Source organism: Pseudarthrobacter sp. PvP004, from assembly GCF_017876035.1.
Classification (GTDB): domain Bacteria; phylum Actinomycetota; class Actinomycetes; order Actinomycetales; family Micrococcaceae; genus Arthrobacter; species Arthrobacter aurescens_A.
The window spans coordinates 2,871,845-2,929,515 of record NZ_JAGINL010000001.1 but is presented as its reverse complement, the minus strand read 5'-3'; the positions used below and the strand labels follow the sequence as shown (position 1 = coordinate 2,929,515).

The 57,671-nt window shown below is 63.0% G+C and carries 46 protein-coding genes, 1 tRNA gene and 1 riboswitch (2 of these 48 running past the window's edge); of the genes, 26 read left to right on the top strand and 21 right to left on the bottom strand.

From position 1 onward, the window contains the following. Window positions 1–2,492 carry the 3' portion of a glycoside hydrolase family 38 C-terminal domain-containing protein gene (locus J3A64_RS13105; protein WP_210064485.1) on the top strand. The gene continues 538 nt to the left of window position 1, outside the view, so only the last 2,492 of its 3,030 coding nucleotides appear in the window; the start codon falls outside the window, past its left edge; its stop codon occupies window positions 2,490–2,492. Window positions 2,493–2,524: 32 nt separating this feature from the next. Here J3A64_RS13105 and J3A64_RS13100 read toward each other — a convergent pair whose 3' ends face one another. The 7 genes from J3A64_RS13100 to J3A64_RS13070 form a co-directional block, all read right to left on the bottom strand. Beyond that, window positions 2,525–3,532: a hypothetical protein gene (locus J3A64_RS13100; RefSeq protein WP_210064484.1), complete on the bottom strand. Its 1,008-nt coding sequence runs from the start codon at window positions 3,530–3,532 to the stop codon at window positions 2,525–2,527. 2 nt (window positions 3,533–3,534) lie between these two features. Then, the gene (locus J3A64_RS13095) at window positions 3,535–4,431 is read right to left on the bottom strand and encodes a hypothetical protein (RefSeq protein WP_286176305.1); all 897 of its coding nucleotides are present in this window, start codon (window positions 4,429–4,431) and stop codon (window positions 3,535–3,537) included. A 46-nt stretch (window positions 4,432–4,477) separates the two neighbouring features. Continuing rightward, window positions 4,478–5,284 (bottom strand): amino acid ABC transporter ATP-binding protein, encoded by an 807-nt coding sequence (locus J3A64_RS13090; RefSeq protein ID WP_210064482.1) that lies wholly within the window; start codon window positions 5,282–5,284, stop codon window positions 4,478–4,480. Further along, a complete protein-coding gene (locus J3A64_RS13085) occupies window positions 5,271–5,930 on the bottom strand; it encodes an amino acid ABC transporter permease (RefSeq protein ID WP_011773765.1) in 660 nt (219 codons plus the stop codon). Before J3A64_RS13085 ends, J3A64_RS13090 begins: the two co-directional genes overlap by 14 nt. Continuing rightward, complete coding sequence (locus tag J3A64_RS13080) at window positions 5,931–6,746, bottom strand: amino acid ABC transporter substrate-binding protein (protein WP_011773766.1); 816 nt, start codon at window positions 6,744–6,746, stop codon at window positions 5,931–5,933. A gap of 230 nt (window positions 6,747–6,976) precedes the next feature. Beyond that, window positions 6,977–7,684, bottom strand: coding sequence for a hypothetical protein (locus tag J3A64_RS13075; RefSeq protein ID WP_014920928.1), 708 nt, complete (start codon window positions 7,682–7,684; stop codon window positions 6,977–6,979). Further along, window positions 7,681–8,403 carry a hypothetical protein gene (locus J3A64_RS13070; protein WP_011773768.1) on the bottom strand — a complete coding sequence of 241 codons (723 nt, stop codon included), beginning with the start codon at window positions 8,401–8,403 and terminating at the stop codon, window positions 7,681–7,683. Before J3A64_RS13070 ends, J3A64_RS13075 begins: the two co-directional genes overlap by 4 nt. Before the next feature lie 211 nt (window positions 8,404–8,614). Between J3A64_RS13070 and J3A64_RS13065 the strand changes: the two genes are divergently transcribed. Next, the gene (locus tag J3A64_RS13065) at window positions 8,615–10,276 is read left to right on the top strand and encodes an ABC-F family ATP-binding cassette domain-containing protein (RefSeq protein ID WP_210064481.1); all 1,662 of its coding nucleotides are present in this window, start codon (window positions 8,615–8,617) and stop codon (window positions 10,274–10,276) included. A gap of 2 nt (window positions 10,277–10,278) precedes the next feature. Next, window positions 10,279–12,192: an ABC transporter ATP-binding protein gene (locus J3A64_RS13060; protein WP_014920929.1), complete on the top strand. Its 1,914-nt coding sequence runs from the start codon at window positions 10,279–10,281 to the stop codon at window positions 12,190–12,192. 7 nt (window positions 12,193–12,199) lie between these two features. Here J3A64_RS13060 and J3A64_RS13055 read toward each other — a convergent pair whose 3' ends face one another. The 3 genes from J3A64_RS13055 to J3A64_RS13045 form a co-directional block, all read right to left on the bottom strand. Continuing rightward, entirely contained in the window at window positions 12,200–12,613 is a 414-nt protein-coding gene (locus tag J3A64_RS13055; RefSeq protein ID WP_011773771.1) for an NUDIX domain-containing protein, read from the bottom strand. Next, window positions 12,610–13,068, bottom strand: coding sequence for a DUF6314 family protein (locus J3A64_RS13050; protein WP_210064480.1), 459 nt, complete (start codon window positions 13,066–13,068; stop codon window positions 12,610–12,612). Before J3A64_RS13050 ends, J3A64_RS13055 begins: the two co-directional genes overlap by 4 nt. A gap of 1 nt (window position 13,069) precedes the next feature. Then, window positions 13,070–13,142 (bottom strand) — tRNA-Arg (locus tag J3A64_RS13045). 108 nt (window positions 13,143–13,250) lie between these two features. On the opposite strand from J3A64_RS13045, the gene J3A64_RS13040 reads away from it, so the two are divergent. Beyond that, the gene (locus tag J3A64_RS13040) at window positions 13,251–14,048 is read left to right on the top strand and encodes a DUF998 domain-containing protein (RefSeq protein ID WP_011773773.1); all 798 of its coding nucleotides are present in this window, start codon (window positions 13,251–13,253) and stop codon (window positions 14,046–14,048) included. 190 nt (window positions 14,049–14,238) lie between these two features. On the opposite strand, the gene J3A64_RS13035 is transcribed toward J3A64_RS13040, so the two are convergent. Beyond that, window positions 14,239–14,865: a hypothetical protein gene (locus J3A64_RS13035; protein WP_043805847.1), complete on the bottom strand. Its 627-nt coding sequence runs from the start codon at window positions 14,863–14,865 to the stop codon at window positions 14,239–14,241. A 33-nt stretch (window positions 14,866–14,898) separates the two neighbouring features. On the opposite strand from J3A64_RS13035, the gene J3A64_RS13030 reads away from it, so the two are divergent. The 5 genes from J3A64_RS13030 (at window position 14,899) to sucD (ending at window position 21,432) form a co-directional block, all read left to right on the top strand. After that, window positions 14,899–15,744, top strand: a complete 846-nt coding sequence (locus J3A64_RS13030) for an inositol monophosphatase family protein (RefSeq protein WP_014920932.1) — start codon at window positions 14,899–14,901, stop codon at window positions 15,742–15,744. Window positions 15,745–15,823: 79 nt separating this feature from the next. After that, on the top strand, window positions 15,824–18,370 hold the full coding sequence (pcrA, locus tag J3A64_RS13025) for a DNA helicase PcrA (RefSeq protein ID WP_210064479.1): 2,547 nt from the start codon (window positions 15,824–15,826) through the stop codon (window positions 18,368–18,370). A 14-nt stretch (window positions 18,371–18,384) separates the two neighbouring features. Next, entirely contained in the window at window positions 18,385–19,083 is a 699-nt protein-coding gene (locus J3A64_RS13020; RefSeq protein WP_043806509.1) for a hypothetical protein, read from the top strand. A 264-nt stretch (window positions 19,084–19,347) separates the two neighbouring features. Next, complete coding sequence (sucC, locus tag J3A64_RS13015; RefSeq protein WP_011773779.1) at window positions 19,348–20,517, top strand: ADP-forming succinate--CoA ligase subunit beta; 1,170 nt, start codon at window positions 19,348–19,350, stop codon at window positions 20,515–20,517. A 12-nt stretch (window positions 20,518–20,529) separates the two neighbouring features. Continuing rightward, window positions 20,530–21,432, top strand: coding sequence for a succinate--CoA ligase subunit alpha (gene sucD / locus J3A64_RS13010; protein WP_011773780.1), 903 nt, complete (start codon window positions 20,530–20,532; stop codon window positions 21,430–21,432). Window positions 21,433–21,569: 137 nt separating this feature from the next. Here the strand turns inward: sucD and J3A64_RS13005 are convergent, their stop codons facing one another. Then, the gene (locus J3A64_RS13005) at window positions 21,570–24,488 is read right to left on the bottom strand and encodes a chitobiase/beta-hexosaminidase C-terminal domain-containing protein (protein WP_210064478.1); all 2,919 of its coding nucleotides are present in this window, start codon (window positions 24,486–24,488) and stop codon (window positions 21,570–21,572) included. A gap of 121 nt (window positions 24,489–24,609) precedes the next feature. Then, window positions 24,610–25,401 (bottom strand): gamma-glutamyl-gamma-aminobutyrate hydrolase family protein, encoded by a 792-nt coding sequence (locus J3A64_RS13000; protein ID WP_011773782.1) that lies wholly within the window; start codon window positions 25,399–25,401, stop codon window positions 24,610–24,612. Between the two features lie 61 nt (window positions 25,402–25,462). Here J3A64_RS13000 and J3A64_RS12995 point away from each other — a divergent pair, with 61 nt between their 5' ends. Beyond that, a complete protein-coding gene (locus J3A64_RS12995; RefSeq protein WP_210064477.1) occupies window positions 25,463–26,596 on the top strand; it encodes an LOG family protein in 1,134 nt (377 codons plus the stop codon). A gap of 19 nt (window positions 26,597–26,615) precedes the next feature. Here J3A64_RS12995 and J3A64_RS12990 read toward each other — a convergent pair whose 3' ends face one another. From J3A64_RS12990 to J3A64_RS12980, 3 genes are all read right to left on the bottom strand, one after another. After that, window positions 26,616–27,617 (bottom strand): matrixin family metalloprotease, encoded by a 1,002-nt coding sequence (locus J3A64_RS12990; protein WP_014920939.1) that lies wholly within the window; start codon window positions 27,615–27,617, stop codon window positions 26,616–26,618. Window positions 27,618–27,670: 53 nt separating this feature from the next. Then, complete coding sequence (locus J3A64_RS12985; RefSeq protein WP_011773785.1) at window positions 27,671–28,507, bottom strand: matrixin family metalloprotease; 837 nt, start codon at window positions 28,505–28,507, stop codon at window positions 27,671–27,673. 142 nt (window positions 28,508–28,649) lie between these two features. Further along, on the bottom strand, window positions 28,650–29,807 hold the full coding sequence (locus J3A64_RS12980) for a VIT1/CCC1 transporter family protein (RefSeq protein ID WP_011773786.1): 1,158 nt from the start codon (window positions 29,805–29,807) through the stop codon (window positions 28,650–28,652). 255 nt (window positions 29,808–30,062) lie between these two features. On the opposite strand from J3A64_RS12980, the gene J3A64_RS12975 reads away from it, so the two are divergent. After that, window positions 30,063–30,254 (top strand): hypothetical protein, encoded by a 192-nt coding sequence (locus J3A64_RS12975; protein WP_014920943.1) that lies wholly within the window; start codon window positions 30,063–30,065, stop codon window positions 30,252–30,254. Here J3A64_RS12975 and J3A64_RS12970 read toward each other — a convergent pair. Together J3A64_RS12970 and J3A64_RS12965 are read right to left on the bottom strand one after the other, a co-directional pair. Continuing rightward, on the bottom strand, window positions 30,251–30,580 hold the full coding sequence (locus J3A64_RS12970; protein WP_011773788.1) for a hypothetical protein: 330 nt from the start codon (window positions 30,578–30,580) through the stop codon (window positions 30,251–30,253). The two genes, J3A64_RS12975 and J3A64_RS12970, sit on opposite strands and share 4 nt — an antisense overlap. A gap of 16 nt (window positions 30,581–30,596) precedes the next feature. Continuing rightward, window positions 30,597–30,716, bottom strand: a riboswitch (SAM riboswitch). A gap of 355 nt (window positions 30,717–31,071) precedes the next feature. After that, window positions 31,072–32,589, bottom strand: a complete 1,518-nt coding sequence (locus J3A64_RS12965) for a sodium:solute symporter (RefSeq protein WP_187329925.1) — start codon at window positions 32,587–32,589, stop codon at window positions 31,072–31,074. 266 nt (window positions 32,590–32,855) lie between these two features. Between J3A64_RS12965 and J3A64_RS12960 the strand changes: the two genes are divergently transcribed. Further along, window positions 32,856–33,431 (top strand): helix-turn-helix domain-containing protein, encoded by a 576-nt coding sequence (locus J3A64_RS12960; RefSeq protein WP_011773790.1) that lies wholly within the window; start codon window positions 32,856–32,858, stop codon window positions 33,429–33,431. A gap of 28 nt (window positions 33,432–33,459) precedes the next feature. Here the strand turns inward: J3A64_RS12960 and J3A64_RS12955 are convergent, their stop codons facing one another. Both J3A64_RS12955 and J3A64_RS12950 read right to left on the bottom strand, forming a co-directional pair. Beyond that, the gene (locus tag J3A64_RS12955) at window positions 33,460–34,365 is read right to left on the bottom strand and encodes a type IV toxin-antitoxin system AbiEi family antitoxin domain-containing protein (RefSeq protein WP_043805849.1); all 906 of its coding nucleotides are present in this window, start codon (window positions 34,363–34,365) and stop codon (window positions 33,460–33,462) included. Window positions 34,366–34,616: 251 nt separating this feature from the next. Then, window positions 34,617–36,590, bottom strand: coding sequence for an APC family permease (locus tag J3A64_RS12950; RefSeq protein WP_011773792.1), 1,974 nt, complete (start codon window positions 36,588–36,590; stop codon window positions 34,617–34,619). 221 nt (window positions 36,591–36,811) lie between these two features. Between J3A64_RS12950 and speB the strand changes: the two genes are divergently transcribed. The 14 genes from speB (at window position 36,812) to J3A64_RS12880 (ending at window position 57,586) form a co-directional block, all read left to right on the top strand. Continuing rightward, window positions 36,812–37,882: an agmatinase gene (speB, locus tag J3A64_RS12945; protein ID WP_011773793.1), complete on the top strand. Its 1,071-nt coding sequence runs from the start codon at window positions 36,812–36,814 to the stop codon at window positions 37,880–37,882. Continuing rightward, the gene (locus J3A64_RS12940) at window positions 37,879–39,582 is read left to right on the top strand and encodes a thiamine pyrophosphate-binding protein (RefSeq protein WP_011773794.1); all 1,704 of its coding nucleotides are present in this window, start codon (window positions 37,879–37,881) and stop codon (window positions 39,580–39,582) included. Before speB ends, J3A64_RS12940 begins: the two co-directional genes overlap by 4 nt. Window positions 39,583–39,805: 223 nt before the next feature. Then, window positions 39,806–40,288 carry a MarR family winged helix-turn-helix transcriptional regulator gene (locus J3A64_RS12935; RefSeq protein ID WP_210064476.1) on the top strand — a complete coding sequence of 161 codons (483 nt, stop codon included), beginning with the start codon at window positions 39,806–39,808 and terminating at the stop codon, window positions 40,286–40,288. A gap of 10 nt (window positions 40,289–40,298) precedes the next feature. Next, the gene (locus tag J3A64_RS12930; RefSeq protein WP_210064475.1) at window positions 40,299–42,347 is read left to right on the top strand and encodes an MFS transporter; all 2,049 of its coding nucleotides are present in this window, start codon (window positions 40,299–40,301) and stop codon (window positions 42,345–42,347) included. 302 nt (window positions 42,348–42,649) lie between these two features. After that, window positions 42,650–44,383 carry an ABC transporter ATP-binding protein gene (locus J3A64_RS12925; RefSeq protein WP_011773797.1) on the top strand — a complete coding sequence of 578 codons (1,734 nt, stop codon included), beginning with the start codon at window positions 42,650–42,652 and terminating at the stop codon, window positions 44,381–44,383. After that, a complete protein-coding gene (locus J3A64_RS12920) occupies window positions 44,380–46,458 on the top strand; it encodes an ABC transporter ATP-binding protein (protein ID WP_014920953.1) in 2,079 nt (692 codons plus the stop codon). Before J3A64_RS12925 ends, J3A64_RS12920 begins: the two co-directional genes overlap by 4 nt. A 56-nt stretch (window positions 46,459–46,514) precedes the next feature. Continuing rightward, the gene (locus J3A64_RS12915) at window positions 46,515–46,931 is read left to right on the top strand and encodes a thioesterase family protein (protein ID WP_011773799.1); all 417 of its coding nucleotides are present in this window, start codon (window positions 46,515–46,517) and stop codon (window positions 46,929–46,931) included. 25 nt (window positions 46,932–46,956) lie between these two features. Further along, a complete protein-coding gene (locus J3A64_RS12910) occupies window positions 46,957–47,721 on the top strand; it encodes a copper homeostasis protein CutC (protein ID WP_210064474.1) in 765 nt (254 codons plus the stop codon). A 216-nt stretch (window positions 47,722–47,937) separates the two neighbouring features. Further along, the gene (locus tag J3A64_RS12905) at window positions 47,938–51,036 is read left to right on the top strand and encodes a glycoside hydrolase domain-containing protein (protein WP_210064473.1); all 3,099 of its coding nucleotides are present in this window, start codon (window positions 47,938–47,940) and stop codon (window positions 51,034–51,036) included. 1 nt (window position 51,037) lies between these two features. Then, window positions 51,038–52,975 carry a DUF5107 domain-containing protein gene (locus tag J3A64_RS12900; RefSeq protein WP_307807195.1) on the top strand — a complete coding sequence of 646 codons (1,938 nt, stop codon included), beginning with the start codon at window positions 51,038–51,040 and terminating at the stop codon, window positions 52,973–52,975. A gap of 90 nt (window positions 52,976–53,065) precedes the next feature. Beyond that, on the top strand, window positions 53,066–53,668 hold the full coding sequence (locus tag J3A64_RS12895) for a DUF1349 domain-containing protein (protein WP_081589167.1): 603 nt from the start codon (window positions 53,066–53,068) through the stop codon (window positions 53,666–53,668). A 74-nt stretch (window positions 53,669–53,742) separates the two neighbouring features. Then, window positions 53,743–55,977, top strand: a complete 2,235-nt coding sequence (locus J3A64_RS12890; protein ID WP_210064472.1) for an McrB family protein — start codon at window positions 53,743–53,745, stop codon at window positions 55,975–55,977. A gap of 115 nt (window positions 55,978–56,092) precedes the next feature. After that, window positions 56,093–57,301, top strand: a complete 1,209-nt coding sequence (locus J3A64_RS12885; RefSeq protein ID WP_210064471.1) for a restriction endonuclease — start codon at window positions 56,093–56,095, stop codon at window positions 57,299–57,301. A gap of 33 nt (window positions 57,302–57,334) precedes the next feature. Then, window positions 57,335–57,586 (top strand): PLD nuclease N-terminal domain-containing protein, encoded by a 252-nt coding sequence (locus tag J3A64_RS12880; protein ID WP_011773806.1) that lies wholly within the window; start codon window positions 57,335–57,337, stop codon window positions 57,584–57,586. A gap of 3 nt (window positions 57,587–57,589) precedes the next feature. Here J3A64_RS12880 and J3A64_RS12875 read toward each other — a convergent pair whose 3' ends face one another. After that, a protein-coding gene (locus tag J3A64_RS12875) for a cell wall metabolism sensor histidine kinase WalK (RefSeq protein WP_014920961.1) crosses the window boundary here: on the bottom strand, window positions 57,590–57,671 show its 3' portion. It continues 1,589 nt past the right edge of the window; the window shows 82 of its 1,671 coding nt (coding positions 1,590–1,671); the start codon falls outside the window, past its right edge; it ends in the stop codon at window positions 57,590–57,592.

The window sequence follows — 57,671 nt, the reverse complement described above, 5'->3', positions numbered from 1 at the left end:
CCATTGCCGAGCTGAACGAAACGGTGTGGGAACTCAATCAAGACATTTGGACCCTCAGCGGTTTGATGCACGAGCTTCCTATGGAAATGCCCCGGCGCCACGAGATCCTGCGCGCGCTGGAACGCATGCTGGACGTCATGGACCCGGACGACGTTGCCGGAACCGCTGCTGCGGGTCGTGCAGAGCTGGCGCAAGTTCTCAGCCGTCCCGCCTACGCGTCCGCCCATGAACTCCTGGCTACCGGGCACGCACACATTGACTCCGCCTGGCTGTGGCCTGTTCGTGAGACCATCCGCAAATGTGCCCGCACTTTCTCCAACGTGGTGGCCTTGATGGATGAAGACCCGGACTTCGTCTTCTCCTGTTCTTCGGCCCAGCAGATGGCGTGGATGAAGGAGTTCTTCCCTGAGCTCTTTGTGCGCATCAGGGAAAAAGTGAAGGCCGGCCAGTTCGTTCCTGTGGGCGGCATGTGGGTGGAATCGGACACCAATATGCCAGGCGGCGAGGCCATGGCCCGCCAGTTCGTGGAGGGTAAGAGTTTCTTCCTGAACGAGTTCGATATCGAGTGCCAGGAAGCGTGGCTGCCCGATTCGTTCGGCTATTCCGGTGCCATCCCGCAGATTGTCAAGGAAGCCGGTTCGCGCTGGTTCCTCACACAGAAGATCTCTTGGAACAAGGTCAACCGGATGCCTCACCACACCTTCGCCTGGGAGGGCATCGACGGCACCCGGCTGTTTACGCACTTCCCGCCGGTGGACACGTACAACGCTGAGCTGCACGGACGCGAACTGGCGCACGCAGAGCGCAATTACCGCGACCACGGCCGCGGGACCATGTCATTGGTGCCCTTCGGCTATGGCGACGGCGGCGGCGGACCTACGCGCGAAATGGTTGCCGCTGCGCATCGAACGGCGGACCTGGAAGGCTCTCCGAAGGTGCACATGGGCACAGCCAGGGAGTTCTTCACCAAGGCCGAGGCCGAGTACACCAACCTGCCCGTCTGGGTTGGCGAGATGTACCTGGAAATGCACCGCGGAACGTACACCAGCCAAGCAAAGACCAAGCGAGGCAACCGTCGGAGCGAACACCTCCTGCGCGAGGCCGAGTTGTGGTGCGCCACCGCTGCCGTCCGGCTCGGTGCGGCCTACGCCTATCCCGCGGACGAGCTCAAGCGGCTCTGGCGGCTGGTCCTGCTCCAGCAGTTCCACGACATCCTGCCGGGCAGCTCGATTGCTTGGGTCCACCAGGACGCAGAGCGCAACTACGAGGCCATAGCCCGGGACCTCACGGGCATCATCAACCATGCTGCTCAGGCTTTGGTGGGCGAGGGGGATCAGCAGTTCCTCTTGAACGCCGCACCGCATCAGCGCAAAGGGGTGCCTGCACTGGGTGCGGCCCAGGCAACGACGCCGGATTCCAGTGTTCAGGTGGACGAGCTGGAGGACGGCTACGTTTTGGACAATGGCATCATCCGCGCTGTCCTGAACCAGGACGGCCTGCTTACTTCCCTGGTTGACCGCGCCAGCGGCCGCGACGCTATCGCTCCAGGACAGGCCGGAAACTTGCTCGAGCTTTTCAGGGATACTCCAAACGAGTGGGACGCATGGGACATCGAAGAGTTCTATCGCCGAAATGTCACACCCTTGACCCAAGCGGATGGCGTCGATGTTGAGCGTTCGCCGGCCGGCGTCGTCGTGGTGGTCAAACGCAAGGTGGGTGCCTCCACCATCACGCAACGCCTGACTCTCGACGCCGGTTCGGCGTCGCTTGGGATCGCCACCACGGTGGACTGGCAGGAACGCGAAAAGATGCTCAAGATCGCCTTCCCGCTGGACGTCAGGGCGGATCGTTCAGCGTCCGAGACCCAGTTCGGCCACGTCTTCCGGCCGACGCACACCAACACCTCCTGGGAAGCGGCCAAGTTCGAGATCTGCGCCCATCGCTGGATCCACGTAGCCGAGCCTGGCTATGGCGTTGCAGTGAGCAATTCCTCCAGTTACGGGCACGACGTCACACGGGCTGTCCGTGCCGATGGCGGAACCACGACGACGGTCCGCACTTCGCTGCTGCGCTCTGCCCGGTTCCCGGACCCGGAAGCCGACCGGGGTGAGCACACACTTGAGGTATCCATCAGGCCTGGCGCCGCGATCGCTGACGCTGTGGAGGAGGGATACCGCACCAACCTGAAGCCAAGGTTCATCTCCGGCGGCCGGCCGGTGGAACCGCTGCTTTCCGTGTCCAATCCCGCAATCGTGGTGGAAGCCGTCAAGCTGGCCGAAGACGGCTCGGGCGATGTCGTTGTTCGGCTCTACGAATCGTTGGGGGAGCGCTCAACAGGCCTCCTAACGGCCAACTTTGAGTGCTCTGATGCATTAGCCACCGATCTGCTGGAGCGCCCTACGGAAGCCCCCGGTGTGGCTGTGGAGGAGGGGCCCGCGGTCAAGCTGGTGCTTCGGCCTTTCCAGCTGGTAACCCTGCGGTTTGTTCGCTGAGGTTTGCCACCGGCGTTTCTTTGCCCGCCGGGTTACTCCGCCAGTTCCGCGTCGATAGCATCCTTCAACACTTGAACCCGAAGGGGAATCACAGTGTCATGGTGTTTGATTTGGGCTGAGACGTTCTTCGTGAAGACATCTTCAACCAGAGTCGGCATGTCCTTCACGCCGTTAAGGTAGCGCTTGGCGGCAAAGTCGAACTCTGACCTGTTGTTCTTTATCCGGGTGTTGAGAGCCTTGAGTTCGTCGGCAATGGTGAGATATTCCGCTTCCGGGGCATTCCGGGCGGTGGCGTCATCAATCTTTTTGACGTACTCGTCCTTGAGCCGCACAAACTCGTTGTAGTTCTCCTCGGACTTTGCGGTTGTTTCTGCGTGCGATTCGAGCTGTGCAATCTCATTGTCCAAGGTGCGGGCAAACTCAACGTAGGAGATGTTCTTGGACTGCTTGAGTTGGTTGACGGCTTCCCGGCAAGGAACTGCTGCTTGCGTCAACAGCGTTTGGCGTTCCCGGAGGTTGGCTGCTTTGGAGCCGACAAAGAGTCCGCTGCACCCGGCATCTTCCCTGAATAGGCCTTCGAACCGGGGGTAGGACTCCACGAGGCCCTCCATTGAGTCGAGGTAGGCCTGGTAGGAATCGACCAGCTGCGCTACAGCCACACCGATCCCATCCGCTTCTTTACCGTCGCCGTAGCCCTTCTGCACATCGCTCAAGGCAGTCCGTGCGGAATTGACGGCCTGTTGGAACTCGTCCCGCTCTTTGACGGAGTTCTTCTCAGCATCCTCTCGTGTTGCGGGGACGTTGCGGGCCTTCTTATACGCGGCCAGGTAGGTGTTGACGGCGGGCTGGATCTTGTCCCTTGCCTCAATGAGTGCCGTCAGGCGCTCATCTTTCAGGAGGGCCAGGCTATCCCTGCGCTGCTGACCGGCGAAGTTGGTGAGGGCTATTACCACTACCGAGGCAACCACCGCCACCACAACGGCAATGGCAAGAGCGATAAGGACCGGACGGCGCTTACTGCGAACGGGCTCAATGGTCATCGCTATTTCCCCTCACCGGATGCTGCATCAAACTGTTCCAGGCTCTTCTTGAGGACGCCTTCGAATTCGGAATTTGAGCTGTTGGCACTCTCGATGATCTTTGTGTATTTGTCCTTGGTGGCGGTTTCATATGTTGTTTGCGCCTTGGCGAAAGCATCATTGATATCCAACAGTGCAAGGCCGGCGATGGTGCTCTTGCTGAGGCGCTCAAAGGTGTCCTTGCTATCCAGGACTTCCTGTTGCTTGTCCCGCTGCCCGCGGATAACCGCCTCTACGTCCGAGAGCAGGGTGGTGGTCTCGGCGTCGGCACCGTCCTTGGCGGTGCCCAGCGCGGCCAGGCACTCATCGGCGCTCTTGACGTACTCCTGGGCGTAGGTCTCACTGGCAACGTTCAGCGATGAATGCAAGGCCGCACACGGCCCGCCCACGGAGCGGTAGATGTTGGTGGTGTTGACCACCAGCTGATCGTTGTAGGCGATCACCGCACCGTACTGATCCTTGAAGCGCTTGAAGGATTCGGCAACTTCCTGATCCTGCAGTGCCGGCGATTCCGCCATCTGCTGCAGGCGGTCACGATTCACCTGTGACTCACGCACGATGCGCTCACGGTCCTGGTTGAGGACTTTCTCCTCCTCCGGCTGTCCCGCTTTTTCGGAAATGGCGTTCGAGTACCGTCCGGAAAACTGCTGGACCAAGGGATCGTAGAGATTCATCGAGTTGTCCACGATGACTCGCTGCTTGTCCAAGCGGATGACGTCAGCTCGGGCCGGTTCGGCCGACCGGGAGAGGGCAAACCACGTCCCAAGCCCGGCGGCCACCATGGCCACCACCACGGCGGCAACGAGGATTACCGTACGTCTGGAGCGTCCCTTGCCGGGTGCGCTGAGTGTTTCTTCCAAGCTTTCATCCCCCAAATTTGTGAATCACGTAGTGTTTGCGAACCACTTAGACGTCGTGCTTTAGCCGCTTCACGAAGAGTTTGGTCCGTTCCTGGCGCGGTGCCCGCAACACCTCGGCCGCCGGCCCGCGTTCAACCACCACTCCGCCGTCCATGAAAATGACCTCATCCGCCACATGCTGGGCAAAGGCGAGCTCATGGGTCACGATCACCATGGTCCAGCCCTCTTCGGCGAGTTCCTTGATGACTCCCAGAACGTCCCCCACAAGTTCGGGATCCAGTGCGGACGTGGGCTCGTCAAACAGGAGCAGTTGAGGCTTGAGTGCCAAGGCCCGGACGATACCCACGCGCTGCTGCTGTCCGCCTGAGAGCTCAAAAGGGTAGGCGTCGCGCTTGTCGGCAAGACCAACACGTTCCAGCAGGCGCTCAGCTTCCGCAATTGCCTCGGCACGAGGCCGTTTTTGGACCTGGACGGGGCCTTCGATGATGTTCTTCAGAACGGTCATGTGAGGGAACAGGTTGTAGTGCTGGAAGACCATGGCGCTGCGGTCGCGGAGCGCAGCCACTTCCTTCTTGCCCACCTTGGCACCGAAATCGATGGCGAGCTCATCCGAGGCATCCCCGCTCCCAAAGGTGACGGTGCCGGCGTCGGGAATTTCCAGGCCGTTAAGGGAACGCAGGACCGTGGTCTTGCCGGAGCCCGAAGGTCCGATCAGGGCCACCACCTGGCCGCGCCGGATATCGATGTCGATGTCCCGCAGCACCACATTGCTTCCAAAGGCCTTGGCCAGGTTCCGTGCCTTCAGGACAGAGGTGGCATGCGGCTGCTGTGCGGGTTCGTTAGTGGGCGACATAGCGGTCCAATCTCTTCTCCACGGCGGATTGCGCTGTGGAAAGGACCAGGCAAATGACCCAGTAAACCAGGGCTGCCTGCAGGTAAAGGGCCATGAACTCCTGACTGAACGCGGCGATCTGCTGTGCGTTGCGGAACAGTTCGGTGACCAGGATGAGCGAGGCCAAGGATGTGTCTTTCACCAGCGAAATGAAGGTGTTGGACAGCGGCGGAACGGACACCCGTGCTGCCTGCGGAAGGATGATGCGGACCAAGGCCTGGGGACGGGACATGCCGATGGTGTGGCCGGCTTCCCATTGGCCCTTCGGCACGGACAGGATGGCCGCACGGATGATCTCGGCAGCATACCCGCCCACGTTCAGTGAGAACGCGATGATGGCGCTGGGCCAAGGATCAAGACGGATGCCGATGCTGGGCAGGCCGAAGAAGATCACAAAGAGCTGCACCAACAAGGGAGTGCCGCGGATCACCGAGACGTAGAAACGGCCGATGCCCGAGAGCAACCAGTTGGGGCTCAGGCGCATCAGGGCAACCACCAGCGCGAGCACCAGGCCGAAGGCAAAGGACGCGAGTGTCAGCGGAATGGTCCCGGTCACGGCACCGGTGATCAGCGGACCGAAGGAACTCCAGATGAGGTCCCAGTTCATCTATTTGGTGACGTCCGCGCCGAAGTACTTCTCCGAGATCTTCGCCAGGCTGCCATCGGCTTGGAGATCGGCCAATGCCTTGTCCACGGCTGCTGTGAGTTCAGTGGAGCCCTTGCGGAACACCATGGCGCTCTCAGTCTTCTCCGGTGCCTCGGCGGCTACCTTCAGGCCCGAGTCGGGAGTGTTCTTGGCGTAGTCCAAGTACGTGAGCTTGTCGTTTACGGTGGCGTCCACTCGTCCCTGCTGCACCAGCGTGGCGGACTGGGCCCAGCCTTCAACTGCCTGGACATTGGCGCCCGCTTCAACGGCCATTTTGTAGAAGTTGCTGGTCAGTGACTGGGCGGTGGTCTTGCCCTTGAGGTCCGCGAAGCTGTTGATGCTGCTGTTGTCCGACTTGGTGACGACCACTCCCGTGGAGATGGTGTACGGCGTGGAGAAGTCGTACTTGGCCTTGCGCTCGTCATTGATGGAGATCTGGTTGGCGATAGTGTCAAAGCGCTTGGATTCCAGACCGGCAAAGATACCGTCGAATTGGGTCTCCTGGAAGGTAGCCTTCACACCAAGTTTCCCGGCCACGGCCTGGGCGACCTCGACGTCAAACCCCGTGAGCTCCCCGGCGCCGTCAGCGTGGAAGCTGAAGGGACGGTAGGTGCCCTCGGTGGCGATGACCAGTTCGCCCTTGGATTTCACATCCGAAAGGGACGTGTCCCCGCCGGACTGGGCAGGTGCTGATCCTCCACCGCACGCAGAAAGTGCAAGGGCGGCCGAGGCCAGAGTGGCTGCAAGGACAGAGCGGCGGGTGCGGAGGCTGTTCATGGAGCCATCTTAGTCACCGCCACGGCCAGGCTTGGCGGGCGGCTTGAAAAAGGGCCATTAAAAAGGCTGAGTGGGGGCGGTCCCCAACAGCCCGCCACCACTCATCCCCCCAATTGTGATCACGTGGGCGCCACATCCACCGGAAACCCGTTCTCTGATTCCGGTGTCAGGCTGCAAACCGCGTTCACACATTCATGATTGTGCCACGATCTAATGGTTTTGTGAAAGTCTTACGCCGAGAGACGTTGCTTTCGCCGCGCAAATGACTTGGAGAACCAGATCCCAGCAAGTCCAAGGCACGTGAACAAGGCGGCCGAGTAGTTGATGAGGACCCGCAACCAGGCCTCCGAAAATGGAATAAGGGGGAAAAGTTGGGACGACAAAAGCAGCGAAAGCCCTAGGAGCAGGAACCCCGAGGCCACCCGAAGCAGGACGGGTGCCGTGCTCACAACCGTGCGCCAGATGGCGGGTATCAGGCAGGCGGCCACAAACCCCGGATACAAGCGGCCCATCGCCGCGTAACCGTCAAGGGACGGCCCCCATTTAAGCCCGCTCATGCCGGCCGAGGATCCTTGGGTGTCCGTGATGACGAAGAAGTAGATTGTCAGGGCACCAATAATCGCCGCAGCAGTGATCCCCAAGGGGCCTCGGATGGCACGCACGGCAGAGGCTGAGCCGAACGCAGTGGCGATCTTGATGCCCATGAAGTAGAACGTGCCGTACAGCAGGAAACGCAGAATCAGATTGCCGATGTTCATCCCGCCGAGCCACCCATCGATGACCAGATAGGGGGCCTCGATACTGATGAAGATGCTCAACGAGATCAGCGAAAATATGTAGAAGACCTCCCGGTTTTCGCCGCGCAATGCGCTGGGGACCCGGGCCAGGGTAATGGCAAGGCAAACCGCCAGCGTGACCCAGGGCAGGACAGCCGTCATCCGAGGTTCTCCCAAATTCGTTCAGTTCGTTCGTGGTCTTGTTCCTGCCGGCGCAGTGTCTTGCCGAGCGCCAGGAGCCGTTCGCCAGCCAGCGTCACCAGTCTGCCCTGCGACAACTTGTCCAGGGCTTCCTGGCGGGCCTCAGGCGGCCATCCGGCTTCGGCTTCCGTAATCAACCCTGCTGCCACCAGTCCTCCCGCTGGCCCCACCCCCGCAGCACGCGAGGTAGCGATGGCCAGTTCGGGCGGAAGCCTGTTGGCGGTCAGGTGGGCGGAGAAGTTCTGTGGGGCAATCCCGGTGGCGTCGCTGACCCGGTGCCGCAACTCGCCGTCGTCGATCGCGTCCACCCAGTTACGCACGGAGGTGGGGTGCGGTGGTTCGGAAAGGCGCGGAGCGGGGGTAGTGCCGGGCTCGCTGCGGTCCACCACTGCGCGCAGCAGGTCTATGGTAGCCACTTGGCTGACCAGTTCGCAGGACGTGGGCGGGACGGGGTCGCCCCGAAGCTCCGCGTAAAGATCGAAAGTGGACAAGGCCTGCACAGGATTGATGTGGAAGCCACGGCTGATACTCACCAAAGTGGACTCGGCCACCTTGCCGCGGACCAACTGCTGCGCCAACGTTGTTCTCTTGATGCCGGCGATCCTGCAGACGTCAGCGGTGCTGGCATCGGGCGCAACGCCATGAAGCCAGCGCTGAAACGCCTTGGACTGTAAGGGCATGTGGAACTTTCCTGGAGGGGCCGCGAGGGCAAAGACGAACGTAAGCCGTTAAGTGGTAGTACGAAACGATTTTACGCCGACGCCACATTGAATTATGCTTGATGATTGAACCCGCTGGTCCGTACACCCCCCAAGTCCGGACCAGCGGGTTTTTCCATGCCCGCGGGAATCGCGGCCTGAATTTCTGCGTTCCCTTGCTGGAGGATAGACGATGACTGCAACTTTGGTGGCCAAGGATCTTGCCGGTGGTCATGGCCACCGCACACTTTTCTCGGACCTTTCCCTGACCGTTGCGCCGGGCGATGTGGTGGGCGTGGTGGGAGCGAACGGTGCCGGTAAATCCACGTTGCTGCGCATTCTCGCCGGCGTGGACCAGCCCCAGGACGGGAACGTCAGCTTGGCGCCCTCGGATGCTTTTGTGGGCTGGTTGCCGCAGGAACACGAGCGCACCGCCGGCGAAACAATTGCGTCATACATTGCCCGACGCACCGGCTGTGCCCAGGCAACAACCGAGATGGAATCCACCGCCGAAGCTCTCGGCTCAGGAGCTCCCGGAGCCGATGACGCTTACTCCCTGGCCTTCGACCGCTGGATGGCCTCCGGCGCAGCAGACCTCGAGGAGCGCATCCCGGCTGTCCTCGCCGACCTCGGCTTGGAGCTTGGCGCCGACGCGCTCATGATCGGGCTCTCCGGCGGGCAGGCTGCGCGTGTTGCTCTCGCTGCACTGCTGCTCAGCCGCTTCGACGTAGTCCTTTTGGACGAACCCACCAACGACCTCGACCTTGACGGGCTCGCCCGGCTTGAGGCTTTCGTCCAGGGCCTTCGGGGCGGCGTCATCCTGGTGTCGCACGACCGCGAATTCCTGGCCCGCTGCGTCACTACCGTGGTGGAGCTGGACCTCGCCCAGAACTCCGTGGCCGTCTACGACGGCGGTTATGAAGCCTTCCTCGAAGAGCGCGCCGTGGCCAAGCGCCACGCCAGGGAGCGGTACGAAGAGTTCGCCAACACCAAAGCCGACCTCGTTTCCCGCGCACGCACCCAGCGCGAATGGAGCTCTCAAGGCGTCCGGAACGCGATGAAGAAGAACCCGGACAACGACAAGATCCGTCGCGCAGCAAGCAGCGAATCGTCCGAGAAGCAGGCGCAGAAGGTCCGCCAGATGGAGTCCCGCATCGCCCGGCTCACCGAGGTGGAGGAGCCCCGCAAAGAGTGGCAGCTGCAGTTCAGCATCGGCCAGGCACCCCGCTCAAGTGCCGTCGTCGCCACCTTGCGTGACGTCGTCGCACGCCAAGGCGACTTCACACTGGGTCCGGTGAACCTCCAACTCAACGGGGGCGAGCGGATCGGCATCACCGGACCGAACGGTGCCGGGAAGTCGACGCTGTTGCGCCTGCTGTTGGGGACCCAGGAACCGGACGACGGCGAGGCCTCCATGGGTGCGTCTGTGGCCATCGGCGAAATTGACCAGGCGCGCGGACTGCTCGACGGCGGGCGGCACCTTGGCGACGCTGTTGAAGCTGTGCTGGTGGACTGGAACAGTGCGGATGTCCGTACCCTCCTGGCCAAGTTCGGCCTCAAAGCGGATCACACCTCCCGCACGGTGGATTCGTTGTCCCCGGGGGAGCGGACCCGGGCGGCGCTTGCGTTGCTGCAGGCACGCGGCGTGAACCTGCTGGTGCTGGACGAGCCCACCAACCATTTGGATCTTCCGGCCATCGAACAGTTGGAGGAGGCGCTGGAAAGCTACGAAGGGGCGCTCCTGCTGGTCACCCATGACCGCAGATTGCTCGAAAACGTTCGGCTCGATTCGCGCTGGCATCTGGAAAACGGACAAGTGCAAGAACTCCATCACAGCCCTAGCCAGGAGAAGTAACCATGAGCATGGACCGCGTGGCCTGGAGCTCGCTGTATAACATCACTACCGCCAAGAGCGGTTCGAAGCCTTTTTCCAAGGAGACCCTGAAACGGGTCATGGCTTTCGCCGCACCGCATAAGGGCAAGCTCATCGCCTTCGTGGTCGCCTCCATCGCCGGTGCCTTCCTGGCTGTGGCTACTCCGGTCCTGGCCGGCCAGGTGGTGGATGCCATCATCGCCAACGCAGGCGTCGGCACGGTGATCTGGCTGGCCGTCCTCATCGCCATCGTCGCGGTGGGCGAGGCCGGTGTGGGCTTGGTGACGCGCTGGTTGTCTTCCATCATCGGCGAGGGCGTCATCGTGGATCTCCGCACGCGCGTGTTCGATCACGTGCAGCGCATGCCCATCGCGTTCTTCACCCGAACGCGGACCGGTGCCTTGGTCAGCCGCCTGAACAACGACGTCATCGGAGCGCAGTCGGCCTTCGCCGGCACGCTGTCCGGTGTGGTCAGTAACGTTGTGGCGTTGGCCCTGACACTTGTGGTCATGCTGAATACGTCATGGCTTGTGACTGTGCTGGCTATGGTGTTGCTGCCGATCTTCCTGATTCCGGCCCGGCGGATGGGTTCCAAACTGGCTGACCTTCGCCGTGAAGCTGCCGCGCACAACGCTGCCATGGGCACGCAGATGACGGAGAGGTTCTCCGCTCCGGGTGCCACTCTGGTGAAGTTGTTCGGCCGCCCGGACGAGGAATCCCGTGAGTTCGCTGCCCGCGCCGGCCGGGTCAGGGATATCGGAATCCGGACTGCCATGCTGCAGTTCACCTTTGTCACCGCCCTGACCCTGGTGTCGGCGCTGGCTCTGGCCTTGGTCTATGGCCTGGGTGGTTGGTTGGCAATCGGCGGGCAGCTTGCACCCGGTGACGTGGTGGTTCTCGCCCTCCTCCTGACCCGTCTCTACGCTCCACTGACGGCGCTGTCCAACGCTCGTGTGGAAATCATGAGTGCTTTGGTCTCCTTCGAGCGGGTGTTTGAGATCCTTGACCTGAAGCCACTCATCACCGAGAAGGCAGACGCCGTGACAGTTCCGGTGGGTCCGGTTGCCGTGGAATTCGACGACGTCCGATTCTCCTACCCCTCCGCCGAAAAAGTCTCACTGGCTTCCCTTGAGGACGTTGCCACGTTGGATACCCGGGGCGGCGAGGAAGTCCTGCACGGTGTGAGCTTCCGGGTGGAGCCCGGCCAGACTGTTGCCCTGGTGGGCTCCTCCGGAGCCGGCAAGTCCACGGTGGCCCAGCTGCTCTCACGCTTGTACGACGTCGACTCCGGCGCAGTCCGCCTTGGCGGGCAAAAGCCCGGAACCGGCGTGGACGTCCGGGACCTCAGTTTTGACTCCCTGCGCGACACCATGGGTATGGTGACCCAGGACGGCCACCTCTTCCACGAAACCATCGCCTCCAACCTGCGCCTCGCCCGGCCGGACGCCACCGAAGACGACATGTGGGATGTGCTCCGTCGGGCACGCCTGGAGCCGATGATCCGGTCCCTGCCCGATGGCTTGGAGACCGTGGTGGGGGAGCGCGGCTACCGGCTCTCCGGTGGTGAACGCCAACGGCTCACCATCGCCCGCCTGCTCATCAAGCAGCCTCGCGTGGTGATCCTCGACGAAGCCACTGCAGCGTTGGACTCCACCAACGAAGCCGCCGTCCAAGCGGCGTTGGGCGAGGCACTCGAGGGGCGTACCGCCGTCGTTATTGCACACCGGCTGTCCACCATCCGTGCGGCCGACGCCATACTGGTGGTGGAGGACGGCAGGATCGTTGAGCGCGGCACGCACACCGAGCTGCTGGCCGCGGACGGCCGCTACGCAGAGCTGTATCAAACCCAGTTCGCGGAAGCCACGGCGGTGGCCGAGGAAGCGGTCCCGGAGCTGTAACCCAGGGCTACTTGGGCGGGGTGAGCGCTGGAAGTACGTGGTCCGTCAACAGCGGTGCCAGGTCCGGGGGAAGCGGCGCGTCGAGGTCCAGCCAGCGGATCTCGGCGATCTCCGCCGAAGGGTGCGCCTCCCATGTTCCGGGTGCAGTGAACACGGTGGCTTCGATATTGGTCGCTGCCTCATTGGCTGCCACAGCCAACCACACGCCGAGCGGCTCCAGGAGGTTCGGTGCTACCGCTATGCCCACTTCCTCCAAAAGCTCCCGCGAAGCGGCTTCAGCAGCGGTTTCGCCTGGCTCGGGCTTGCCGCCCGGGTGCATGAACTTGTCCGTGCCGCTCTTGCGGACAGTCAGCAGTTGGCCGGCGTTGTTGTAGACGCAGACGGCGCTGACAATAATCAGGTCCGTGCCGGTTCCACTCATGGTTGCCTCCCGGCTTCGATTCGGACCAAGTGCGATTCCAGCAGCAGATTCTTGGCCGGCCCACGAACATCCCAGGTGAAACTGAACGAGTCAGGTCCCTCCACAACGTACTTGACGCGGTATTCGTCGGGGTCGCACCAGTGCTTATCCTGGTTGACCTGTTCGGAGAAGCTCATCACGTGGAAAGGCCTGCCGTCGGGGAAGAACACCTCCATCGAATCCGGGCCGGCTCCGGGTTTCAGGACATACTCACGGAATGCCGGACCCGAATGGGTTGGCCAGTGCATGGTTCCGTCTTCGCGGTAGTCCAGCCCCGCGTCGGGGTTCAGGGTATAGCGCACGACGCCGGTAAAGGTTCCGTTGGTGCCGGAGGTCCGGTCCAGGAGTGTCCGCTCCACGCGCCAGCTGCCGGCCAAGTAGGCCTGCAAGTCCTGGGTGGGCTGCTGGTGGTTCAAGTGCCCTCGATTGGAATCGAACCAACGACACCGGCTTTAGGAGAGCCGTGCTCTATCCACTGAGCTACGAGGGCCTGTGTGTCCATGACTCTAAATCCCACTGCTGGAGCTCGAGGGCCCGGACACGACTACAAGCATACAAGCTGCGGGGGTGCTGCCCGAACACCGCTAGGCTGGCGTTCATGAAAGGGCACACGACTGCACCGGCGCCAGCTGGATCGTTCCTTCCGGATACCCGTGGCATCAGGGCGAACATCGGAGGGTGGGCGCAGCTGAGCGTGGTCCAATACTTCGTGGCTGAGGCCGCCGTGATCGAGGCCTGGGCAGGGCCCGAGCCCTACAGCAGGGCCACCGGATTCATCAGTGACCTCGGAGCAATCTCCTGCGGTATTTACGAGGACCGGGCCGTGTGCTCGCCGTTGCATCTGCTGATGAACGCCTCGTTTGTGGTGCAGGGCCTGGCCCTCATCCTGGGTGCTGTATTCCTGACGGCCGGGCTGTTGAGCGTGGCCGCGCGGGCCGGAGTAACGGCACGACGATTTCGAGCTGTTGCGGACGACTCTCCTCAGACGCGGGTCCTGACCGTGCCCTGGATCCTGGCTGTCGCCATCCGGATCCTCACCGGCGTCGCCGGAGTGGGAACGGTCCTGGTGGGACTGGTGCCCGAAGACCTCGGCTCACCTTGGCACTTTGCGGGCGCACTGATGTTCTTCATCGGGGGAGGGTTTGCACTGCTCCTGTTGGGCATCCTGTGGTTCCGGCAAACCCCGATCAGTTGGTTCCTCGCTGCCTGCGGGCTGGTTTGTATTGGCGCGCTCGTCATTGGAGGGTTCACCGGGATGGAGGTGCCTCAGCCGGGGTTGCTTGAGCGGTTCATGGGCTATCCGGTGACCATTGGCCTCGCTGCGGCCGGCCTGGTGATTGCCCAGCGCACCCACACGGAACGCAAGTTGGCGCGGGCAGGGACGGGCTCCCGCTGAGGTTTGTTGGCGGGGTTCCTGAGGTTTCCGCACCCGTTGCCGCCGATTGCGCCCGTAAGCACTGGTGCGCTGGGCGCGTAGGGGTGCGGCGCCAGCGAACATGTGGTGCGCTGGGCGGGTAGTGGTGCGGTGGGCGGGTATTAATGCGTCGCTGGCGAACGGGTGCCCAGCCGAGCGCCCCCGAAAATTGTCAGGCGGGCTTCGCACTCTTCCTGCCCAGGAACACGGCCACCACGCCGCACAGGAGACTGATCAGGAACAGCACCCACGACGCGACGGTGACAGCTGAGGCCAACGCGACCGAACCGGCGTCGGGCGTTTCGGCAGCCAGCACGGAATCGATGGCGATGTTGGACCACAGGTGCGCCACAGCGAACAGCAGGGGAGCAGCCCACAGGGTCCACCGCCATGACTTTCGCGCCACATTGGTGCCAATCAGCAGGAGCCAGCTGAAGCCGAAGATCAGCGGAAACAGGGTGCCGGCGGTCTTGTGGATGTAGTTCAATTGGCCACGCGCGGACTCGTCCATGGCCTCTCGAAGCTGGACGATGTAGTCCTGCGAGAAGCCGCCGATCAGCGAATCAGGCATCGCCAGGCCACCGGAGAGCTGCGTCATCTGGTTCAAGGTGAGCAGGTGCAGGTACCAGAACAGGAACAGGCTGGCCACGACGCCCGCGATCACAATGAGCTTTGAATTGCTCTGTGCCTTTTGCGGCGTGCGCTGGGTGGTGGTGTTGATCACGGGAGGCAGCGTGTGATCCGGGACCACTGCCTTTGCTCCGTGCTTCTTGATGCGCTGGGCGGGTGTCTTGGCCATGCCATTCATTATCCCGCCACATAAGCTGGATCCATGACCACCGGCAGGCACACAGCAACTGAACTCGATCCTTCACTCGATGACTACCAACTGGCCAGCGCCCTGGTCCGCGAGGCAGGCCAGCTGGCGCTGCTCATGCGGATGGGCGGACTGCAGGGCGAACGCAAGACGTCAGTGTCCGACGTCGTCACTGCAGCTGATCACGCAGCTGAGGCTTACGTCCTGGACCAGTTGCGGCGCTGCCGTCCAGACGACGGCATCCTGGGCGAGGAAGGCACCTCCGTTGCCGGGACAAGCGGCCGGACCTGGGTGATCGACCCCGTAGACGGCACGTACAACTTCCTCCACGGCTCCACATACTGGTGTTCCGCCATTGCCCTCAAACGGGACGACTCGATCCACGGCGGCACCTCGGTTGCCGATCCGGACGTGCTGCTGGGCGCCATCTATCAGCCCGAACTGGACAAGCTCTGGCTGGGAGGGGAGGGACGCCCGGCAACCCTGAACGGCGAATCGATCACCGGCTTCGGCGACCTTCCCGTGAGCCAAATCTCCGCCGCAACCTACATCCACCCCACCTGGTTGGCGGACCCCCGCGCGGCCATGCCCTGGCACGCGGCTGCAGTTTCCGCGGCATCACTGCGCATGTTCGGTTCGGGCTCCTGCGACCTTGGCCGGGTGGCCGATGGCGAACTCGGGTGCTGGTTCCAGCACAGCTGCCCCGAATGGGACTGGCTTCCCGGAAAGGCGATCGTCCGCGCTGCCGGCGGGGACACCGCCGTCGTGCAGGTCAACGGACTGAACTGGTTCGTGGCAGGAGGCCCGACGGCGGTACTCGAGCTAAGCGCGGCCCTCGCCTCCGTTCCCCAGTTCGCTTAGGGCCTGACGCGGGGCACAGGCAACATCGCGGCTGCAGCGCCTTATAGTGTCATGGGCACCGCCTAGACTGGTAGGCACCATGGATATGTTGTTTGACCCCTACGCAGACGGACCCTTCAAAGCAGGCACCAAAGCCGCAGTCAAGGCTGCCCCGGAGCTCTCCCTTTCCGGGGGAGGCGCGTCCGGGCCCCGCCTCCAGGAGGGAACTGCCGCATCCGGGCACGCCCCGCAGGGGCCCGCCTCCGGAGGATGGGGCAACCAGGGCGCCCACGGACTGCCAAATGCTGAGGCCCTCCTCCAGGGACTGAATCCGCAGCAGGAAGAGGCCGTGAAGCACGCCGGAAGCCCCCTGCTGATCGTTGCAGGTGCAGGGTCCGGCAAGACCCGTGTGCTGAGTAACCGGATCGCTTACCTGATCGCAACCAAGCGTGCTCACCACGGCGAAATCCTTGCGATCACCTTCACCAACAAGGCAGCAGCGGAAATGCGGGAGCGCATCGAAGCCTTGGTGGGCGCCCGTGCCAAGGGCATGTGGATTTCTACGTTCCACTCTTCCTGTGTGCGCATTCTGCGCCGGGAAGCTGCCAACGTTGGCCTGAATTCCAACTTCTCCATCTACGACTCCGCTGATTCGCTGCGCCTCATTACACTTGTGGCCAAGAATCTGGACCTTGATCCCAAGAAGTTCGCCCCCAAGGCCATCCAGCACAAGATTTCGGCGCTCAAGAACGAGCTCATTGACGCCGACTCCTACGTTTCCTCGGCAAACCACAACGACCCCTTCGAGCAAGCCGTGGCCGAGGTGTTCAAGGGCTACACGCAGCGTCTCCGGCAAGCCAACGCAATGGACTTCGATGACCTCATCGCGGAAACCGTGTACATGTTCCGGGCCTTCCCGGCGCTCGCGGAGTCCTACCGGCGCCGCTTCCGGCACGTTCTGGTGGACGAGTACCAGGACACCAACCACGCCCAGTACGCCTTGGTCAGGGAAATCGTCGGCTTGGGAACGGACACGAGCGTCGAACCGAGCGAACTCACAGTGGTGGGCGATTCCGATCAGTCCATTTATGCCTTCCGCGGAGCGGACATCCGCAACATTGTGGAGTTCGAAGCCGACTATCCGAACGCCCGCACCATCAAACTTGAGCAGAATTACCGCTCCACGCAGAACATCCTCAGCGCAGCCAACTCGGTGATTTCCCGCAACCCCAACCGGCAGGAAAAGCGTCTGTGGACCGCGGAGGGCGACGGCGAGAAAATTGTTGGCTACGTGGGGGAGAACGAGCACGACGAAGCCCAGTTCATCGCCAAGGAAATTGACCGGCTGCAGGACGAGGAAGGCTTGCGTCCCGGTGACGTCGCCATCTTCTACCGCACCAACGCCCAGTCGCGTTCCATCGAGGACGTTCTGGTTCGCGTCGGCCTTCCCTACAAAGTGGTGGGCGGCACGCGCTTCTATGAGCGCAAGGAAATCAAGGACGCCCTGGCGTACCTGCGCGTCTTGGTGAACCCGGACGACGACGTCAACCTCCGCCGGGTGCTGAACGAACCCAAGCGCGGGATCGGCGATCGCGCCGAGGGCGCAGTTGCCGCGTTGGCCGAGCGGGAACGTACCTCGTTCATGACCGCAGCGCGCCGCGCAGACCAGGCGCCCGGCATGGCAACGCGCTCCGTCAACGCCGTACTCGGATTCGTGAAGCTGCTGGACGACCTCGCGGAGGTGGCCTCCGGCTCCGGTGCTGCCGCTGCTTTGGAGGCAGTCCTCGAACAGACCGGTTACCTGGCGGGGCTGCGCGCCAGCAACGATCCCCAGGACGAATCCCGCGTAGAGAACCTCGCGGAACTGGTGGCCGTGGTCCGGGAGTACGAACGCGACAACCCGGATGGGTCCCTCGGCGAGTTCCTGGAGCAGGTTTCCTTGGTGGCCGATGCCGACCAGATCCCCGATGCTCCGGGTGCGGACATTGACGCCGCCGTCGCTGAGGCCAAGCGGATGGGCGTTGTCACCCTCATGACGCTGCACACGGCCAAGGGCCTGGAGTTCCCGGTGGTCTTCCTCACCGGTATGGAGCACGGTATTTTCCCGCACCAGCGCTCGGCGACGGATCCCAAGGAGCTAGCGGAGGAACGCCGCCTGGCCTACGTGGGCCTGACCCGTGCCCGCAAGCGCCTTTATGTCACGCGCTCTGAGGTTCGCAGCATGTGGGGCCAGAGCCAGTACAACCCCGCCAGCCAGTTCCTGGAAGAGATTCCCTCCGAACTTGTGGAGTGGAAGCGCGAAGGAATGAGTCGCCAGGCCGCAGGTGGCTGGGGGAGCGCCCCCATCGGGTCCAACCGCTACGGTGGTTCGTTCTGGGGTGCGGGCACATCCCGCGGTGCTGCCGCCAGCCCAACCGCAGGGTTCGACGCCGACGTCCCCGCCGCCGTCGTACGCAACAGGGTCCAGCCGCAGAAGGAAGTCATTTCCGTGGTGGTGGGGGATAAGGTCAACCACACAAGCTTCGGCAACGGAGTGGTGCTCGGCATCGAAGGCGCGGGCGACAAGACGGTGGCGAAGGTGAAGTTCGACGTCGGCGAGAAGCGGCTGCTGCTGCGGTATGCGCCCCTGACCAAGTTGGATGCGTGAAGCCGCACGGCATAATGAGGGACATGCAACGGACTGTTTGGGCGATCCTGGCTGCCTTGGTCATGGTGCTGGCGGCGGGATGCTCCTTCGCCACTAAAGATCCTGACTATGTACCTCCTGCCCCGCTGCCGCCGCTGGAACAGCTCCAACAGGTGCCTGTCACCGAGCAGACCACACTGTCCGCGGGCGAGGATGTCACCGCGTTCGTTACGGCTGACAAGAACATCGTGTGCGCCATGACCTCCGCACGGGGCGGGCACCTCAACCTGCCCTACGAGGCCAACTCCTACTCCGACGCCGCCAACAACAAGTTCGCCGTAGTCCCTGTAGTTCATTGTGAGCTGGCGAAGTATGCCAAGCCGGATACCGGCGACATCGCTGACGACTGCGCGGGAATAGGTCTCGGCTATCTTGGCGGGACGGTGCTCCTCACTCCGGAGAAGGCTGTCTATGGCTCATGTCGTTCCGGCGTAACACAAATGGAGTCGGAGTTCGGGCCCAAGGGCAGCCGTGACGGTCCCATCTCCAAGCTCCGGGAGTTGGCGGACGGGCAGAACATTGAACGCAACGGTCTGCGGTGTTCGGCCTATAACGGGGGCGTTGCCTGCGGAAACGTCTCAGGTGGCGTGGCGTTCTTCGTAAGCCGCGAGGGATACCAGTTGATTTCCGACGGCGGCAAAACGGTCCGCGGGAACCTGAAACAGGGGTCCTGATCGCGGCCGGAAGACGGCCGAACAGTCCAAAATCCGCGTCATTATGCGGTTTTTCTACATCCGATAGAAGTGTAAGGTTACTCACTTAACCGGTAGTGTGTAGCTGGCGGGACTCCTCAAAGGGCTAAAGTTCCGAGAGGACCTTACGCAATGTGACCGGCTTCAATCCCGGTTGTTACCGCGTACTTTCCGCAGCTGGCTATCGCGGTCATCGCGGTTCCCGGCTGAACAGAAAACTACTTCGACGTAGAAGGACACTAAACCGTGGACCTGTTTGAATATCAGGCGCGCGATATGTTCGAGGCGCACGGTGTACCCGTGCTCGCCGGCATCGTGGCGCACACTCCTGAAGAAGCGAAGGCAGCTGCCGAGAAGATCGGCGGCGTAACTGTCGTAAAGGCACAGGTTAAGGTCGGTGGCCGCGGCAAGGCTGGCGGCGTCAAGGTTGCCAAGACTGCCGAAGAGGCGCTTGAGCACTCCACCAACATCCTGGGCATGGACATCAAGGGCCACACCGTCAACAAGGTGATGATCGCCCAGGGTGCTGACATCGCCGAGGAATTCTACTTCTCGGTCCTCCTGGACCGCGCAAACCGCAACTACCTGGCCATGTGCTCGGTAGAAGGCGGCATGGAAATCGAGCAGCTTGCAGTTGAGCGTCCCGAGGCCCTGGCCAAGATCGCCATCGACCCCGCTGTGGGCATCGACCAGGCCAAGGCTGACGAGATCGTCGCAGCTGCAGGTTTCGCTGAAGAACTGCGCGGCAAGGTAGCCGACGTCATTCTGAAGCTCTGGGACGTCTTCAAGAAGGAAGACGCAACCCTGGTTGAGGTCAACCCTCTGGTCCGTACCGGCGCTGGCGAGATCGTCGCCCTCGACGGCAAGGTCTCCCTGGATGAGAACGCTGACTTCCGCCACGTGCACCACGCACACCTGGAAGACAAGGACGCAGCTGACCCGCTGGAGGCCAAGGCCAAGGCGCAGGACCTGAACTACGTCAAGCTGGACGGCGAAGTAGGCATCATCGGCAACGGCGCCGGTCTTGTGATGTCCACCCTCGACGTCGTTGCTTACGCCGGCGAGAACCACGGCAACGTGAAGCCCGCCAACTTCCTGGACATCGGTGGTGGAGCATCCGCCGAGGTCATGGCCAACGGTTTGGACGTCATCCTTGGCGATTCCCAGGTCAAGAGCGTGTTCGTGAACGTCTTCGGTGGCATCACTGCTTGTGACGCCGTTGCCAAGGGCATCGTCGGTGCACTGGCTGAGCTCGGTTCCTCCGCGAACAAGCCGCTGGTAGTTCGCCTCGACGGCAACAACGTTGAGGAAGGCCGCCGCATCCTGACCGAGGCCAACCACCCGCTGGTTACCCTGGCCGCCACCATGGACGAGGGCGCCGACAAGGCCGCCGAGCTCGCCAACGCAGCTAAGTAAAGGGACGCGACAATGTCTATCTACCTCAACAAAGACTCCAAGGTCATCGTTCAGGGCATCACCGGCGGCGAGGGCACCAAGCACACCGCCCTGATGCTCAAGGCCGGCACCAACATTGTTGGTGGCGTCAACGCCCGCAAGGCCGGTACCACGGTCCTGCACGGCGACAAGGAAATCAACGTCTTCGGCACCGTCAAGGAAGCCATCGCTGAAACGGGCGCAGACGTCTCCATCGTCTTCGTTCCCCCGGCATTCACCAAGGACGCCGTGGTTGAAGCCATCGAAGCCGGCATCGGCCTGGTAGTTGTCATCACCGAAGGTGTGCCGGTTCAGGACTCCGCCGAATTCTGGGCACTCGCCCAGTCCAAGGTGGACGCAGACGGCAAGCAGATCACCCGCATCATCGGACCGAACTGCCCCGGAATCATTACCCCCGGCGAAGCCTTGGTTGGCATCACCCCGGCGAACATCACGGGCAAGGGCCCCATCGGCCTCGTGTCCAAGTCCGGTACCTTGACCTACCAGATGATGTATGAACTCCGCGACCTCGGCTTCTCCACCGCGATCGGTATCGGTGGCGACCCCATCATCGGCACCACGCACATCGACGCCCTCGCTGCGTTCGAAGCTGACCCGGAGACCAAGGCAATCGTCATGATCGGTGAGATCGGTGGCGACGCTGAAGAGCGCGCAGCCGACTTCATCAAGGCCAACGTCACCAAGCCGGTTGTTGGCTACGTTGCCGGCTTCACGGCTCCCGAGGGCAAGACCATGGGCCACGCAGGCGCCATCGTTTCCGGTTCTGCCGGTACGGCCCAGGCCAAGAAGGAAGCTCTCGAAGCCGCTGGCGTGAAGGTCGGCAAGACGCCGTCCGAGACGGCCAAGCTGCTGCGCGAAGTTTACGCAACGCTCTAGCCTTTACAGCTAGCTCACGACGACGGCCCGGCGCCTTCCCCACGGAAGGCGGCGGGCCGTCGTCGTTCTTTAAGTAGCTGACGCGGGCCGAAGAGTCTGGGGGAAAACTCCGACCCGCGCCAGGTCTATGGGGCTGGCTAGGCGATGATCTTCAATGCCTGCCAACCGGTGCCGAGGCTGATGGGTGGTACGGTGCTGAACGCTCCGCTGCCTGTGCCCGGGTACAGCCACAGGGTGTCTCCGATGCGGCCTACGACGTCGTTGCTGCCATCGCCGTTGAGGTCGCGGGGCCCGGCTATCGATGTTCGGTTGTCCCAACCCGTGGAGATTTGCTTCCACTGGAGCCATCCGCGGGTTCCGTTTCCGGGGTAGAGCCAGAGGGCGCCCGTGTCCGAGCGTCGCGCCAGCACGTCTCCCTTTCCATCTCCATTAAAGTCCCCCGTGCTCAGAATTGCATTCATCACGTTCCAGCCGGTTCCAATGGTTGTGGGTGTCCTCTGACCGCCGGTTCCGTTGCCTTCGTAAAGCCGCAACTCACCGGAGCTCAGCCGGCCAATGAAGTCCGGAATACCGTCGCCGCTGAAGTCGCCGGGGGAGAACAACTGGCTCATGGTGCTCCACCCGGTGCTGACCTGAACCCGCGCTCCGAAACTGCCTACGCCATCGCCCGGGTAGAACCACAGGACGTCGCCTGCGCGGGCCAGCAGGTCCGGTTTGCCATCCCTGTTGAAGTCACCGGGAGTGATGGCCTCATTCACCGTTGACCACGCCGGTGCCGCCAGGGCTACCTGCCGTGTCAGAACGCCGCCTGCGCCGTCGCCTGGATACAGGTACAGGTTGCCGGCGGTATCGGAGGCAAGGACATCGGCTTTGCCGTCGCCGTTGAAATCATGGGCCGACGGCGGTCCGGCTGCGGGAACGGTGTACGTCTGGCTGCCCACGGTCGAGGTGTTGCCGGACGTGTCCACCCCGATGTACTTAAGGACGAGGTTGGAACTTCCCATGACAATCGGAGCCGCGTACTTGATGTTTGTGGCTGATTCCGTTGCCGTGGGCGTGCTGCCGTCGGTGGTGTAGTAGATGGCAGCGCCGGGTTCATTCGCCGAGAGGGTGATGGTGGCCCCGCTGGCCAATGCGCGGCCGGTGGGGTTGGCTGTCACCGTGGGAGCCGTGGTGTCCGGCGGAACCGTGTACGTCTGGGTGACGACGTCGGAGACGTTTCCGGCAGGGTCCGTGGCGAAGTATTTCAACGTCATGGGAGCCGTGCCGGGGAACGCTATCGGTGTTGAGTACACCTGCCCGGCCGTCAACGGGTCGGTACCATCGGTGGTGTATTTGATCACCGAGTTCGCTTCATTGACCGTGAGGGTGATGGTGGTGCCGGGAGCGTAGGCGCCGCCCGCCGGGTTCGCCGTTACCACCGGTTTAGTCACATCCGGGCCGGTGGAGTATGTCTGGGTAACCACGGCGGAGGGATTGTTCGCAGAGTCCACCGCGAAGTACTTCAGGGTCAACGGGCCATTCACAGTGATGGGGGTGGCGTATTTGCTGCTGGCCACTGTGGGAGTAGACCCGTCCACTGTGTAGTAGATGGAAGCTGGCTCATTCACGGTCAGTGTGACCTTTTGCCCGATGTCGTAGGTGCCACCCGCGGGTGTGGCTGTCACCACGGGGGCAACGACGTCCGCGGTGATGTGTGCCTCGAACTCAGACAGGCCCACATTGGTGGTGGTGCCGCTGACGGAGCTGATGGTGAAGCGCACGGAGCTGACCGTCCTGGCAGGAAAGTTCACGGTCAGCCCGGAGCCGTTGTTCGGCAGGGCAGCAACCGGGACAGTGCTGCCATCAGAGAAGACAAGGTTGCCGCCGGTTACGTGGTCACTTGGTAGCGGACGATCAAAAAGCGTCACGGCGTTGATGGTCCGCGCAGGGGTGAAGTTGTACTGGATCCAGCTGCCGGCCTTGCCCCCGTTGGTGACCCACTCGCGGTTGGCGTCCATGGGAGTGCCCCAGGCATATCCATCCCGCGCTTTCTCTGGACTTTGTCCCGAGGCTCTCTGAGAGGACGCTGAGACGGTTGTTCCCGCCGATTTCGCCGCGTTGCCGGTCCACTCGATGGCTGTAATGTACTGCCGTTTGAGCCAGTCGCTGTACGGCACGTCCGGGCAGATGTTCCCGCACAGGAACTCATCGAATTCGGCAAAGTGCCTGAAGGTGTTGACCTTACTGGTGAGTTCGGCGCCAGTGACGTTTTGCGCGTACTCGTCGATGACATAGGCATCGTAGGCGGACGAGGTATGCGGTCCGGTGTAGGCGCGAGTGGCTAACTGACCGAATTTTGCCGCAGCCCAGTGGTCGCTGTGGTCATAGGGGGTGGTGAAATTGCCTGTCCAGTCCTGGGTGCGGAACGTGGTGGGTTTGTAGTTGGCCACCAGCCGGTTCAACACAGTCTGCAGCAGCGATTTTGAATACGTGGCCGATCCGTCCACAGGCCGAATTGAAGAAATGCGTCCGTCCCACAACTTCAGGATGCTCTGGCCATTGAAACGGCTGCTGCCATTGCCGTTGGGGAAGCCGTCTGGAAGCCTCAGGAAAACCACCGAGATATTCGGCGCCGCGTTGAGCGTGTGGACAGTCACCGGTCGCTCGGGTACACCGGCGTCCGAAGCCGTCCATGCATTGGCGACCCCCGCCATCAAGGCGTAGCTTGACCGGATCCCGTCCTCAAGACCGGCCCAATACGATTGGCCTTCTCCGGCGTCGCCCGCTGTGAGGTAAATCGTCTGGACGCAACGCTTTGCTTGGACATCCCGCATGAAATCGGGGCTGATGAAGATCAGGTCGTCGTCCGTATGGGCAACGATCTGCTGGGCACCGCCGGTCCCGGGACAAGGGGGTACGGCTGCCGAGGCGGGCGTGGCAAATCCGAAGACAAACGAGGAAAGGGCAACAGAAAGGCCCAGCAGGAATCCCAGGATCCGCCGGACCAATGAACGAGTGCTGATGAGTGATGGGCGAGTATGACGACGAGCGTATTTCGGACGGTCCACAACCATGCTCCTTGAGCAGATGTTGGGCCCCCCAGCCGGCAAACTTACGACGCCCCCAGGACGTCATTTCGAATGGAGTTATTGCTGCCCCGATGATCAGAGGTGGTGAAAATCGATGCAGTGAGCGCTACTGTACTCCCGTGGATGGGCCATGGGTAGGGTTCCGGCAAACATCCACAAAGTTCTGGAACGGCAGCAACCGCTCGGCGTCGGGCAACTGGGAAGCCTCCGGATGCCATTGGACCGAAACCACCCACCGTGAAGGGTCTTCCAAGGCTTCCACGGTTCCATCGTCTGCCACGGCAGTGACCAGGAGGCCTTCACCCACCCGGGACACGGCCTGATGATGTCCGGAGGCGATCTTGATGGTGCTCCCCTCAGGGGATCCATACAGCCCCGCAGTCTTGGAACCGGCCGTCAGGAGCACGTTATGCCAGGCCCATTCGCTGGCCTCGGGATCGTGGGGATCCAGGCCGTTGTGGTTCACTGCCGACGGTGCCATGTCCTGGATCAGCGTTCCACCGTAGAGGACGTTCAGCAGTTGGTGGCCGCGGCAGACGCCCAACAGCGGCAGACCGGCGTCGATGGTTGCCCGGGCAACATCCATGTCCAGATGGTCCTGCTCGGGGTTGACATCGTAAAGGGACGCGTCAGGGTCCTGCCCATAGAGGCGCGGGTTGATGTCGCCGCCCCCCGGCAGCAGGACGCCGTCGAGCGTTTGCATCTCGGTGGCCAAGCGCCCGGCGCTGTCAGCCAACACCGGGGTCAACAGCACCGGTTGCGCGCCGGCCTCACGCAACAGGTCCACGATGAACGTAAAGAGCTCGTTGGCTTCACCCACCCGGGCGTCTGGGGCGTCCGAACTGCTGAGACGGACCGGGACGCCGATACGCGGCCGAACAACTTCTGAACTCTTCATGCTTCATGATGCACCGGATCAAGGCCCGGCACACAAACGGCTGCACCACTACGCTGAAACCATGAACCGCTCCGGAGCTTTGAACCCGAGTCCGCGAACTCTCGACGTCGAAAGCGTGGTCCACTTCCACCAGCTGGTGAGTGCAGGGGCCGGCTCCATGAACGGCTGGCACGCGCAATCGCTGGACCTTCGGGGCCACTCGCGGGACCTCAAAGCCTTGAACCCCCAAGGTGCGATTTTCCTGGGGTGCACTTTCGACGACGGGGTGGAGGAGAGCCTCCGCCGGCGGGGAGCGCTCATCTTCCCCAAGCTTCACAATGTGCCGTTCAATCCCTACCGCGGCGGCGTTTACACGGCCAGTGAACTGTATGAGGGCATCGCCGTCACAGAGTATGAATCCACCCTGGATGCCCGCGTCTACCAGTGGAGCATCCTCCCCGGGCAACGGGGCAGCCTGGACGCCACCCTCGCAGCGGCCCTGCACGACCACGCGATCGGCGACGCCCTGGACGAACTGCTGGACCACGGGGCACTCGCCGGGACCAAGCTGGTGGGTGTCATGGGAGGACATGCCGCGCAGCGCGGCACCAAAGAATTCGCCGACGCCGCAAAGCTGGGACGGTTGCTGGCACAGGCGGGCCTTACGGTGGCCACGGGCGGGGGTCCCGGCGCCATGGAAGCCGCCAATCTCGGCGCCTACTTGAGCGGACTGCCCGACGCCGACTCCACTGTCGCGCTTGAGGATCTCGCCGCTGTGCCCGGGTTCAGGCCCTCCGTGACGGCTTGGGCGCGGCAAGCAGCCGCCGTCGTCGAACGTTATCCGGACGGCACCCCGACGCTCGGCATTCCAACATGGTTCTATGGTCATGAGCCGCCCAATCTCTTTGCCACGCACATCGCCAAGTACTTCGCCAACGCTGTCCGCGAGGCCATCCTGCTGGAGCTCTGCGACGGCGGCATTGTGTTCCTCCCGGGCGCGGCCGGAACGGTGCAGGAAATTTTCCAGGACGCGTGCGAGAACTACTACGGAGCCCCGGAGACCATCACACCTATGGTGTTGGTAGGGCGCGAACACTGGGAACGGACTTTCCCTGCCTGGCCCATGCTGCAGAGCCTCGCCGCGGGGAAGCCCATGGCGGACAAGATCTTCCTGGTGGACACCGTGGAGGATGCGCTCGCGGTGGTAGCCGGGTAAGTGGTGGCCGGCTAGCCCCTTAGAAATCCTTGCTGCAAGGACCCGTGCCCAGCTGGGCGAGCCCTGTCCGGTCGCCTGCGGCGAATCCGCGGACCCAGGACGCTTGGTCGAACATGAGTTGCCGGGGATCGTCCACGTGGTCCAGGCCCAGGAGATGTCCCAGCTCATGCATGATCACAGCCACGCCGATCTCCTCTCCGCTGGGTGCGTCCACGATCTCCGCGAATTGTGGCGCATCCAAGGACACGGTGCCTGTCACATAGGCCTTGTAACCGTTGCTGAGGCCAATGGAGGAGCTGCCACCAAGGCCCACGGTCTGCCCGGTCAGACGCGGAACCTGCTCCGGTGTGCTCCAGGCAATAAGCACGGGCGCCCAGCGGTCCCCGTACCTTTCGGGCTGGTATCCGGGCCTGGTGGGGGAGGGAACTTCGGAACTGGGTCCGTCATAGATGAACTTCAATCCCGTGGCTTCGCTGGCCTGTCTCACGGCTTCCTCCACCAATGGCTGCCAGGACGGCGGGGCCAGGTCCGAGTTGACCACGTAGTGGATGGGCCTGCAGGGAGAGTAGGCCAGCGGGGTTCCGTCTTCCTTGACGGCCAGGAACTTGTACGAGGAACTGGTGCGGCCCAGTGGTCCCGGCGTGCCGAGCGGCGCGTCGGCTTCCTCGAGTCCCGGGATCGGGTCCTGGCGTTGGCCGAACGGTACGAGCCCGGGCCGGGGTGCCTGGCTCTGTGTGGCGGACGATCCGTAGAGGAGGTGCTGGAGTTCGCCGCTGAAATAGGCTCCTGCGCACACCAGACCGAGGACGCCGAAAAGGAACAGGATGGCCGCGATGCTGCTGTGCTTGATCGGCGGCCTGACCGGGGGAGGCTCCGGTGGGCGCGGGGTATGCGGAAGGTAACTCGGACGAGGGGGATCGTGGTCCGGCCACTTGGGCGACCCATAAGGTTCCATGGAACCCCCTGACGTGGAGGCCGCGACGGAAGGTGGGGCGCCGCCGTCGGCCGTATTCGCCAGCATAAGTCCCACCCCGCCGGGAGTCCATGCCGCGAGTGCTTGGAGTGCGAAGGCGCTTAGATGTCCTTGCGGCAGGGCGCCGAGGCAAGAAGGTACAGGCCGTTCAGGTCGCCCGCCGCGAGTCCGTCGGGTGCGCCGATCTCCGGGTACATGAGTTGGATCGGATCATCCACGTGGTCCAAGCCCATCACATGGCCTAACTCGTGTTGCATGACTGCCAGGACGTAGTCGGCCCCGCCGGGACTGGCCAGCAGTTCCGTTACCTGCGGAGTGTCCAGCTCCAAGCTCCCGGTGATGTAGCTTTTGGGGCCCTTGTTGAGGGAGTACATGGTGCTGCCTCCGGTCCCGATGACGTTCTCGGCCAGGGCCGGTGCCTCCACGGGTGTGGTCCACGAAATCAGCAAGGGAGCCCACCGGTCACCGTATTTGGACGGCTGGTAGGGTTCGCGCCGGTCTACCGGCACCTCGTCCGTGGTGCCATCGTTGACGAACTGGATGCCGGACGCAGCGGATATATTCGCCAAAGCGGTGGCCAGCAGGTCATCGGAGCCGGCAGGTGCGGACGCGTTGTTCACGACGTAATGAAGCGGACGGCAGGGCGAATAGCCCACCGGAGTGCCGTCGTCGTTGGTGGCCAAAAACTTGTACGAATCGTTGGTGGTTCCCGGCGCCGAAGGGGAGGCCAGCGGGGCGTCCGCTTCCTCACGTCCGGGCGGCGGTGCGTCAGGGGCGCGTGCCGGTTCCGCTTCGCCCGGCCCGTCCTGCGGTGAACCCGGAACGCTGACGCCCGGGAACAGCGCGGTGATGCGAGGGTCGCCCTGAAGGAATCCGCTCACCAGCACGGCGACGACGGCGGCAATGACGGCCATGAGGACGCCGCGGAGAATACGCACGGCTGTTCTAGTGCGTCGGTGCCTGGGCGCACGCGTTGCTTCCCGCTCCGGGTCCACGGTTCTCCATTCCTGATGCCCTGGTCACGCGGGGCAGCGCGGAGGACGAACCAACATTACGGTCTCCGGACCGAGCCGTCCAAACTTAGACGATAGCCGCGCCGAACGCCAGACCCAGCCCGTACGTGGCCGCCGCCGCTCCCAGGCCAATGGCAAGCTGCCGCAGCCCGCGGCTCAGCGGCGAGGTTCCGGACAACAACCCGACGACGGCGCCAGTCGCCAGGAGCGCGATGCCCACCAGAACGCCGGCCACCAGCAAGGCGGCGATGCCCGTCATGCCGAAAATGAACGGGAGGATGGGCACGATGGCGCCCGAGGCGAAGAAGCAGAAGCTGGACATCGCAGCGCCCCATGCTGAACCCACGGACTCGTGGTCGTCAATGGGTGGCTTCTCCGGCTGCAAGGAGAGGCTTGGGTCGCAGTCGCAGCTGAACAGTCCCATGCGCTCGGCAGCGCGGTGCTCCGCGGCTTCGCGCGTCATGCCCCGGGCCAAGTACACCAGGACCAGTTCGTTGTGCTCGATGTCCAACGACGGCGCCGCGGTCAGAGTGGCCTGCGTGGGCAAAGTGGCATTAAGGAGTTCCCGCTGTGAGCGGACTGAGACGTATTCGCCCGCACCCATGGACAGCGCACCGGCCAGGAGACCCGCCACGCCACTCATGAGCACCACGGGGCTGGGCACTCCGGTTGCGGCCATGCCCATGACCAGGGAAAGGTTGCTGACCAGGCCGTCGTTGGCGCCAAAAACGGCGGCGCGGAACGTTCCGGAGAGCCTGTTGCGACCACGCGTGGCAAGGCCCCGGACTACTTCTTCGTGGATTTGTTCATCTGCCACCATGGCAGGCGTCGCGGCAGGTTCGGTTCCGTACGGGGAGCGGCCTTCAGCGCGCTGCGCAAGGGCGAGCACAAACACGGAGCCGAAGTTACGGGCCAGGAAGCCCAGGAACCGGCTGCGGCTGGACGCTGCCTTGGGCATTCCGGCGTGCTCGCCAAGGAGCTTGAGCCAATGGGCCTCGTGCCTGCCTTCGGCCTCGGCCAAAGCGAGCAGGATTTGGCGTTCTTCGCCGTCGCGCCGCTGGGCAAGCTCCCGGTAGACGGCGGCCTCGGCACGCTCATCGGCCAGGTACTGGCGCCACCGGCGGATGTCCGCGTGCGAGGGAGGCGCGGCTGCTGATTCGGGGGCTGCTGAGCCGGGGGTGGGGTCCGGAGCTGGGCTCGACGAACTGTGGGATTCCTGGTGCATCTGCACTTTGTCTCCTGTGCTGGGTGGGGTAGTTGCGGCCCCATTGCACGCCCCACACTACCGCTTATCCGCGCGGATTTTTGGCTGGTATTCCTCAACTGGAATGTTCGGTGCACCGTAATTTCCTTGACCCTTGCCCGTGCCGGTGCTCAGATGGAAGGACAGGGACGGGGCCCTCCCGCCACTGGATTCTGCATTCGGGTCAACGGGCCGAATCGGCCCGGCAGAACCGGCCCACGAGACGGAGGTTGCACCATGAACACCACCGAATCACACGCCAACTACCCGGAGCGGACAACCATTGAGTCCGACCCGGCCTACGACTACGCCGAAGACCAGGAAGTGGATGAGCCCTGGGTTGAGGAAGTGGACGCCCCCGAGGACGACGAACGTGTGGTCCCCCTCGACGAAACCGAAGAATTCCGCGACGAGGATGAGGAAATCTAGGATGGATGGTCGCGGCTCAGTGTGAAGTGACGTTGGAGGCCCGCCCGCTTCCCGACGGCCGCAACAGTCACCGTCAGCGTCCTTGACGCCTCACACCAGCGCGTCGGCAGTATGGCTTTGGCCAATGCTTGCGCGATCAGCTGCGGCTCGGGATATGCGAACTTCCCTGTCCGGGCCTTTGTCGTGATGGTCACCGTGCCAAGGAAGAGGTCGACGGCGGGAATCACCGGGACCGTGGGCGTTTTCGCCGGGGTTCCTGGTGCTTCCAGGATGCTGGGTGTTTTTGGGGTGCTTGCTGCCGGGGTGGTATCGCCTTGGTACGGCAAGGGACTGCTCCTTGGGAGAGTGCTCTTGCCCGCTCGGTTGTCTCTGGTCCGGGACGGGCCGCTTCCTCATCCGAACCACCCGTGAACATGGGGTTGGTGTGTGGCCAGTCGGAGCTTGGCACCACATCTCTTGAAGCTGGGACCACCCTATCCCATGGCTGCCCGGACGACCCGTTGCGGGGCCCGTTCTGCGGCCTGCTTTGCGCACTTTGGGGTGGTCTTTGCGTGTAGAGCGGGCTTCCAAGGGTGGGGGCATGCGTTGTGGGGCCTGCTTTGCGCGCTTTGGGGTGGTCTTTGCGTGTAGAGCGGGCCTTCCAAGGGGTGGGTGTGTGTTGTGGGGCCTGGTTTGTTGTGCGGCCTGCTTTGCGCGCTTTGGGGTGGTCTTTGCGTGTAGAGCGGGCCTTCCAAGGGTGGGGGCATAACGCAACGGCGGCGCCGCCCCGAAAAGGGGAGGCGCCGCCGTCGAACTTTGTTAGTTTCTTTGTGCCTGCCTAGGAAGCCGGCGTGGTGAGCTCTTCCTCTGCCACGCGGGTGCCGGCCACACGGTCCGTCCACGCCTTCATGACGGCCGGATCGGTGGGCTTGCTCAGCAGCGAGACCACTACGTACACCGCAGCCGAGGCGATCAAACCGAAGTAGATGGGCTCGTTGGCGTAGATGCCGTCAAGAGGAACTTCGGCGTTGATCTCGAGGATGATCATGGTGCCCAGGGTTATCACTGAACCGGCCGCCATGGACCATGCTGCCGCGATGCCCGTTCCGCGCTTCCACACCAAGCCACCGATGATGGCTACCAGCAGGCCGCCCACCAGGATGTCGTAGGCGATGGTCAGAGCGGCCACAACGTCCTTGGTGGAGATGGCGATGATGATGGCTACGATTCCCAGTCCGAGGACCCAGTAGCGGTTGGCCTTGACGTCGTGCTCAGGGTTGTCGGAGTCGGACGTGTCCACCTTCTTGCCGAACCAGCTGGCAACGAAGGGCATGACGTCGGCGCGGGCAACGGTGGCGGCAGCGATCAGTGCGCCGGAAGCCGTGGACATCATGGCGGCGACAGCTGCAGCGAGTACCAGGCCGCCGATGCCGATGGGCAGGAGGCGGGTAGCCACTTCGGCATAGACGTCATCCTTGGCAGCGATCTCCACACCGGAGAGGGCCACGCTGGCAGCCATGCCGATCAGGGCACCGGCGAAGCCGTAAAGGATGCAGTAGACGCCAGCGGTAGCACCGCCCCAACGGGCAACCGTGGGGGTCTTGGCGGTGAAGACGCGCTGCCAGATGTCCTGGCCGATCAGGAGGCCGAGTGTGTAAACGACGAAGTAGGTGATGATCGTCTGAAGGCCGATGCCACCGATGTCGAAGAAGCTCTCATCGACGCGGGCGCGGATGCCGTCGAGGCCACCAGCAGCGTTCAGTGCGAAGGGGAGCATGAGGAAGAAGATTCCCACCGTCTTGATGACGAACTGGACCTGGTCGGCCAAAGTGATGGACCACATGCCGCCGATGGTGGAGTAGACCAGGACGATTGCGCCGCCGATGGCGATGGCGAGCCAACGCTCCCAGCCGAAGAGGACCACGAAAATGGTGGCGTAGGCGCCGGTGGACGTGGCACACAGCATCAGTGTGTAGGCCAACATGACGATGCCCGAGGTCTGGGTTGCGGTGCTGCCGTAGCGGAGAGTCAGCATCTGGGAGACCGTGTAGATCTTGAGCTTCTGGATGGTTCCGGCGAACAGAAGGCTGAGCAACAGCACGCCTGAGCCGATGGCCACCACCAGCCACATGCCGGAAATGCCGAACTTGTAACCGAGGCCGACGCCGCCCACGGTGGATGCGCCACCGAGGACCACTGCGGCCATGGTGCCGGTGTAAAGGAAGGGTCCCAGGCGGCGGCCGGCCACCAGGAAGTCACTGTTGTTCTTGGTGCGGGACTTGCCCCACCAGCCGAATGCCAGCATGGCGAGCAGGTACACCACCACGATTGCGATGTTTATAGCCGAAGATTCCATGAACGGTCCTTGGAGCTGATGCACGGAGGTTGGGGTTTTCGACGATACTCCTGCGAAGCGTCGAAGTCTCTGTGCTGACGATTGGAGATTGGGGATGTGTTGTGTGCCTCACAGACAACACTTGTTGCCTATGAGGATATGTTGTGATGGGAGTAACAGTCAAGATCCTTTGGTCATGCTTCCGCGTATTCTGGCGCTCTTGGCCTGTCTCCCGGCTACTATTGCTCCAATGACAGGGCCACATGACAGGCCTGAAAGGTTCGTGAATGAAGGCTCTACCCGTTGAACCGAGCAATATCCCAGTTGCCATCGGTTCCAGAATCCGCGCAGCCCGGCAAGCGCAGCGCCTCACCATCGAGCAAGTGGCGGATGCTACCGGATTGACCAAGGGCTTCCTCAGCCGTGTGGAGCGGGACCTGACGTCGCCGTCGGTTGCCTCGCTGGTCACTCTGTGCCAAGTGCTTTCCGTCTCCGTGGGCGACTTGTTCGCAGCTCCGGAGACCCACCTGACCAAGCGCGACGACGGTCCCCGCATTTCCTTGGGCGGCCAGGGCATCGTGGAGCGTTTATTGACCGCCCGCTCCGAGCGTCGCTTGCAGATCCTGCAGGCAACCATTGAGCCGCGTGGTCGCGGTGAAAACGAGCTCTACGCCGTGGACTGCGACGTAGACGTACTGCACGTGGTCAAGGGGCGGATCAAGCTCATCCTGACCAATGAAGAGTACGACCTCGAAGAAGGGGACACCCTCTCTTTCCCAGGCCGTGAACCCCACACCTGGATCAACCCCACGGACGAGACCGTCGAGGTGCTGTGGGTCTTGGTGCCGGCGGCGAGCCGCTAGTTCCACCCTTCGCTGCGCTCCCTCCCGGTTAGCTCCGGTATTGGAGCCGGGGGAGTGGGCTGAACCCTGGAAACCCGGGGCTCACTGGTGCTAGGTTGCCCACCAACCGGGCAGGATCGTCACGACGCCGCTTGAGAACCGCCTGGATCTCCGCGATCACGCGCTCCGGTTCGAACCAGATGACTTCCGGTGGGTACCTCAGGACCAAATACCCGTTGATGGTGGAGGCGTTGTTTCGTGCCAAGTCGTTGCGGAGGGACTTTCTGTCGGAGTGAAACGCGAAGCCGTCCACTTCGACGATGAGGAATTCTTCGAGCAGGAGGTCGACGCGCCCGATGCCAGGTATTGCCACCTGGGCGTCGAAGGCAATTCCGTGTGTGCGGAGCAGGTGCTGTGCATCGACCTCCACAATGGACTCTGCACGCAGGTCGAGATCCTTGAGCGCGTTGAGGACGGGACGCGACCTGTCTCCACGCAGCTGTTCCTTCAGCAGGTCCAGCGGCACTCCGTGCAGTCGAATCGCCGAGACGGCCATTGCCGTTGAAGCGGGCGGCTCCAGGCAAGCCATGGCGTGAAGCACCACATCCTCCACCGCGGCGATTGGGAGGCTGGGATGGGGATCGAACCTGATGGTTCTGTGCCTGACGAAGCCGGTGCCGTGACCGTGATTGCATGCCAGATGGTGGAGATCAGGTGCTTTGCGTATCCACAATCCGTAGTGTTGGGCAGCGCTGGCGCAGGAGACATAGGAGTTGTAGCGGAGGGCAGTTGCCAACTCGGGTCTGTGCTCAGCAAGGATGAAGATTCCCCGCCGTGGTTGTTTCGCCCCCTGGCTTGGAAGGCGGGCGAGGTCCCTGCGGGAATAGCCTGCGGCCAGGAGTTGTCCGGTCCGAGCCACGCCGCCTACTTTTTTGAGGTACTGGAGGGCGTCCATCGGACCAGTCCACAGGCTTCCAAGGTCCCACGAAATGACGCACTTGCCGTATGTGGGCAACTCCTGCCGACGCTCCATCCCGGTTTGAGCCGCTGGTGGCAGCGCTCCTCCCCGGTTGCCGGAGCCCTTCGTTCCACAAGCCAAGCGGAACGCGCGAAATCCGGGGAGGGGCGCAGCCTGCGAGGGGACGAACCGGGAAGGGGCGCAGCCTGCGAGGGGACGAACCGGGAAGGAGCGCGCGGATCGGGCGGCTAGCCCACGTGCACCCACGGCCGTCGGGTGATGTCAGGCTCGGCCTCCCTGAGCACTTCACGGGTCACCGGTGCGATCTCTCCCTCGCCGAAGAAGAGGAACTTGCTCAGGTTGGAGATCGGGTTTCCCTCGGTCCAGCGGAAGTAGATGTGCGGCATGAATCCTGTGACGTCGCGGATGTGGAGGAGTACTGCGGCCACGGTGTTCGGCACGTTGTTGCTGTGCACTTCCAGGATTTTGAACCCGTGCCTCAGCTTTCCCACAACCTGGAGCTCCTGTTCGAAGTCCGAGCTGTCGTCCACAATGACCTCGATGAAAACGGCGTCGCAGTCAACGGGCAGGTGGCTGGCCTGCTGGGCGTGCTGAAGCTTCTCCCTGTATCGGCTGGCGCTGAGGTGCTTGGGCTCGTGGGCGATGATGCGCACGGGGCCGTCGCCGGCGTTCGCCGTGAATTCAAGGGCTTTCTCGTCCATCTTGATATGGGTAGCCCTGAGTTCGAAGGCGCGGCGCATCCGGGACGTGAAACTGACAACCAAGATGCCCAGGATAAAGAGGGCCGCAATCTTCAGGCCGTCGGGGCGCTCGATCGAGTTGACCACGGTGGTGTAGATGAACACGAGGGAGATCAGTCCGAAGCCTATGACTTGAGCCCGCTGCTTCTTTCGCCGGGCGGACAGGGTTACTGCTATGGAAGCTGAAGTAATCAGGACCAGCACGCCGGTGGCATAGGCGCCACCCTGAGCGTTGACATCCGCCTGGAAAATGATGGTGACGATGAAAGCTATGGCTGTGAACACCAGGACAAGCGGGCGGAGAGCCCGGGCCCATGCCGGCGCCATGCCGTAGCGGGGCAGGTAGCGGGGGACGAGGTTCAAGAGTCCGGCCATGGCTGACGCTCCGGCGAACCAGAGGATGGCGATGGTGCTGATGTCGTAGACAGTTCCGAAGCCGTCGCCGAGGAACTTGTGCGCAAGGTAGGCGAGCGCGCGGCCTTCGGCCTTGCCGCCGTCCTGGAATTCGGCGGCGGGGATCAGCATGACGGTGGTGAAGCTGGAGGTGATGAGGAAGGAGCTCATGATGATGGCTGCGGTGGTCAGGAGCTTATGGGCACCTTTGATGCGGCCGGCAGGGTTGGCTTCGGTATCTGACGCGTGGCCCTTGATCTGGGGCATGACGGCGACGCCGGTTTCGAATCCGGAGAGTCCCAGTGCCAGGCGTGGGAAGACCAGGAGTGCCAAAGCGATCATCATGATCGGATCTCCGTGGGATGTGGTGAGCGCGCTCCACCAGTCGGTAATGACGCGGGATTCGGTGAAGAGGTGGGTCATGGACACGGCGATCACCACGAGGTTCAGGGCAAGGAATGCGCCCACCAGCACCACAGCCACGTTGATGGCTTCCTTGAACCCGCGCAGGAAGACGATGCCGAGGCCTGCGATCAGCGCGATCGTGATGACCACCTGCTGGCCTTCCAGGAAGTGCGGGGCGAAGGGGTTCTCGATGAGGTGGGCCGTGGCGTCGGCGGCGGAGAGCGTAATGGTGATCATGAAGTCCGTGGCGGCGAAACCAAGAAGAGCGAGGACGAAGAGCTTGCCTCCCCAGCGGGGAAGCAGGCGTTCAAGCATGGCGATGGAGCCTTCGCCGCGGGGGCTTTCCTTGGCTACGCGACGGTACACGGGGAGGGCGCCGGCCAGGGTTGCGAACACCAGGAGCAGGGTGGCCAGCGGGGACAGCAGTCCAGCGGCGAGGGCGGCGATGGCCGGCTGGTAGCCGAGGGTGGAGAAGTAGTCCAGGCCGGTGAGGCACATGACCTTCCACCAGGATTGGGGTTTATGTGAGTCCGATGGGCGGCCGTGGGGTCCCTGCCGCTTCCCTGATGTGTCCGGCATTCCTTCCAGCAGCCATGGTTTGAGCTTGAAGGAATGTTTGGGCTTATCGGCTGGGTCGGCCGGAGGCCTCGTCAGGGTGGTCACGGTGTCCTTTCGTGCAGCAGGATGCTGCTTCCGCTAGGAGCGTATGGCCGCGTTCGACGTCGGGACCCCGGTTTTTATGGAATCTTTACGCCCGCTGTGACCGGCATCTCATGACGCACGCACTCAAATCTGACTTGTAAACAAGTGATGCTTATTAGGCAACTTTGAGTGTATGATGGGAGTCACAACCAGTGATCCATCTACTCAAGGAGTGGCATATTTTGGAAGAGCTCCGTATTGAGGCCAACGGGAACCTCGGCCCCATCGATTCATCCCGCATCCCGCGCTACGCCGGTGCCGCCACCTATGCCCGCCTGCCCCGCCTGGACCAAGTCTCGAAGGCCGACGTCACCGTTGTTGGCGTCCCCTTCGACTCCGGCGTTTCCTACCGCCCCGGCGCACGTTTCGGTGCCAACCACGTACGTGAGGCCAGCCGCCTGCTGCGTCCGTACAACCCGGCGTGGGACGTGAGCCCGTTCGAAAACATCCAGGTTGCCGACGCCGGCGACATGGCCGTGAACCCCTTCAATATCAATGAGGCTATTGAGACCGTCCAGCAGAACGCGCTGGACCTCACAGCTAACGGCAGCAAGCTGGTCACCCTTGGTGGCGACCACACCATCGCCCTCCCGCTCTTGAGGGCAGCAGCGGAACGAGCCGGCGAGCCCATCGCCATGCTCCACTTTGACGCCCACCTGGACACCTGGGACACGTACTTCGGCGCCGAGTACACCCACGGCACCCCGTTCCGCCGTGCGGTGGAAGAGGGCATCCTGGACACCGAGGCCATCAGCCACGTCGGTACCCGCGGACCCCTCTACGGCAAGAAGGACCTCGATGACGACCACCGCTTCGGCTTTGGAATCGTCACTTCCGCCGACGTCTACTACCAGGGCGTCCTGGAAACGGTCGCGAAGATCCGGGACCGCATCGGCAACCGCCCGCTGTATATCTCAGTGGACATCGACGTCCTGGACCCGGCCCACGCACCCGGCACCGGCACCCCCGAAGCCGGCGGCATCACCAGCCGCGAACTCCTCGAAATCATCCGTGGCTTCCGCGGCATGAACCTCGTGGGCGCGGACATCGTGGAAGTTGCCCCGGCCTACGACCACGCAGAGATCACCGGTGTTGCAGGCAGCCACGTGGCCTACGAGCTCGTGACCCTCATGGCGGATAACGCCGTGGAAGGCGACCGGCTCGGCGCCCCCAACGGTTACGCGCAGCAGGCACTCGGTGCCCGCATCGCGGAGCTCGCTCAGGCAACCGGAGCAGCCGGAGACCAGCGATGATCGATTTCGATCCCGGCACAGCAGCCCCCACCAAGGGGACCAACCAGCGCAACGGCGGGGACCTCGTCGTCGAGACCCTTGAAGCGCTTGGCGCGAAGACTGTCTTCGGTATCCCGGGCCAGCACGCGTTGGGTCTCTTTGACGCCATGGGCCGCGGCAACCTGCACTTCGTTTCCTCCCGTGTGGAGAACAACTCGGCGTTCGCAGCGGACGGCTACTCCCGTGCCACCGGCGAAGTTGGTGTGCTGTTCCTGTCCACCGGACCCGGCGCGCTGACGTCTCTGGCAGGCTTGCAGGAAGCTTACGCCACGGGTGTTCCGATGGTGGTGGTGGCCAGTCAGATCCCGCTCGACGGTCTGGGCGCACGCCGTAAGGGCATGCTGCACCAGCTCGATGACCAGAAGGCCTCGGCCGCGAACGTCACCAAGAGCCAGCGACTGATCCAGCACGCCTCGGGCATCCCGTCGGCCATCCAGGACGCCTGGACCGAAGCGATTTCCTCGCCTCAGGGCCCGGTGTGGATCGAAATCCCGCAGAACGTCCTGCTGGACCCCATCATGGTCCCGCCGGTTGAAGACGCGCTCGCCGAGGCATTCGACAACCCGCCGCGCGTCGAGCTGATTCGCGAGGCCGTGAAATGGCTTTCGACGGCGGAACGCCCGGCGATCATCGCAGGCGGCGGTACCCGTCGTGGCCGGGCTGAGAAGTCGCTGCTCTCGATCGCCGAGCAGCTGCGCGCTCCGGTCATCTGCACCCCCGGCGGCAACGGTGCCTTCCCCTGGACCCACGAGCTTTCCCTGCAGTCGTGGATCGAGGACCGGTACATGACCGATGTCCTGGAAGACGCCGACGTCCTGATCGTCATTGGCTCGTCCCTGGGTGAGGTGACCTCGAACTACTTCACCTTCGAACCCCGCGGACGGATCATCCAGATTGACGCCGAACCCCGCGTCCTCGAATCCAACCGGCCGGGATTGGGCATCCGTGCCGACGCCGGCCAAGCCCTCGCAGCCTTGGACGAAGCCCTCGCAGCAGCAGGGGCCGCGGCCACGGCCACGCGCTCCTGGCACGGAACCAGTCCGGAAGACGTGGTCAAGGACTCCCTGGCCAAGGTCAAGGCACGCCTGGAATCACAGGACCTGGCCAAGGAACTGAAGTTCATGGCCGACATCCGTGAGGCAGTTCCTGCTGACATGCAGACGTTCTGGGACATGACCATCTCCGCGTACTGGGGCTGGAGCTGCTGGGACGCCCGCGAGGGCCAGTTCCACTCCGCCCAGGGCGCCGGTGGCCTCGGCTATGGTTTCCCGGCAGCAATTGGTGGTGCCGTGGGGCTGGAGACCACCGGTAAGCCAAGTCGTGTGCTTGCTGTGTCCGGTGACGGCTCCTCCATGTACTCCATCTCCGAACTCGCTACCGCCAAGCAGCACAACGTCCCGGTCACTTGGCTGATCGTGGACGACGGCGGCTACGGCATCCTTCGCGAATATATGGTGGGCGCCTTCGGCCAAGCCACTGCCACCGAGCTCGCCCGCCCGGACTTCGTGAAGCTTGCAGAGTCCTTCGGTGTCCCGGCACGCCGGGTTGCCCCGGAGGAAGTGGGGGACGCGCTCAAGGCGTCCTTCGAAGCGGACGGACCCAACGTCGTCGTGGTTGAAACGCTCCTGAAGATGTTCGGCCCCACACACTTGGACGACTAAGTAGACGCAGCCAGCCCCCGTACGGTGATCCGTGCGGGGGCTGTTCGCGTTTAACCGCGGGGCCGAGTTCGCGGGAAGCCGTTGAATTCGCCCGGAGCTTTGCGGCGTGTTGGCACTCTTCCCGCGTTCTCAGCGCCTGATGCCCGAATCTTATCTTTAGTTTCCCAAAGCAATCATTCTGCGTTATAGTTGCTTTAGGCAAACAAAAAGAGGGGTGTTTCGCATGTCCGTCGGTTCTGCCACAGCAACCGATCTTGTGCATCAAATCTTCGACCTCCAGCGCACGCTGCGCTGCGTGGTCACCGCCCACATGGCCCGCGTTCCCGACGTCGGCATGGCGTTGCAGGGAGTGATGCGGTTCGTCGGCGAGGGGGAGACCCGCGCTACGCAGCTCGCCACCCGACTCGGTGTCAGCGCCCCGGTCCTGAGTCGGCACATCACTGAACTCGAGGAGCTTGGTTTTGTGGTCAGGCGTCCTGACCCTGCGGACGGACGGGCCCAACTTCTTGCCCTCACGGAGGAAGGCGCGGCGAAACTACGCGAATTCGAAGAACAACGCAGCGTGAGACTGCGGGATTACCTGGCGGATTGGAGCGAGGCTGACGCCCTTGAGGCCTCCCAGGTGATCAACAAACTCACTGTGTCCCTCAAGGACTCAATCCGGGCAACGGCGGCCGGCTCCATCACAACAAACCAGACAGCTTAGGAGCCCACGCATGGCTACACCAGCAGTACAACACCCGAAGGCGGTGGACGCCTCAGTTAACAAGGCCGCCGCGCCCATGACCCACCGGCAGATCATGGAGGCACTGACTGGCCTCCTCGCAGCCTTCTTCACGGCAATCCTCAGCAGCACGATCGTCGCTAATGCGCTGCCCACCATCATGTCCGAGCTCAAGGGCACCCAAACCGACTTCGCCTGGGTCATCACGGCCGCGTTGTTGGCCAACGCTGCCACGACGCCCATCTGGGGCAAGCTCGCGGACCTTTTCGACAAGAAGCTCCTGGTCCAGCTGAGCATCATCATCTTTGTGGCCGGCTCAGTGATGGCCGGCCTGTCCGAAACCATTCCCCTGCTACTGACCGCCCGCGTGATCCAAGGCGTGGCGATGGGTGGCCTCACCGCCTTGGCGCAGGCGATCATCGGCTCCATGATTCCCCCGCGTGACCGCGGCAAGTACTCCGGTTACATGGGTGCCGTCATGGCCGTCGGCACGGCCGGTGGCCCACTGTTGGGCGGCTTCATCGTTGACAGCCCGCTCGGCTGGCGCTGGACGTTCTTCGTCTGCGTGCCGCTCGCCGTCGTCGCGCTCATCCTGCTCCAGGTGACGTTGAAGATCCAGCACATCAAGCGGCCCGCCAAGATCGACTGGCTCGGCTCCATCCTGCTGACGTCCGGTGTGAGCCTGCTCCTCATCTGGGTTTCCTTCGCCGGCAACCCGGACTACTACGACTGGTTCTCCTGGCAGTCCGCCCTCATGGTGGGCGGCGGCGTGGCCCTGCTGGCAGTCCTGGTGTACGTGGAAACCAAGGTTGCGCAGCCGATCATCCCGCTTAAGATCATCTCCGAGCGCACCACGGCCTTGGCCATTGTTGCCTCCGTTGCCGTTGGTATCGCCATGTTCGGTTCCTCCACCTTCCTGGGCCAGTACTTCCAGGTTGCCCGCGGCGCTACGCCCACCGAGGCCGGCCTGCTGACGCTGCCCATGATCGCCGGAAACCTCATCGGTTCTGTCGCGTCCGGCATCCTGATCAGCCGTTTCGGTAAGTGGAAGAGGTTCCTGATCGCAGGCTCCGTCCTCCTCATTGGTGGCCTCGCGTTCGCCGGAACCATGGACCACACCACTGAACTGTGGATTGTGGCGATCTACACCGGCGTGTTTGGCCTTGGACTCGGCATGCTGATGCAGAACCTGGTGCTCGCTGTTCAGAACACCGTCCAGGCGAAGGACATCGGAACCGCCAGCGCTTCGGTGGCGTTCTTCCGCTCGGTAGGTGGCGCGATTGGCGTATCCGTCCTCGGTGCCATCATGTCCAACCACGTCAAGGACCTTGCCGTTGAGGGAATGACTGCCGCAGGTATTCCTGCCCAGGGCGGTGGCGCTGGAGCCAGCATGGACCTGGCGGACATGCCCGCCCCCATCGCCGAGATCATGCGGGCAGCCTACGGTGACGCGACCGCGCAGATCTTCCTGATCTCCGCGATCATCAGCGTCGTGGCTCTACTGGCTGTGCTGTTCATCAAGGAGCGTCCGTTGCGCCGCACGGTTGATGCCGCTCCGGAAAAGGAACTCATTGCCACAGCGTCGGGAGACGCCGGAATGTCGCTGGACACGGCGGCCATGGACGCAGTGAAAGCGTCCGACGACGGCGCGCGCCGCATGGGTGCCCACCCCGCCGTTCCAGGGGGCGGCAGCCAGGTTCCCAGTGCGGAGTCCGGAACCGATCTTGACCTCGAGTTTGCTCGGATCCTCACGCAGGAACGACCCCAAGGTGTAGCCGACGTGAAAGAAGTTCAGGAGCAGTTGTCCCGAACGCAGTACGTCCTGGCCGAACAGCAGCTACAGCTCAGCCGAGCCAACGTGGAGCTGCAGGCCCGTTTGCGGGAGCAGCAAACCATTGCGGAGCAGCAGGCCCACACCGCGGAGGAGCTCGCCGCGATCCGCAAGGAACTCAAGCGCGAACGGCGGCAGCAGGAGCGCATGGCGTTGTTGCTCCTCCAAGGCGTCGAAGCACGTTCGGACCACGGCAAGCACGCGGGCTAACTCCACTACGGATCCTGCCCTTGTTCGTCACGCCCGGCGTACTACGCAGGGCGTGGCGGACAAGGGCGGGACCGGAAGCGCCGGCTGGGTGACCAGCCGGCGTTTTTGTTGCCTGCAGCGGCCCTGGTGCCTGCGGCAGCGGGAGCACCCGCGACACGGGAAATACTCCGCTGGGATGATCTTTTCCGTAAGTTGTTTCGCCCGGGCAACGGATTTCGTAGAGTGGGGAGGCTAATACTGTCAGCCCCTGCTGCCAAACTTCTCTTAACTCATTCACGCACTTTTTCTAAGGACCCGTGGGCATGCTTGTCACCCTTATACGGCGCTACTCCAAGCCGTATTTGCCGCAGATTGTGGCTGTGCTGATTTTTCAGTTGGCGTCCACCATCGCCACGCTCTACCTCCCCAGCCTCAACGCCAAAATCATTGATGAGGGAGTTTCCCGCGGAGACACCGACTTCATCTGGCAGACCGGGGCGCTCATGCTCGGTGTCGCCCTTGGACAGGTGCTGACCGCGATCATTGCCGTGTACTTCGGCGCCCGTGTTGCCATGGCCATCGGCAGGGACCTGCGCCGGAGCGTCTTCCGGCAGGTCAGCAGCTTCTCCGCCCAGGACGTCAACCGTTTTGGTGCGCCCACGCTGATCACCCGCGGCACCAATGACGTCCAGCAGGTACAGATGCTGGTGCTCATGGGCCTGAACTTTATGGTTTCCACGCCCATCATGTGTGTTGGCGGCATCATCATGGCCCTCCGTGAGGACCTCAACCTCTCTTGGCTCGTATGGGTTTCCGTTCCGGTCCTGGTGGCCGTTGTGGGCTACCTCGTCGTCCGCCTGATGCCGCTGTTCCGTTCCATGCAGACCAAGATTGACGCCATCAATGGCGTGCTCCGCGAGCAGATCATCGGTATCCGCGTGGTTCGTGCCTTTGTGCGTGAGCCCCACGAGGCAAAGCGATTCGGTGACGCCAACGAGGACCTCACCGCAGTGTCCGTGAAGATCGGCAACCTGTTCGTCCTGATGTTCCCGGCCATCGGCATGATCCTGCACCTGTCTACGGCTGCCGTGCTGTGGTTCGGCGGACAGCGCGTAGACTCCGGCGACATGCAGGTGGGTGCGCTCACGGCCTTTCTCCAGTACCTGTTGCAGATCCTGATGGCGGTCATGATGGGAACGTTCATGGCCATGATGATTCCCCGCGCGTCCGTCTGTGCGGACCGCATCGGCGAGGTGCTCGACGTCGAGCCCTCCATCCACAACCCCACCTCACCGCTGGTACCGGCCGAGAAAAAGGGGCGCGTGGAGTTCCGCGACGTCACGTTCAAGTACCCCGGTGCTGAGGCGCCGGTGCTGAGCAACATCTCTTTCACCGCGGAACCAGGAAAAACCCTGGCCATCATCGGCTCCACGGGCGCGGGAAAAACCACCCTGGTTTCACTGCTGCCGCGGCTTTACGATGTCGCCTCCGGTGACGTATTGCTCGACGGCGTGCCTGTCACCAAGATGGACGCATCCGAGATCACCAGCCGCGTTTCCGCGGTGCCGCAGAAGCCGTATTTGTTCTCCGGGACCATCGAGCACAACCTGCGCTTCGGCAAGCCCGATGCCACCGACGACGAACTGTGGGATGCATTGGAGACAGCACAGGCCAAGGGCTTCGTCGAAGAAAAGTCATCCGGCTTGAACCGGCGGATCGCGCAGGGTGGCACCAACGTTTCCGGTGGTCAGCGCCAAAGGCTGTCCATTGCCAGGGCGTTGGTCACCAAGCCGAACGTGTACCTGTTTGACGATTCGTTCTCCGCCTTGGACGTCGCAACCGACGCCAGGCTGCGCAAGGCCCTGAAGGCCAAAACACGGGACGCCACGGTCATCATCGTGGCCCAGCGCGTCTCAACCATCGCGGACGCTGACGAGATCCTTGTGCTGGATAACGGCCGGATCGTTGACCGCGGAACGCACGACGAACTCCTGGAGACGTCACCCACGTACCAGGAAATCGTTGAATCCCAGCTGAGCGTGGAGGAAGTGGCATGAGCGAGCAGAACCAGCAAAAGAAGCGTGGCTGGGCTGCCAAGGCAGAGGCCGCCAAGGATGCCAAGGCAACAGCCGAGGCTGAGGTGGCAACCGAGGCGCTTGATGACGACGACTTCGTTGAGGAGGAGTACGTCCCCTCTGAAGCCGACGGCGGCATGTTCGGCGACGTCCCGGCCAAGAAGGCCAAGGAGTTCTGGCCGTCCGCCAAACGACTCATGGGTCTGCTGAAGCCCGAGAGCGTTGGCGTGTACATCGTGATCGGCCTCGTCATTGTCTCGGTAGTCCTCAACGTGATTGCTCCCAAGGTCCTCGGCAGCGCCATGGACGTTATTTTCGGCGGCGTCATGGGCAAGCAGATCCCGGAGGGGGTCTCCCAGGAGCAGTTCGTTGAACTCATGCGCCAGCAGGGCCAGGGCAACTTCGCGGACATGGTTTCCAAGATGGAACTCACCAACGGGATCGACTTCCCCAAGCTGACGTTCCTGATTTCGATCGTGCTCCTGATGTACTTTGTGGCCAACATCTTCCTGTGGGCCCAGGGTTGGTTGCTCAACAGGATTGTCATGCGGGTCATCAAGCAGCTCCGCAACGACGTCCAGGCCAAGCTCAACCGACTCCCGCTGAACTACTTCGACACCCGCCAGCGTGGCGACATCCTGTCCCGCGTGACCAACGACGTCGACAACGTCCAGCAGGGTCTCCAGCAGGCGTTCTCCCAACTCGTCAGCTCCGTTCTCACAGTCCTGGGCATCACGGTGATGATGTTCATCGTGTCCTGGGAGTTGGCGCTCATTGCTTTGATTGCGTTGCCGCTGTCCGGCATCGTTGCGGGCGTCATTGGTGCCCGCAGCCAGAAGCTTTTTGCCGCTCAGTGGAAGAACACCGGCGCACTCAACGGCCAGATCGAGGAATCGTTCTCCGGCCACGACCTCGTGAAGGTGTTCGGCCGCGATGCCGACATGCTGGAGCGTTTCGACGAGAAGAACGAAGAACTCTATAAGGCATCCTTCGGTGCACAGTTCGTGTCCGGCGTGATCTTCCCGGCCATGAACTTCGTGTCCTACCTTTCCTACGTCGGCATTGCCGTGGTGGGTGGCCTCCGCGTTGCCTCGGGCTCCATGAGCCTCGGCGACGCCACGGCCTTCATCCAGTACTCGCGCGAATTCACCCAGCCGTTGGGCCAGATTGCGGGTATGGCCAACATGCTGCAGTCCGGCGTCGCCTCCGCTGAGCGCGTCTTCGAGTTCCTGGATGCCGACGAAGAGGTTGAAGAGACCGGCACGCGCCACCTGCCCTCCAAGACCGACGGCCATGTTGAGTTTGAGCATGTCTCGTTCAGCTACGTGGAGGACAAGCCGCTCATCGAAGACCTGTCCTTCGCTGCAGAACCTGGTCACACCGTCGCGATTGTCGGCCCCACCGGTGCCGGCAAAACCACCTTGGTGAACCTCGTCATGCGGTTCTACGAGCTCAATGCCGGCCGGATCACCTTGGACGGCGTGGACATCAAGGACCTCAGCCGCGCGGAGCTGCGGTCCAAGGTGGGCATGGTGTTGCAGGATGCCTGGCTCTTTGGCGGGACCATCTACGACAACATCAAGTACGGCAACCTGGATGCCACCGAAGAGCAGATCATGCAGGCAGCCAAGGCCACCTACGTGGACCGCTTTGTGCGTGCCCTTCCGGACGGTTACCAGACCATCATCGACGAAGAAGGCAACAACGTCAGCGCCGGTGAAAAGCAGCTCATCACCATCGCCCGTGCCTTTGTCTCCGACCCTTCGTTGCTGATTCTGGATGAGGCCACGAGCTCTGTGGACACGCGAACTGAACTGCTGTTGCAGAAAGCCATGGCTGCCCTCCGCACTGACCGGACGAGCTTCGTGATCGCCCACCGCCTCTCCACTATCCGGGACGCGGACACCATCCTGGTGATGGAGAACGGCAAGATCGTGGAGCAGGGTAACCACACCCAGCTGCTCGCTCAGCAGGGCGCGTACTACCGCTTGTACATGTCCCAGTTCGCGGGTGAGGAAGAGGCCGCAGTGGACGACTCGACGGCGGTGCACAGCTGAGCGCTGAGGCACTGAAGGAGTCCATGGCACCCCGGCGCCTGGAGGTCCTGGTGCCCATGCGCTGGGGTGACATGGACGCCTACGGACACATTAACAACGTCCAGATTGTACGCATGCTGGAGGAAGCCCGTATCGCTGCCTTCGGGCCGCCTCGCGGTGCGGGCCTTCCCGGAGTGGAACCTCCTGCCGCGCTCTTCAACGATGTCGCGGAGGGGACCATGACCCTCGTGGTGGAGCACAAGGTCCGCTACGTCCGGACGCTTGACTACCGCAACATCCCGGCTGTCGTGGAGATTTGGGTGGGTGCCATCAAGGGTGCAAGCTTCGATCTCCACTACGTGATCAAGGACCCTGTAACACGGGAAGACTGCGTCAAAGCCACTACTCATTTGGCTTTCGTCGCCGAAGCCACCGGGCGGGTCCTGAGGCTCACTCCGGAGCAAAAGGAAAAGTTGGAGAAGTACCAGGCTTGACCTCCGAGGCCCGTAGAGTTTCAGCATGAAACTTGAAATTGCCGTGGTGAGCGCGGCGGGTGCAGGTACGGCCGCCGCCGAAGGAGCCCACCGCATTGAGCTGTGCAGCAGTCTTGAACTTGGTGGCATCACGCCAAGCCAAGGACTCATGGAAGCAAGCGTGGAGCACGTTGATGGCCGCCTGGAAATTCATCCGCTGATTCGCTCCAGGCCCGGTGATTTCCGGTACTCGGCGTCGGACATTGACACGATGGTCCACGAAATCCGCCACCTGCTGGCCCAGGGTGCCCACGGGGTGGTGGTTGGGGCGCTCACTCCGTCGGGAGAACTGGATATGCAGGCAGTACAGCGTCTGGTGGGCTCAGCCAAGGATGCCAATCCTGAAGCGCAGCTGACATTCCACCGGGCCATCGATCAATCCAGCGACCCTTTGGCCGCCCTTGAGCAGCTCATGGAATTGGGCTTCACCCGGGTCCTGACTTCGGGGCACGAAGCTACCGCCGGGGCAGGCCTGCCAACCCTGACCCGAATGGTGGAGCAGGCCGGCGGCGTCGTGGAAATCATGGCCGGCGGAGGTCTGTCCTTGGAGGACATCCCGGCGATGCACGCAGCGGGGCTGTCCGCTGTTCACCTGTCCGCGAAGAAGACCGTCTCCACCCTTGGCCGTGGAGCGATTTCCCTTGGCGCCCAGGACGGCAGCGATCCCACTGCTTACACCATCACCGATCGCCTGGTAGTCCGGGCAGCCAAGGCGAAAGTCAACGCGCTGAACCTCGCCGCTTCAATGTAAGCAGCCCGTCGCCGCCGAATAGGGGGCGGGGCCATAGGGAGTTCAGTCTCGATGGGCAGGGGCCCGCGTCATTGAATCTGTCCAGTCCCATTTGGGCAGAAATGCCAGTGAGTACGCATCGCAATGACCCTTTACGATTCCGCGGAACGCCGGGATGATGTAAGGATTCACCAACTCGGTGAAAAGCCCCGGAAGCTACCTTCAGGAGTCTCAGCGATGCCGCTGCCCTCGCCGGTTTCATCGGCCGTCATTTCCCCTCCAACAACGAGTCGCAAGAGCACCCCACCGAACGGCCACCCGGAGGTGGAATGTGGCATCGGGACGTGGGACAAACTGCTCTACGGAAACCACCGTTTCGTAGTGGAAGTAGCGGAAGTAGTTGACGCAGCGGAGTGGCAGGACGGGAACGCAACTGGATCTGCAACCGCGTACAGGGTAGTCATCCCTTGGCGGCGGCAGGACCAAGACCCGGCCTCCGTGGAGGTCATGGTCGTCTCCGAAAAGACCGGGACAAGAGTCCGGAACGTGATCGTGGAAGAGGCCACCCGGGAGACCGGAAGCATCGTTTTCGAGGCTATCGACGGACACGGGACCTACTTCGTCTACTACTTGCCCTACGCCATGCTGGGCAAAGCCCACTATCCGCAGGCGCAGTACCTCCCACATCGTCCGGCCGCAGAACCTGCCTGGGCGGCCGCCGTCGGGCGTTCAGTCTGGGTGCCCGGAAAGCGCGAGCTGCCGGAAGCTGAACCATCCAGCGCGACTGTCCTCCGTTACGAGGCAGCAAGTGAGCGCGACTCCTTCGCGCCGATGAACTTCACTGCCCGCACGGACGAGTTGGAGAAGTTCCACAGAAGATACGCGGACGAGGCCTACCTGGTGTTTCCCGAGGACCGCCTGAATCCCCTCTCGATGCAAAGGGAGCTGCCAGCGCACTGGGTGATCAACGGACCGGCGAGGACCTTCCGCGGTACGGCGCAGGCCGGAGAGAACTACGTGGTCCAACTGGGGCTGTATGCCCAAAAAGACCTGGAGGGTGTGGCTGTGGAAGTGAGCTCCCCGGCGGGCGGGCACTGCATCAACACCAGCGGCGTGGATCGTCTCGGCAGGCCATGGCAGAGGACCCTGACGGTACCGGCGGGGCAGGTGCAGGCGCTGTACGTGATCCTGCCAGTCCCTCCGAGCGCTGCCGGAAACACCCTGGAGGCGTTGGCCAGGATTACCGCAGCCGGCCAAGCGGTCTGGGACGTCACGGTCACGCTTGATGTTGTCGGCCAAACGGACACGGAACCGGCAGTCGCCGCGGGCGGCTTCGGTGATCCGCGTTTTCTGCGTCGCCTGGCGTGGTTGGACTCAGACGTGGCCCAGGACGCGGAGCTCGTCAGTCCTTTCACGCCCATCATTTTGGACGAATCGAGCAGGACGTTGGGGATTCTGGGCAGGTCCCTGCGGCTGACGGAGTCAGGTCTCCCGGCACAGGTGACGTCTACCTTCACTGCTGCCGTGACCGGAACTGATGGTCCCGCCGTCGAGCTTTTTGATGCTCCGCTGCGGCTGGATATTGAGGGAATTGATTGGACCCACGGCGAGCTCGTCTTCACAAAGGAGGGCCCGGCGCGCATTTCGTGGCGGTGCACCTGGACTGGGCGCAAGGACGGCAACGTAGCGGTGGCTCTGGAACTGAACGGCGTTCTCGACGCCGATGGTGCAGTTTCGTACTCGCTTCGCCTCGCGCCCCAAGGGACTTTGGACGTGAACGACGTCGGGCTGCACCTTGAGTTTCGGAAGGCTACGGTGCCGCTGGCCATGGGTTTGGGCGTTCCAGGTGGTCGCCGGCCGGAGACCCTGGACTGGACGTGGGAGGTGGCGGCGAAGAACCAGGACGCGCTGTGGCTGGGGAGTGTGAATATCGGCATGCAGCTTGCCCTCCGTGATGGCAGCTATGAACGACCGCTCAACACCAACTTCTACCGGGAGAAGCCGTTGGTGGAACCGGGATCGTGGGCCAACCGCCACCAGGTCGGCGCCGAAAGCGCAGTCCGTGGGGGAGTCGCGTTGCGGACCAAAGAGGAGACAGTGACGTTGCGTGCCTTCAGCGGACCCCGGACCCTCAGGGCGAACGAGCCGCTGGACTTCGATTTCCGCCTGCTGCTGACACCGTTCAAGCCGATCGAACCCGGCAAACACCTCGGAAAACGCTACTTCCACGCTCCTGACAACCCAGCGGACATCAAGGCCGCCGGCGCCACGGTGGTCAACATCCATCACGCCACGGCGCCGGCGCCGTTCATCAATGATCCCCTGCTGACCCAGGACCCGCTGCGGAGGTATGCGGCCGAGTGCCACCGGCACGGCCTGAAGGCCAAGGTGTACAACACGGTCCGCGAACTCACGTTCCACAGCCCGGAGCTGTTGCCGTTGCTGCAGCTGGACCACGAGATCTTCAGCGATGGCCCCGGAAAGGGGCACATCTGGCTGCAGGAACATGCGGGGAGCGGCTACGTTTCGGCGTGGTTCGCACCCAACGTGGAAGACATTGCCGTGGTGACTACGGGCGAATCGCGGTGGGAGAACTTCTATGTGCGGAGCCTCCAGGAACTGGCCGACGGCGAGGACGGCATCGACGGCATCTACTTGGACGACATCGCGTACGACCGCCACGCCATGCTGCGGGTCCGCAAGGTCCTTGAGAGGGCATGCCTGGCCCGCGGTGTTGAGGGGCCGGAAATAGACCTTCACTCCGCAAACCAGTTCACTGCCCACGACGGTTACGCGTCCTCCGCCAATCTGTACATGGAGCAGTTGCCTTATGTGGACAGGCTCTGGCTGGGGGAGTACTTCGATTACCACACCACCGGCCCCGATTATTGGCTGGTGGAGCTATCCGGCATTCCCTTCGGCCTCATGGGCGAGATGCTGGAAGGCGGCGGCAACCCATGGCGCGGAATGGTGTTCGGCATGACAGGCAGGGCACCCGCCGTGGACAACCGCCCGCTCTGGCAGTTCTGGGCCGAAACCGGGCTGGAGCACGGGCGCATGCACGGGTTCTGGGATCCCCACGGGCCCGTGCGAACCAGCCACCCGGAGGTGCTGGCCACCACGTGGGTGACCGGGCGCGGAATGGTTGTGGCGCTGGCGTCATGGGCCGGGGAAACTGAGCATGTGACGTTGATTTTCAACGACGACGCGGCCGCCAAAGATGCCGTAGCCAAGGCGCCGGCCATCCGCGGCTTCCAATCTGCCGCGAGCTACGCGCCCGGCGAAGCCATAACCATCGAGCCGCAGCGCGGCCTCCTTCTCACGATCGGATACTGACGTGACTGACACAGCAACATCCACTCTCACCGTCACCACCATCGCCCTGACCATGGCCGAGCTCGGCCCCCTGAACCCCTTGCCTGTAGTGGCGGCCGAACTGGACCAGCCCTACACCGTGGGAGAGGGCGTTCCTGAAGATCTCCAAGCGTCGGCCCGTTACGGGGTGGTGCCCAACGTGTACCCGTACCTCATGCAGGACGGATACAGCCGCGACGCGGCACCCAAGGAACTGCCCGCCGTCGTACTTGAAAACTCCAAGCTCAAGGTGACCATCATCCCGTCGCTGGGCGGCCGTATCTGGGAACTGTTCCACAAAGCCACCGGCAAGCAGCTCCTCCACACCCACGACGCTCCGCAGCTGGCCAACATTGCGCTGCGCAAGGCATGGTTCGCGGGCGGACTTGAGTGGAATATCGGCACCCGCGGACACTCGCCCACCAGTTGCGATCCACTGCACACCGCAATCGTTCACACCCCGGACGGCAAGCACATCCTGCGCGTGTGGGAGTACGAGCGTCTGCGGGAAGTGGTGTTCCAGGTGGACATGTGGTTGCCGGCGGACTCGGACGTCCTGTTCGCCGCGGTCAGGCTGCGGAACCCGAATGAGCACGATGTCCCCATGTATTGGTGGAGCAACGCAGCCATCCCGGAAACCGATCGCACACGGGTCATCGCGCCGGCAGACGAGGCTTTCGGCAGTGACTACGCCACGGACATTACCCGCGTGCGACCTACCGACCACGAAGGGTATGACGGCACGTGGCTGGTCAACAGTCCGCATGCGGCTGACTTTTTCTTCGACATCGACCCTTCCGAACGGCGTTGGGTTGCGGCAGTGGACGACGACGGCGACGGGCTGGCGATGCTGTCCACGGGCCTCCTGCGGGGAAAGAAGCTCTTCGTGTGGGGCCAAGGGCAGGGCGGAAAGCGGTGGCAGGAGTGGCTGAGCCCCGGAGCCGGACCGTACGCCGAGATCCAGGCCGGCCTCGCGCAGACGCAGTTCGAACACTTGGTGATGCCCGCCGGCGCCGAGTGGGCATGGGTTGAAGCGTACGGGAACGGGCACCTTGATCCGAAGACCTCGCACGGTTCCGACTGGGATGCCGCGGTGGCGCACGCCGGCGAGCGTTTGGAACAACTCCTGCCGCATGAGGAACTTGAGGCCATGCTTCCCGCCGCCATCAACGATGCCGATGTCCCGCCGTCGAAAATGCTGCTGCACGGCAGCGGTTGGGGCGTAGTGGAGCGTGCCCGACGACTGAAAACCGGTAAAGGCTGGGTGGATGAAAGCGGTACACCTTTCGTGGATGAGAGCGTCACGGCCGAGCAGGAACCGTGGCTTGGGCTGCTGCACGGAACAACGTTCGACGGCGCGCCCAGCTTCGTCGCCGGGGCGGACTGGGAGGAGCTGCTGGCGGGGCAGGACAGTCCTGAAGCGACATTCCACCTGGCCACCGTGATGCATGCACGGCAGGACTTGGCCGGGGCTAAAGCGTTGTATCGGGAGGTGGTGGCGGCCGGCGACGTGCGGCCACTTACCAAAGCGCTCGCGCATAGGGGACTGGGCTTGGCGCTCCTCGCCGAGGGGCAGGATGCCGATGGGCTGGTCGAACTCCGGAACGGCGTAGAAACCGACCCCTCCACCACGGCCTTCCTGGCAGAGGCCGTCACACTCAGCATCCGGCACGGGGACCCGGCCAAGGCGCTGGAACTGACGGAGTCGGCACCCAAGGAGGGCGCCGCCGTCGGACGTTTGACGTTCCTCAGGGCGCTGGCTCTGGCGCGAACAGGGAAGGCAACCGAGGCAGCCGCGATCCTGCGTGAAGGGGTGGAGATTCCGGACCTCCGCGAAGGCGAAGACGCGATCGCGGCGTTGTGGGAAGAGGTTTGTCCAGGCGAGCCAGTGCCGGCGGCGTACCAGTTCGGGATGCATTAGAGGTCTCCCGGTGTGGCCTCCCGCACATCCGCGCACATCTCTGAAAGCGTGTTCTTGACCATTTTTGTCCAGGACACTGAGGAGCACCGATTGATTCCCGAGATAGCAGGACTGCCGGCATTGGAGTGGACATCGTCCGCCGGTCACGCGAGCTATGACGAGGCCGAGGCGACGCTGACGCTCGCCGCGGCATCGGGCGTCGACTGGACCAATGACTCCCTCGGAGGAGAACCGCAGCACGGCGCCACTGCGCTCGGCTTCAGGGCGCCGGCTGCGTTCTCGCTCTCGGCGCGGGTTTTGGTGGCCTCGCCGCGGACAACGTTCGACGCCGGTGTGCTGACTCTGTGGGCGGACAGCGATCACTGGGCCAAGCTTTGCTTCGAATATTCTCCGCAAGGTGAAGCGATGGTGGTCAGCGTGGTGACCAACGGTTATTCAGACGACTCCAACGGGCCTGTGGTGACAGCGCCGTGGGTCTACCTGCGCGTCAGCAGGGTGGGGCCGGCGTGGGCGTTCCACTCGTCAACGGATGGCAGGGACTGGTCCTTTGTCCGCCTGTTCAGGCTGGATACGGAGAAACCGGTTCACGTCGGCTTCATGTCGCAGGCACCCATGGGGGATGGCTGCGAGGCACGTTTCGACGCCATCGAATTGAAGGAAGAACCTCCGGCCGAGCTACGGGACGGGAGCTAGCACCGCACTCACGCGGCGGTTTGCCAGCCTGTGGATATCCAGATGCTTGGATAAGCCAAACAAGGTAAGTTGGCATGGTGATTCCCTCCGTAAAAACTGCCATTGACCGTGCCCCCGGAGTCTCCAAGGAGATCGAGGACGCGGCCTGGTATGTGCTGGGTCCGGCGCTTCACGGGAGACCTTCGGCGCTGGACGGCAGGACGCTGACGTGGACCGCAGATGCGGCGGGCGAGCTTCTGGAGAGGCTCGAACGCGGGGTTGAGGACTCCAAGGCGCCCATGATGACCAACCTGCGGCAGAACCTCGATGGCGCTTCCCGGGAAGCCAAACTGCTGGCCGTGGAACTGCTGTTCCTGCAATCACTGCCGCTCGCGCATGAGGTCAAGTCGTTGCGGGTTAAGCGCGCCCGCGTCACCGAGGCGGCATCCTGGGTTGAGCCGCCCATCGAGCTGCCGGAAGAGCTATACGAGGGCATGACGGACCACGGCGTTATCCGTGACCGAACCGCCGAGTTCAACTGGACCATTTGGGACCACTTGAAGTGGCTGTGCCGCTTCGTTGCCCACGTGGACAGCCAAAGCACGGCCACCATCAACGAAGCACTCGCAGATCCGTTGAAGTTCCACGAACTGGCGGCAGCGACGCCCGAGGACCAGCCTGCCCTGCGCCGCAGCATCGAGTACTTGGTGTGGCCGAGCTACTTCGAGCCCGTGGTGGCAGATGTTGAACGCCAGGAAATCCGGGACGCCTTTGCTTCTCTCGTGGGCGGTGCCAAAGGTGATACGGATGAGGACATCACCGCTGACATCCACCGCATCCGCCTGCACCTGGACGAGCAAGCCGGGCAGCGCATCGACTGGTACGCCCGCCAACTGGTGAGCCAGTGGCGCAAAGTGGGAGATCCAGGCCGCCGATCCTGGCTCCTGCGCACGCATCACGACAATGCTGACCTCCTGGCCGCCTGGGTCGCCGAAGAAAAGGCCACCTTGGACGTCGAACACCTGCGAGCCCTCACCGCAGGGGTCACGGCAGGCGTAGTTCAGCATGCCGTGGACGAGGATTACAAACATCTGGGCTACGTGGAACGGGAAGACACCAAGACGGCTGTCTTCGCGTTCCTGACGGTCATGAAGCCGGGCGATCTCACGCTGTACCAGCACGCCGGCCGGGTCCGGGTTGGTGTGGTCCTTGGCGAACCTGAACACCACGAGGACAACAGACGCATCCGCCGCAAAGTCCGGTGGTTCGATGACAGCTACGCCATCCCCGAGCTTCCCCGTCACGCCCAGCGTCAGCTATCCACGCCGGGCATCATCGTGGACGTCACCAGGGTGATTCAGGCCCTGCAGGAATTGCTCCCCGTGGAGGCCGAAACCGATGGCGAGGATGAAGCGCCGCCCACCACCGTCGTCGAGGTTATCCAGCAAGGGTTCCGGCCCCTGACGGAAGAGTTCGCGGCGTCCCTGCACATGGATCTCGAACCGCTCAAGGAGATCGCGGAACTGCTCGAGGAAAACCGCCAACTGGTCCTGTACGGTCCGCCGGGTACAGGCAAGACGTACCTGGCCAAGCACCTTGCCGCCGAGCTGGCCGGTGACCACACCGATGAACGTGTGAAGCTGGTGCAATTCCACCCTTCGTATGCCTACGAGGATTTCTTCGAGGGCTACCGGCCGGACAAAACAGACGACGGCCAAGTCTCTTTCAAGCTCGTCGCCGGACCGCTACGGCGCTTGGCGGAGGAAGCTGCCAAGCCCGAGAATGCGCACAAACCGTACTTCCTGATCATCGATGAAATGAACCGTGCCAACCTGGCCAAGGTTTTCGGTGAGCTGTACTTCTTGTTGGAGTACCGGGATGACCGCATCTACCTGCAGTACAGCCCCAACGAGCCCTTCAGCCTGCCGGACAACCTCTACATCATCGGCACCATGAACACTGCGGACCGCTCCATCGCCATGATGGATGCCGCCATCCGACGTCGTTTCGCCTTCATAGAGCTTCACCCCAAGGAAGAGCCGATCCGCGGTACGCTGCGCCGCTTCCTGGAAGCCCGGGGGTTGGACACCCTCAACGCGGACCTGCTGGATGCGCTCAACGACGCGATCGACGACTGGGACCGGGACCTGATGATCGGGCCGTCCTACTTCATGAAGAATGCTGCCCGGAATCCCACAGGACTGCGTCGCATCTGGAAGTACGAGCTCATGCCGTTGCTGGAGGAGCACTACCACGGGCAGTTGAACCGGGCGCAGTTGGAGGAACGCTTCGGCCTGGATCAGCTGCTGGGACGTCTTGCAGCCCGCTAAAGCCATCCCGCCCAGGCCCGGCCGAGCGCCTGCCAGTGCGGCGGCAACGTCTTCGGCTGCCGGGCGGGCTACAGCCACAGCCGGGCGGGCTCGCTCCGGGCCCCGGCACATCGTCATGGACGAACTCTCCCGCGGGGTGGTGGACAAACTCGATCCCCAATCGGCGGCGTTCATCAATACCAGCGGCCTGGCCAAGGCCTCGCCCATGGGCATGGGCCTCTACCGGATTGAACCTGTGGGCAAGGTGGGCTCAGTCCGCACCGCCACGGTGCAGCTCGAAGTGCGTCCCAAGGATCGGCTGGGCCTGAGCCGGCTCCTCTTCCTGCTCAGTTACGCCGGGGAACAGGGCTTTCGCGACCATTCAGTGGAAGCCGTGGAACACCCGGATCTGTGGAGTGCCCTGGCGGAATCGCTGGCCCAGTTGGCTGACAGAGCGTTGAGCCGTGGCGTCCTGCAGGGCTACCTGACAGTGGAAGAATCGCTGCGCACCGTCAAGGGGCGTATCCGGATCTCGGACCAGATCTCCCGCCGTCCGGGAATGATGGTGCCCCTGGAGGTCTCCTACGACGAATTCACAGAGGACATTGCTGAGAACCGTATCCTCCGTGCTGCGTTGGAGCGGATGGGTAAGGTTCCGGGGGTTCGGCCGGATGTCCTGAGCCGCCTGCGGCAGCTTAAGGGAAAGCTCGACGCCGTCACCCGGCTTCAGTCCGGTGCGCCCCTGCCGCCGTGGCGGGCCAGCCGGATGAACCTGAGGTATCACGCGGTGCTGCGGTTGGCCGAGGTGATCCTCCGCAATGCTTCCGCCGAAGCCGGCGAGGGTAAACAGCAAACTGCGTCCTTCGTGGTGGACATGGGCCAGGTGTTCGAGGAATTTGTGGGGACCGCGCTGAGGGCGGCCATGAGTGCCCACCCGGGTGAAATGCGCCTCCAGTATGGGGCCCTCCTCAACGAAGCCGTTCGGGACTCCGATCGCCTGACTGTCCGCCCTGACGCGGTCCACTTCCTGGGTGGCCGCCCCGTGGTGGTCTATGACTCCAAATACCAGGCCGCTTCCGACGCCGGTGCCTCCTTGAGCGCCGACCACTACCAGTTGCTGGCATACTGCACGGCCCTCAGGGTTCCCACAGCCTGGCTCATCTACGCAGGAGCGGGGGAAGTAAAGCTGCGCCGTATCCTCAACACGGATATCGACATTGTGGAGTATCCCTTGGATCTGTCCTTGCCGCCGTCGGAGATCCTGGCCGCGGTGGCTGACTTGGCCGAACAATCATGGGGCGAAGTTGTACGCCAAGCTGTGGCGGGCCGGTCGGCGTCGGACTAGCCTGATAAGTAAATCTTCACGGATGGAGGCATCATGGCCCGCAAGAAATCGTGGCGCGATATGACCAAAGGCCAACGGATCATGCTGTTGGTCAGCGGAGCGGTGAACATGGCCCTGTTGGGCGCTGCGCAGCGAAGCATCGGCAAGACCCCGGACCAGCAAATCAGGGGCAAAAAGGCCATCTGGCGCGCAGTCTCCTTCATCAACTTCTTCGGGCCGGTCAGCTACTTCCTGTTCGGCCGCCGTCGCGATGCAGAGATGGGTCCAGCGGCAGCCAAGCACTGACGCTCAGGCTGGTATCTTCACGGTGAAAGTGGTGCCCTGGCCAGGCTCGCTGGCCACCATGATGGTGCCGCCGTGGGCTTCAACT

Bases quoted from the DNA above. Each gene is read 5' to 3' on its own strand.
- J3A64_RS13100 (WP_210064484.1), bottom strand. From the start codon at position 3,532: ATGACCATTGAGCCCGTTCGCAGTAAGCGCCGTCCGGTCCTTATCGCT.
- J3A64_RS13090 (WP_210064482.1), bottom strand. From the start codon at position 5,284: ATGTCGCCCACTAACGAACCCGCACAGCAGCCGCATGCCACCTCTGTC.
- J3A64_RS13085 (WP_011773765.1), bottom strand. From the start codon at position 5,930: ATGAACTGGGACCTCATCTGGAGTTCCTTCGGTCCGCTGATCACCGGT.
- J3A64_RS13080 (WP_011773766.1), bottom strand. From the start codon at position 6,746: ATGAACAGCCTCCGCACCCGCCGCTCTGTCCTTGCAGCCACTCTGGCC.
- J3A64_RS13075 (WP_014920928.1), bottom strand. From the start codon at position 7,684: ATGACGGCTGTCCTGCCCTGGGTCACGCTGGCGGTTTGCCTTGCCATT.
- J3A64_RS13070 (WP_011773768.1), bottom strand. From the start codon at position 8,403: ATGCCCTTACAGTCCAAGGCGTTTCAGCGCTGGCTTCATGGCGTTGCG.
- J3A64_RS13065 (WP_210064481.1), top strand. From the start codon at position 8,615: ATGACTGCAACTTTGGTGGCCAAGGATCTTGCCGGTGGTCATGGCCAC.
- J3A64_RS13060 (WP_014920929.1), top strand. From the start codon at position 10,279: ATGAGCATGGACCGCGTGGCCTGGAGCTCGCTGTATAACATCACTACC.
- J3A64_RS13055 (WP_011773771.1), bottom strand. From the start codon at position 12,613: ATGAGTGGAACCGGCACGGACCTGATTATTGTCAGCGCCGTCTGCGTC.
- J3A64_RS13040 (WP_011773773.1), top strand. From the start codon at position 13,251: ATGAAAGGGCACACGACTGCACCGGCGCCAGCTGGATCGTTCCTTCCG.
- J3A64_RS13035 (WP_043805847.1), bottom strand. From the start codon at position 14,865: ATGGCCAAGACACCCGCCCAGCGCATCAAGAAGCACGGAGCAAAGGCA.
- J3A64_RS13030 (WP_014920932.1), top strand. From the start codon at position 14,899: ATGACCACCGGCAGGCACACAGCAACTGAACTCGATCCTTCACTCGAT.
- pcrA (WP_210064479.1), top strand. From the start codon at position 15,824: ATGGATATGTTGTTTGACCCCTACGCAGACGGACCCTTCAAAGCAGGC.
- J3A64_RS13020 (WP_043806509.1), top strand. From the start codon at position 18,385: ATGAGGGACATGCAACGGACTGTTTGGGCGATCCTGGCTGCCTTGGTC.
- sucD (WP_011773780.1), top strand. From the start codon at position 20,530: ATGTCTATCTACCTCAACAAAGACTCCAAGGTCATCGTTCAGGGCATC.
- J3A64_RS13005 (WP_210064478.1), bottom strand. From the start codon at position 24,488: ATGGTTGTGGACCGTCCGAAATACGCTCGTCGTCATACTCGCCCATCA.
- J3A64_RS13000 (WP_011773782.1), bottom strand. From the start codon at position 25,401: ATGAAGAGTTCAGAAGTTGTTCGGCCGCGTATCGGCGTCCCGGTCCGT.
- J3A64_RS12995 (WP_210064477.1), top strand. From the start codon at position 25,463: ATGAACCGCTCCGGAGCTTTGAACCCGAGTCCGCGAACTCTCGACGTC.
- J3A64_RS12990 (WP_014920939.1), bottom strand. From the start codon at position 27,617: ATGCTGGCGAATACGGCCGACGGCGGCGCCCCACCTTCCGTCGCGGCC.
- J3A64_RS12980 (WP_011773786.1), bottom strand. From the start codon at position 29,807: ATGCACCAGGAATCCCACAGTTCGTCGAGCCCAGCTCCGGACCCCACC.
- J3A64_RS12975 (WP_014920943.1), top strand. From the start codon at position 30,063: ATGAACACCACCGAATCACACGCCAACTACCCGGAGCGGACAACCATT.
- J3A64_RS12965 (WP_187329925.1), bottom strand. From the start codon at position 32,589: ATGGAATCTTCGGCTATAAACATCGCAATCGTGGTGGTGTACCTGCTC.
- J3A64_RS12960 (WP_011773790.1), top strand. From the start codon at position 32,856: ATGAAGGCTCTACCCGTTGAACCGAGCAATATCCCAGTTGCCATCGGT.
- J3A64_RS12955 (WP_043805849.1), bottom strand. From the start codon at position 34,365: ATGGACGCCCTCCAGTACCTCAAAAAAGTAGGCGGCGTGGCTCGGACC.
- J3A64_RS12940 (WP_011773794.1), top strand. From the start codon at position 37,879: ATGATCGATTTCGATCCCGGCACAGCAGCCCCCACCAAGGGGACCAAC.
- J3A64_RS12935 (WP_210064476.1), top strand. From the start codon at position 39,806: ATGTCCGTCGGTTCTGCCACAGCAACCGATCTTGTGCATCAAATCTTC.
- J3A64_RS12930 (WP_210064475.1), top strand. From the start codon at position 40,299: ATGGCTACACCAGCAGTACAACACCCGAAGGCGGTGGACGCCTCAGTT.
- J3A64_RS12925 (WP_011773797.1), top strand. From the start codon at position 42,650: ATGCTTGTCACCCTTATACGGCGCTACTCCAAGCCGTATTTGCCGCAG.
- J3A64_RS12920 (WP_014920953.1), top strand. From the start codon at position 44,380: ATGAGCGAGCAGAACCAGCAAAAGAAGCGTGGCTGGGCTGCCAAGGCA.
- J3A64_RS12915 (WP_011773799.1), top strand. From the start codon at position 46,515: ATGCGCTGGGGTGACATGGACGCCTACGGACACATTAACAACGTCCAG.
- J3A64_RS12910 (WP_210064474.1), top strand. From the start codon at position 46,957: ATGAAACTTGAAATTGCCGTGGTGAGCGCGGCGGGTGCAGGTACGGCC.
- J3A64_RS12905 (WP_210064473.1), top strand. From the start codon at position 47,938: ATGCCGCTGCCCTCGCCGGTTTCATCGGCCGTCATTTCCCCTCCAACA.
- J3A64_RS12890 (WP_210064472.1), top strand. From the start codon at position 53,743: ATGGTGATTCCCTCCGTAAAAACTGCCATTGACCGTGCCCCCGGAGTC.
- J3A64_RS12885 (WP_210064471.1), top strand. From the start codon at position 56,093: ATGGACGAACTCTCCCGCGGGGTGGTGGACAAACTCGATCCCCAATCG.
- J3A64_RS12880 (WP_011773806.1), top strand. From the start codon at position 57,335: ATGGCCCGCAAGAAATCGTGGCGCGATATGACCAAAGGCCAACGGATC.